The organism is Streptococcus sp. ELY_125 (genome assembly GCF_058314535.1).
This window is the reverse complement of sequence record NZ_JBZFUM010000002.1, coordinates 1-57,671: the sequence shown is the minus strand read 5'-3', so window position 1 is coordinate 57,671 and position 57,671 is coordinate 1. Positions and strand designations below refer to the sequence as shown.

Genomic DNA, 57,671 nt, shown 5'->3' with positions numbered 1-57,671 from the left:
TTTTCTAGGTTTGGCTGGTTTAGGCAGTTATGCTTGGTGGCGCAATGATTCCGGTAATATCCAAGGAACCTGGCAGCTGACTAAGTGGGATTATTATAATAAGGAAGAAGGCAGCTGGATGAATGTTCTCAAGCAGTATGAGGATAGTGACTATACCTATGTTGATTTTATCACTGTTGATGCCGATAAAAGCTTTCAGGAAGATTCTTACTATTATGACAATGGCTATCCATCGCGCCCCTATCTTTCGCTAGGCAGTTACCTAGATAACGCTTACCGAGTGAATCAGTGGGATAAGAAGGTCGAAATCCCATCCTCAGCCAAGGCCTATCGTCAAAAAGTTTCCAATATACTGAAGACTGAATTGAAAGGCTACTATGATTATTTAGATACTGCTGATGTCAATGATGATATTGATAGTATAACAGATACTTATGATTACACTCGTCACTATAAGAAAAAAGACAATACTCTCACCATTACGACTCAGGATAAGAACGGTCGGACTATCTCTAAGGCAGTCTATAGGCGGTTAAGCAGCAGTAAGGCTAAAAAATTAACCAAGACCTTTCAAAATATTCGCCAAAAATTTGAGAAAAACTACCATATAAAATAAGGAACAGCTAATAATTTTAAGAAAGATAGATGAATCAGCGAGAGTAGATCAATCTTTTTACGGTAGTCAAGAACCCTAAGTCCACTCAGGAGCAATTAGCCAAGCTAAAAAATTGGAGCTATTATAATTGAATTAAAAGCTCAGTCTGGTAATTAGATACAGCTAGAAAGCCTTTAGCTGAATAAAGTTATGCTGCTGTCGCTTGTAAATGCTGCGTATACAGTGATTGTAAATACTCTTTAAGTAGTGTGCAGAAAAGAAAGGCGCCAAGCTGATAATTTCCCGGAAATTCTCTAGCTTAGCGCTTCTTTTTTCAAGCTTACTTTTGTGGTATAATAAGCTGTTGCGAAGTCAAATGATTTCGGGATTCTGATTAAATAGGCCTTGCCGAGGCCAGCTGAGTAATGGTTTCTATGCCCCCTCAGCGATTGAAAGGAAGTCACATGTCTGATAAAACATTTTATATAACCACCCCTATTTACTATCCATCAGGGAAATTGCATATCGGCTCAGCCTATACGACTATTGCCTGTGATGTTTTGGCTCGTTACAAACGCATGATGAACTACGATGTCTTCTATTTGACTGGTCTTGATGAGCACGGCCAAAAGATTCAGCAAAAGGCCAAAGAAGCTGGCATCACGCCTCAGGCATATGTAGATGGTATGGCAGTAGGGGTCAAGGAACTTTGGAAACTCCTTGATATCTCTTATGACAAGTTTATCCGCACGACTGATGATTATCATGAAAAGGTTGTGGCTGATGTTTTTGAAAAATTGCTGGCGCAAGATGATATTTACTTAGGTGAGTATTCTGGCTGGTACTCTGTCTCTGACGAGGAATTTTTCACGGAAAGCCAACTAGAAGAAGTCTTCCGTGATAAAGATGGTGAGGTCATTGGAGGAATTGCACCATCAGGCCACGAAGTAGAGTGGGTGTCAGAAGAATCTTATTTTCTTCGCTTGGGCAAGTATGCTGATAAATTACTTGATTTTTTCCGCGCGCATCCTGATTTTATCCAGCCGGACGGCCGCATGAATGAAATCATCAAAAACTTCATCGAACCTGGGCTAGAAGATCTGGCGGTATCGCGGACGTCATTCACATGGGGGGTTAAAGTACCATCGAATCCTAAACACGTCGTTTATGTCTGGATTGATGCTTTGCTTAACTATGCGACAGCTCTGGGTTACGGTCAAGAAAACCATGCTAACTTTGATAAATTTTGGAACGGTACCGTTTTTCACATGGTTGGGAAAGACATCTTGCGCTTCCATTCTATCTACTGGCCAATCATGCTCATGATGCTGGATATGAAATTGCCTGAGCGTCTCATTGCCCACGGCTGGTTTGTCATGAAAGATGGTAAGATGTCTAAATCTAAGGGCAATGTCGTCTATCCAGAAATGCTGGTAGAGCGTTATGGACTTGATCCGCTTCGCTATTATCTCATGCGTTCATTGCCAGTCGGATCAGATGGTACTTTCACACCAGAAGATTATGTTGGCCGTATCAACTATGAATTGGCTAATGATCTTGGAAATCTGCTTAACCGTACGGTGGCCATGATTAACAAGTATTTCGGTGGTGAAATTCCTGCTTACGTGGAAAATGTGACAGCCTTTGATGCTGATTTGGCAGCAGTTGTCGCTGAAAACTTGGCAGAGTACCACAAGCAAATGAATGCTGTGGATTATCCGCGTGCGCTTGAAGCGGTTTGGAATATTATTTCTCGCACCAATAAGTATATCGACGAAACGACTCCTTGGGTATTGGCTAAAGATGATGCCAAACGTGATGAATTAGCGGCAGTTATGGCCCACTTGGCAGCCAGCCTGCGCGTGGTAGCTCATCTCATTCAGCCGTTTATGATGACCACCTCAGACGCCATTATGGAGCAGCTCGGTTTGGCTGGCCAATTTGACCTTGAGCATCTTGAACTTGCAGGACTGCCAGCAGGTGTCAAGGTGGTAACCAAAGGCACACCCATCTTCCCACGTCTGGATATGGACGAGGAAATCGCCTATATCAAAGAGCAAATGGGCGACAGCTCTGCTATGGCTCAAGAGGAAGAAAAGAAATGGGATCCAAGCGAAGTTGAGCTCAAAAACGAGAAAAAAGCCATCAAGTTTGATGACTTTGACAAGGTGGAAATCCGTGTAGCTGAGGTCAAGGAAGTATCAAAAGTAGAAGGCTCCGACAAACTGCTTAAGTTCCGCTTGGATGCAGGTGATGGTGGAGACCGCCAGATCCTCTCAGGGATTGCGAAATACTATCCAAATGAACAAGGACTGCTTGGAAAGAAAGTTCAAATCGTTGCCAACCTCAAGCCGCGTAAGATGATGGGCTTGGTTAGCCAAGGCATGATTCTCTCTGCCGAACACGATGATAAGTTGACTCTTTTGACAGTTGATGAATCAGTACCCAACGGCTCAATAATTGGATGATAAAAAGCTTCGGTTACCTAGAGTAAGTAGCCGAAGTTTTTATGCAATTTTAGCTACATTAAAAATCATTTATTTACCTAACTGATAGTGAAAGTTTTCTCCTTAAAATAAAATTATCAAGAACTCTAAAGAAGAGAGACAGGCAAGGATGACGAAGCTAACATAGGAGTTTATTCTAACCTCTCTTAAAAAATGAGCGGAGCTCCTAAAGAAAACGTATCCTTCTCTTAAAGCTATACCGTTTGTGTTATAATAAGTGTACTTCGAATATTAATAATCTTTTAGGAGAAAACAATGAAAAAGAAAATGGTATTAGCTATACTTTTAGGTGCTGTTTTATTACTAATGGCTGTCTGTGGTATTAAAAAGGCGGATTTCAAAGGTAAATGGCATACCCAAAATGAAGCCGGAGAAAAAAGTGTCATGGTCGTTAAGAATAGGACAATAAGTATAACCGGCACTACTGTTGATTATAAATACACTGGCCGCGGAAACAGTAATGGCAGCCGCTATATTACCTTTGAATCTGAAGGGAGGTCTTTTACAGTCTTTTTTCCTGAAAAAGACAACAAGACCGCAATTTTACTGCATACCGATGGCAAAGAAGAATTAAAGGGTGATGTCTACCTTGTGATGAGTAAATCTGAAAGACCAGATTACGATCAGTATATTAAAAAGTATATGACACTGGCAGAGGATAAATAAGCCCCGTTTGCCCTGCCCGATGGTTGATAATCGGCAAACGGTGACGGACCGGACAACCATGAGGTGATACCACAACCCAGAGAGATGAGAAGCGCTAAAAACTTTTGTCAGGGTATACTTTTAGTGGGAGCCTTATGACTAAAAAAATTTTATCCCAGTCCTTCTTTACTATAAATAGGAAACAAAGTTTTAGGTCAATATCATTGAGACTTGAGAAGCCCTATCATATACTTGTATTTTGAGAGTAACTTCAGCCTAAACGCAAGAGAGGTAAAAAGATGGCAGAAAGACCAGATTTTAGTCCAGAATTATCAAGAGAGCAATTTCAATCATACTACTGGTATAAGGCAGAATTAGAGACGATTTGCCGCCGCTACCACCTGCCGGCCTATGGGACTAAGTCGGAGTTGACCGGCTATCTTGGCCGTTTTCTTGATGGTCAATCTCCTGAAGATATTAAAGCAGTGCGGCAACCACCAACATCAAAGACAAGTTTAAGGGCTGATCAAATCACATTGGGCACCAAGCTTTTAGGCAGCGGTTTTAGATTGAATAATCAAGCTCGCCAGTTTTTTGCCACTTACTTTGGCCTTGAAAAATTTTCCTTTAAAAAGGCTATGGCCGTCAAAATGAGAGACGTTCAGGCGAGTCACGATAGGGAAGCCACCGTAGCGGATTTAATCGCTGTTTTGGAAAATCCCACTTCTCTTTCATCTGAACAGCCAGAGGAAAAAACCTATCAGTGGAATCAGTTTGTCAGGGATTTTAGAAGGGATCCGCAATCTAAGAAATACCAATCTCCCCTGACTGTAGCTGCTATTTTGTGGCGTCTCGTGCGCGATTCCCAGTGCGAGAAAGTATATACACCCCAGTTGTTGTTAGAAAATGAGTTTAGGCTTGTCCCTTATTTGAAATCGAAAAAAAGCAACTAAACTAGGTTTTCTATGTTGGCACTGTCTTTCTTAGCCAAGTAAATCGTTAGCCCTACTATTTTCCAACATTACAATTAGTCATGTTCATGATAATCATTCTATATTGGAGGAAGCAGATGAAATTAGCCTTATTAGGAACTGGTATGATTGTTAAGGAAGTTTTGCCAGTCTTGCAAACACTTAAAGGAATTGACCTAGTATCAATTCTGTCAACACCGCGCTCCATCGCAAAAGCAGAAGCACTAGCCCAAGCCTATGGTTTGTCGCAAGCAACCAGTAATTATCAAGAAATTCTGAATAACCCTGATGTAGATACCATCTATATCGGTACGCCCAACCACACTCATTATGATTATGCCAAAGAAGCACTCTTAGCTGGGAAGCATGTTATTTGTGAGAAACCCTTTACAATGAAAGCTTCAGAATTGGTCGATTTATCGGCCATCGCTCAGAAGTACCATCTCTTTTTGCTAGAAGCTATCACCAACCAATATTTGGATAATTTTAGCATTATCAAAAGTAGCCTGGAGCAGCTGGGTGAGATTAAAATAGTTGAATGCAATTATTCTCAATACTCATCACGTTATGATGCCTTCAAGCGCGGGGAGATTGCGCCTGCCTTTAATCCCGAAATGGGCGGCGGAGCGCTGCGCGATTTGAATATCTATAATATCCACCTCTTAGTTGGCCTCTTTGGTAAACCTAAGACAGTTCACTACCTGCCAAATATTGAGCGAGGGGTAGATACTTCTGGTATGCTGGCCCTTGATTTTGATCAATTTAAGGCAGTCAGTATCGGAGCCAAGGATTGTACAGCAGATATTCGCACGACTATTCAAGGAACCAAGGGGAATATAAGCCTGATCGGTCCTACCAACAGCATGCCCAAAGTGCTCCTAACCCTCAACGGTCAAGAATCGCAAGACATCACACAGACTGATCCCCACCACCGGATGTATCAAGAATTCCTAGCTTTTGAAAAGATGATCCGCAATCGTGATTTTACCGCAGCTCACCGTGCTCTTAAACATAGTCAAGCAGTGATGGATGTTTTGGATCAGGCTGCAGCAGTTATGTAAACCGGAGCTCTCTTAAAAGAAAGCAGCTGCTTCAGAAATAAGATGGCTATTTAGGAAGAGGTTGAGACAAAAGGCCTCAGCCTTATTTATTTGCAATTCTATGAACTTTGTTCATCTTATTTCCAACTTCCAAAGGTCCCCCGGACCTTTGGAGCTATACGGAGGTGGGTTAAAAAGGTCTACTAGACCTTTTTAGTTGAGAAATAAAGCTTGTAAAGCAAGTGTCAAAATGCTCTAGTGGAGTTTGGCAGTCTGGGGATAGACTGCCAAAGCCTGCCACCTAAAAACAGGAAAATGGCAGAAGCCTGAGCCTTAAAATAAGAGAGCGGGACAGAAATCAATAATTCGTGAAAATCACGATTTTGATTGTCCTCGCTCTCTTATTTTTGCTAGCCTCTCTAGCTGGGGCAAACTAGGAAATTAGCCGAAAATATGATAGACTAGTAGCGATTAAATGAAACTGTATGAATAAGAGCACAAAAAGCCCAAAAGCTCTGTCTTATTGAAAGGAAGAAAATCATGACAAACTATGCAATAATTCTGGCAGCAGGTAAAGGAACTCGTATGAAATCGGACCTGCCTAAGGTACTTCACAAGGTTGCCGGAATTACCATGTTGGAGCATGTCTTTAGAAGTGTCTCTGCAATTTCACCAGCTAAGAATGTAACGGTCATCGGTCACAAAGCAGATATGGTGGAGGAAGTCCTCAAAGACAAGTCTCGATTTGCTCTCCAGACCGAGCAGCTTGGAACAGGACACGCAGTCATGATGGCTCAGGCTGAATTATCGAATTTGGAAGGTCAAACCTTAGTAATTGCAGGGGATACCCCTTTGATTACTGGAGAAAGTCTCCAAGAGTTGATTGATTTTCACGTTAATCATAAGAATGTGGCTACGATCCTAACTGCAACGGCAGACAACCCCTTTGGCTACGGCCGTATTATCCGTAATCAAAATGGGGAAGTCACCAAAATTGTCGAGCAAAAGGATGCAACTGAATTTGAGCAGCAGGTCAAGGAGATTAATACAGGTACCTATGTATTTGACAATAAGCGTCTTTTTGAAGCGCTCAAAAGTATTAATACTGATAATGCTCAAGGAGAGTACTACCTTACGGATGTTATTTCCGTTTTTCGCCAGAGCGGTGAAAAGGTAGGTGCCTTTACTCTGCGCGATTTTGATGAAAGTTTAGGCGTTAATGACCGTGTTGCTCTGGCTACAGCTGAGAACATTATGCGGCGTCGAATCAACCATCAGCATATGGTCAATGGAGTGACCTTTCAAGATCCAGAGACTACCTATGTTGAAGTTGATGTCGAAATTGCCCCAGAGGTGACTGTTGAAGCTAACGTCACCCTCAAAGGTCAGACGAAAATTGGTAGTCGAGCTGTCCTTACAAATGGTAGCTACATCGTGGATTCACAGATTGGTCCTGATGCCATTATCACCAACTCTATGATTGAGCAGTCCACTGTTGAGTCTGGTGTTACCGTCGGTCCTTATGCCCATCTGCGCCCCGACTCTTACCTTAAAGAGGGGGCTCATGTTGGTAATTTTGTTGAAGTTAAGGCATCGACCTTGGGTAAAGAAGTTAAGGCGGGGCACCTGACCTATATTGGTAACGCAGAGGTGGGCAGCGAAGTTAATTTTGGAGCTGGTACTATCATTGCCAACTACGATGGTCAAAGTAAGTATCAAACGACTATCGGTAATAATGTTTTTATCGGCAGCAATTCAACCTTGATTGCCCCTGTCGAATTAGGCGATAATGCTCTGAGCGCAGCAGGTTCTGTCATTTATGAAGATGTACCAGCTGACAGTGTTGCCATTGCCCGTAGTCATCAAGTCAATAAAGAAGGTTACGCAGTCAAAAAACCGCATCACCCATCGCAGAAACAAGGATAGACTGGCAGAAAGAAGGCAGTGTATGGAATTTGAAGAGAAAACTCTTAGCCGCGAAACAATTTTTGAAGGACAGATTATTACAGTAGCCAAAGATCAGGTGCTGCTGGCAGATGGGCAAACAGCCGGTCGTGAATTGGTCTTTCATAATGGAGCGGTTGCAGTCTTGGCTGTGACGCCGGAGGACAAAATTATCATTGTTAAGCAGTACCGCAAGGCTATTGAACAGGTATCTTATGAAATCCCTGCAGGCAAGTTAGAAGTTGGCGAAGCTGGTCAGGAAGCAGCGGTAGCCCTCCGGGAATTAGAAGAAGAAACGGGTTATACTGGTCGGTTAGAACTCCTCTACCAATTTTATTCAGCCATTGGTTTTTGCAATGAACATATTAAACTCTACTTGGCTAAAGACCTGCAGATTGTTGAAAATCCGCGGGCACAGGATGACGATGAATTTCTTGAACTCTTGGAGCTGAGCTATGAGGAGTGTATGGATCTAGTAAAGTCTGGCCATATTCAGGATGCTAAAACAATCATCGCTCTTCAGTACTTTGCCCTGCATAAAGAAAGTAATAACTAGAAAGGAATCTGCTTATGGGACGGCCCTTGTTAACAGATGAAATGATTAAGCGTGCCAATCGTGGTGAAAGCCTTGATGATGAGTATGTTGATGGTCAAGATACTCAAGTTTTCACAGATTTGGGAGATGGTTATATTGAAGAATGGGATGGTGATTCTCGCTATACTACCTATAAAAGCCGCCGTATTGAAAATGCTAAGCGCGGCGCCTTCCAGTCGAAGTTAAACAAGATTTTGCTTATTGTTCTTATTCTTTTAGCTATCCTTGTTTACGCCATTTTTAAACTCTGAGGAATATCATGAAAATTGGAATTATTGCTGCTATGGAGCAGGAGCTAGAGCTTCTGGTGGAGAAACTTAAACATAAAGAGCAAGAAAAGGTCTTATCGAGTACCTACTATACTGGTAGTCTCGGTCAGCATGATGTTGTTTTAGTCCAGTCAGGTGTGGGTAAGGTGATGTCAGCTATGGCTGTTGCTATTTTAGCAGATCACTTCGCCGTTGATGCGGTTATTAATACTGGTTCGGCTGGTGCGGTAGCAACAGGACTTAATATCGGTGATGTTGTTGTTGCTGATCGTTTGGCCTATCACGATGTAGACCTGACCGCCTTCGGTTACGACTACGGTCAGATGTCTCAGCAGCCTCTTTACTTTGAGAGCGATGCAGAGTTTGTTGCAACCTTCGAGCGGGTCTTAAGGTATCACCACCGGAGTAGTCAGGTGGGGCTAATTACAACCAGTGATAGCTTTATTGCTGGACAAGATAAGATTGAGGCAATTAAATCTCAATTTCCTGATACCTTGGCGGTAGAGATGGAAGGGGCAGCGGTGGCTCAAGCAGCTCACGCTGCGGGCAAGCCCTTCATTGTTATCCGCGCGATGAGTGATACAGCAGCCCACGATGCCAATATCACCTTTGATGAGTTTATTGTTCAAGCAGGTCAAGACTCAGCAGCCGTATTGCTCGATTTCTTAAAGGTGCTCGATTAATTCTTCAGAAAATGCTTTTTAGAATATACCGGCAGATATAACTGCAGAAAAGAAGCTTTCTTTTTCGGGTCCCTGTACTAGCTGTAATGGCTGACGAAAAACTAACAGTTTGAGAGGATCTTTTGATCTTCTTTTATTTTTTTATTCTTTGAAAATCAAAATGGTAGACTGTTGATTTCATTTTACCGTATTTCAGGACACAAGCAGAACTTAAATTGTTTCCACTCTCAATACCCCTCAGATAATTTAAGCTATCTACCGCTTTTTACCTAGCTTGATTTTGATTTTTTTGGGTATTATAACTATCCATGACAAGAAATTAAGATTATATAACAAAAAATTGAAAATCAGCACATTTTCGGATTTTTTATGATATAATACCTTCTGAATAACTCTGCCTAAATGAGGTTAGGGTCATTAGATAAGTAAATAAGAACGGAAAGTTAGAGAGGTCGAGTGAATGGCTAGAAATGGCTTTTTTACAGGTTTGGATATAGGAACAAGCTCGATTAAAGTATTGGTTGCCGAATGGGTTGACGGCCAGATGAATGTCATCGGTGTCAGTAACGTACCAAGTTCGGGTGTGAAAGACGGGATTATTGTTGATATTGAAGCCGCTGCTAATGCTATCAAAGAAGGTATTGAGCAGGCAGAGGAAAAAGCAGGAATCAGCATTGACAAGGTTAATGTCGGCTTACCGGCAAACCTACTACAAATTGAGCCTACCCAAGGTATGATTCCAGTTATTACTGAATCAAAAGAGATTAAAGATGAAGATATAGAGCGTGTAGTGCAGTCAGCCCTGACTAAGAGCATTACACCGGAACGTGAGGTTATTTCGCTGGTTCCGGAAGAATTTATCGTCGATGGCTTCCAAGGAATTCGTGATCCGCGTGGCATGATGGGAATCCGCTTAGAGATGCGCGGCTTGATTTACACAGGTCCAAGCACCATTTTGCACAATCTTCGCACAACAGTTGAACGTGCTGGTGTTTCTGTGGAAACGATTATTATTACCCCGCTGTCTTTAGCCAAGTCTGTCCTAAATGAAGGGGAACGTGAGTTCGGTGCTACAGTGATTGACATGGGGGGTGGCCAAACGACGGTTGCCTCTATGAGAGCACAAGAGCTACAGTACACCAATATCTATCCAGAGGGCGGAGATTTTGTCACTAAGGATATTTCTAAGGTACTGCAAACCTCTATTCAAACAGCTGAAGCTCTCAAGTTTAATTTTGGGACTGCTAACCTAGCCGAAGCTAGTAATAAAGAAACAGCTCAAGTTGAGTGTGTTGGCAGTGATGAGCCGGTTGAAGTGACTGAGCGCTATCTAGCTGAGATTATCACAGCACGTGTTCGCCATATTTTTGACCGTGTAAAACAAGATTTAGAACGTGGGCGACTGCTTGACCTACCAGGCGGTATCGTTTTGGTTGGTGGTGCAGCGATGTTACCAGGTGTCGTTGAGCTGGCTCAAGAAATGTTTGGTACCCAAGTTAAGTTGCATATTCCAAATCAAGTTGGAATTCGCAACCCTATGTTTGCCAATGTTATCAGTTTGGTAGAATATGTCGGTATTATGAGCGAAGTTGACATTATTGCTCAAGGTGCAGTGCTTGGTGAAGAAATGCTGAGACGTAAACCAGTTGTTCCTGTGACGCCCAATGTAGCGCCTCAAACGGTTCAGCCCCAGCCAGCACCCGCTGCCCAGCCGCAACAGCCACAGGCCCCTGCAGGTAATTTCGCAGTTCCTGATCCAGTTCAAGAACAGTCTGCACCGCAGCAGGAGAGTAAGCCAAAGCCTAAAATGGCTGACCGTGTTCGCGGTATCTTTGGCAGCATGTTTGATTAATTTTAAGTGAGGAAGTAAAATGGCATTTTCATTCGATGCTGCATCTGTTCAAGGTGCAGTCATTAAAGTTATAGGTGTCGGTGGTGGCGGTGGAAACGCCATTAACCGTATGATTGAAGAGGGTGTTGCAGGTGTTGAATTTATCGCCGCCAACACTGATATTCAGGCTTTGAGTTCATCAAAAGCAGAAACTGTTATTCAGCTTGGTCCTAAATTAACTCGTGGTCTCGGTGCTGGAGGACAGCCAGAAGTTGGTCGCAAGGCTGCTGAAGAAAGTGAAGAAGTCCTTAACGATGCCTTGCAAGGGGCTGATATGGTCTTCATTACTGCTGGAATGGGCGGTGGTTCTGGTACAGGTGCTGCACCGGTCATTGCCCGTATTGCTAAGGGAATCGGTGCGCTAACCGTAGCCGTTGTTACCCGCCCCTTTGGATTTGAAGGAAATAAACGTGGTAATTTTGCTATCGAGGGTATCAATGAACTGCGTGAGCAAGTTGACACTCTCTTAATTATCTCCAATAATAATCTGCTTGAAATCGTTGATAAAAAGACGCCCCTGCTGGAAGCGCTCAGTGAAGCGGATAATGTGCTTCGTCAAGGGGTTCAAGGGATCACAGATTTGATCACTAGTCCTGGTTTGATTAATCTTGACTTTGCTGATGTTAAGACTGTTATGGCAAACAAAGGTAACGCTTTGATGGGGATCGGTATTGGTTCCGGTGAAGAGCGGATTATTGAAGCCTCTCGCAAGGCCATCTACTCACCATTACTGGAAACAACTATCGATGGAGCAGAAGATGTCATTGTCAACGTTACCGGTGGTTTGGACATGACCTTGACCGAAGCAGAAGAGGCTTCTGAAATTGTTAGCCAAGCAGCCGGTCAGGGTGTTAATATCTGGCTTGGTACGGCTATTGATGAAAGCATGAAGGATGAAATTCGTGTGACAGTCGTTGCTACTGGTGTCCGTCCGGATAAGGTTGAAAAAGTGTCAGGCGTATCGCAGCAGCGAGTTTTCCGCCAAGGCAGCGCTAATCCGGCAGAACCAAGTAGCCCGAGCGGTGGTTTTGAACGCCGCCCATCGAATTTTGAGTTCGATATGGCTGAGCGTCGTGAAATGCCTCAGGCGGCACCGCGTCAGCCCCAGCCTAACCACCAAAGCTCAGCCTTTGGTGACTGGGATCTGCGTCGTGACAACATCAGTCGCCCGACAGAAAATGAACTGGATAGTCAGCTTGATGTTTCTTCATTCTCAGCATCTGATGTTGATACTGGTGATGATGAACTTGAGACACCACCATTCTTCAAAAATCGTTAAGCAATGATGGATTTGCAAGCAAACAAGAATGCGGTTTACGAGCAAGTAGCACAAGCTTGTCATGATGCACAGCGTTCTGCCAGTGATGTGTCAATCCTTGCTGTGACTAAGTATGTTGACAGTGAGACCGCTGGACGCTTAGTGGAACTTGGAGTTAACCACATTGCTGAGAATCGGGTTGACAAATTTCTTGATAAATATCAGAGTCTAAAGGGCAAAGATGTCACTTGGCATCTGATTGGTACCTTGCAAAGGCGCAAGGTTAGAGACATCATTAATTTGGTCGACTATTTTCATGCCTTAGACTCAGTGAAACTTGCCGCAGAGATTCAAAAGCGTGCGGAGCATCCCATCAAGTGTTTCTTACAAGTGAATGTATCGGGTGAGCCCAGTAAACATGGCTTTAATCCGGAAGAAGTACAAGAAACTGTCGAACAGCTAGCTGAGTTTGACAGGATTGAGCTTGTTGGTTTGATGACCATGGCACCCATTGATGCTAGTCCAGAAGAATTAGATAGTATATTTAGACAGACAAATGAGTTGAGACAAGTTCTCAAGGAGAGAAAGATAAAGAATATGCCTTTCGATGATTTGAGCATGGGGATGAGCAGGGACTTCCCAATCGCTATCCGCAACGGTTCAACATTTGTCCGAATCGGAACATCATTCTTTAAAGAATAGGAGAGAATATGGCTATAAAAGACAGATTAGATAAACTCGTTTCCTACTTTGATACGGATGATGCTAGCGAAGTAGAAGAAACTCAAGAGGAGGCGCCGCAGGGGCCTCGCCCTGTGCGTTCACCTCAGCAGCAGCAATCACCGCGTCCGCAACAGTCAGCGGCTCAGCCTCAGCAAACTCGACCGCAGCGTGAACGCCCAGTTCAGTCGCAACCGCGTTCGCAGACTCAAGCGCAAACTCGACCAGCACAGGAGGATAATGTTAGAACGATGTCACGCCCTGCTGATGTATCCATTCCGGCTGCAGGTGGAACTACAATTGCTTTGAAATTCCCTAGAAAATATGAGGATGCTCAAGAAATTGTGGATTTACTTATCAAGCACGAATGTGTCTTAATTGATTTTCAATATATGTTAGAAGCACAAGCCCGCCGCTGTTTGGACTTTATTGACGGTGCAAGCCGTGTCCTCTACGGTAGTTTGCAAAAAGTTGGTTCGTCCATGTATCTACTGACTCCTAAAGATGTTGTTGTAGATACCGAAGAGATGAATCTTGCTAATGCTAGTCAAGAGGTCTCTTTTGACTATGATATGAAACGCCGTTAACAATGATTTTTATTATTATAGTTTGTCATCGCTTGATTGAGTTCCTAAGTCTCGTCTTGGTTATTTACGCCCTACTATCGTGGTTTCCAGGGGCGCGAGAGTCACAACTAGGGCGGATTTTAGATAGTTTTGTTGAACCGATTCTGAGACCTTTTCGGCGCTTACCACTACAGTTCGCCGGTCTTGATTTTACAATTGTAGTTGTACTCTTTCTCTTGCAGCTACTGGATCGGCTTATAGCACAACTGATACTCTTCGTGTAATGGCAGAAAGTGATATTTACCAGCATTTCCGCAAGGAAGAAAGAACTTTTATTGATAAGATATTCGACTTGGCCAAAAGGGTTGAGGATACTTACGTTTTTCAAGTGACGGATTTTCTTGACCCTAGGCAAGTTCAGATCGCTCGCAGTGTTCTGGGGCAGATAGGTATAGCTTACTTTGTATCTAGTGATATATATCCGACTGAGTATGCTAAGATTATCTTAGCACCCGATTATTATCAGTTGGATTTAAAAGACTTCAATCTAGCGCTCTTAGAGATAAGTTATAATACCAAATTTAACTATCTGACCCATTCTCAAATTATGGGAAGTTTTATCCATAAACTAGGTATCCAGAGGACCGTTTTTGGTGATATTATCTTAGCTGATGGTTGCGCTCAAATTATTGTTAACCGTTCTATGCTTGGTTACTTTATGATGGTCAAAAAAATTGGCAAAGCGGCAGTAACCATTAAGGAAGTGGATTTTTCACAATTATTGAACAGGGAGCATAAGGTCAAAGAACTTGATATCTTAGTATCTAGTATGAGGCTTGATAAGGTGCTTGCGTCAGTCTTTAAATTATCTCGTGCTCAAGCTACTAAGCTCATTGAGCAAGAGAAGGTTAAGTTAAATTATGGTGTTATAACAAGACCAGCAGAATTGTTGGAATTGGGAGATTTGGTCAGTGTACGAGGCTTTGGCCGCTTTGAGCTTGACCATGATAATGGCTTGTCCAAGAATCAAAAGTATAAGCTGTCTATCAAAAAATACGCCAATAAATAAGGGGATTAGCTTGCTTCGACTTCCTGGCAAGGGAGACGAAAAGGGTTAGAAAACAGGAAAAGGATAGAAGGCGGTACTTGCAAGTTTGCCCAGAGCTCGCTTGTTTGGGAGATAAGCCTGCTTGGCTTAGTTTGGCCGTCGAGTTTTATAGGATAACAGCTTATATTTTTATGTAGGCAAAAATTAAAAATAAATAAGGAGGGTGACATGGCAATTACAGCACTCGATATTAAAGACAAAACTTTCCACACTAAATTTCGCGGTTACAATGAACGTGAGGTTGATGCCTTTCTCGACGATATCGTTGATGGCTTTGAGGAATTAACTCATAAAAATCGTGAATTAGACACAAAACTGAAAAACCTTGAAGAAAAATTAGTTTACTTTGAAGAAATGAAGGAATCCCTGAGTCAATCTGTTATCTTGGCTCAGGAAACTGCTGAAAAAGTTAAATTCTCAGCAAATACACAGGCGACAAACCTACTCAGTAAAGCGAACTATGATGCCAATCAACTGATTGATGAGGCTAAAACACGTGCTAATAAGATTTTGCGCGATGCAACTGATGAAGCCAAGGCTGTTGCTATTGAGACAGAAGCTTTGAAACGTCAAAGTCGAGTTTTCCACCAACGCTTGCTTAGCACCATCGAAGGTCAGTTGAATATGATCAATTCGCAAGAATGGAATGACCTCTTGCAACCGACAGCAGTTTACCTACAAAATTCAGATGAAGCCTTCAAGGAAGTTGTAGAAAAAGTTTTAGATGACAATCAAGTCTTAACGAGTGCTGGCACAACGGTGCAGACAGCTGCAGATTCTGACTCTGCTGATGATGCAACTCGTCAATTTACAGAATCAGAAATGGCTGAATTGCAACGCCGTGTTGAAGAGAGTAACCGTATCCTTGAAGAAACACAAAAATTAGATTTGGGAGAAATTTCAGCCGCTATTGATGCAGCTGATGATAATAACTCGAAAACGGATCTGAATAGTCCAATTCAGGATACATCCGAAATGTCAGCTAGTGAGTTAGCTGGTGGTGAGGCTCAAACCTTTAAATTAAATATTCAAGACTAATGAAAATACAATAAGGCGCTTATATTTCCAGCGAGCAGGTGTCGGTGCAAGTCCTGTATTCCCTAACCGTTCTTGTTATCATTTCACAGTTTTTCTGCCCCAATAAAATTAGTAAGGCAGAAGGTTGATAACCTTATCATCGCAAGAGGGACTGGATGCTTTTATCCAGTCCAAAGTAAGGTGGTACCACGAGCTCTCGTCCTTTGCGATGAGGGCTTTTTATTTTATAATATCTTACTTAAAATGTTTTAAGGGATTTCTTGATAGATAAGGCAAGCCTATGCTCAAAGGATCCTGGCTGCTATCTACTTTTGTTAGTGTATCATTTTAGAAGGAGTAATCATGAAACTAAAAGAAACTTTGAATCTTGGGAAAACCGCTTTTCCTATGCGAGCAGGTCTTCCTAATAAGGAACCTCAGTGGCAGGCAGCTTGGTTGGAAGCTGATGTTTACGGGAAACGTCAAGCCTTAAATGCCAATAAACCGGCCTTTTTCCTCCACGACGGCCCGCCCTATGCTAATGGTAATATCCATGTTGGACATGCTATGAACCATATTTCTAAAGACATTATCATCCGCGCTAAGTCTATGATGGGTTTTCGTGCTCCCTATAATCCAGGTTGGGATACGCATGGACTGCCTATCGAGCAAGTTTTAGCCAAAAAGGGTGTTAAACGTAAGGAGCTAGACCGTGCTGAATATCTAAAGATGTGTCGTGATTATGCCCTTTCCCAAGTGGATAAACAGCGTGAGGATTTTAAACGCCTCGGAATGTCGGCCGATTGGGACAATCCCTATGTAACCTTGACGCCTGACTATGAAGCAGCTCAGATTCGTGTCTTCGGGGCTATGGCAGATAAGGGCTATATCTATCGTGGAGCCAAGCCAGTTTACTGGTCCTGGTCATCAGAATCAGCTCTGGCTGAAGCTGAGATTGAGTATCATGATCTCGTTTCTACCTCACTCTTTTATGCCAATAAAGTCACCGACGGTAAGGGAATTTTGGATACTGACACCTATATCGTTGTTTGGACAACAACACCATTTACAATCACAGCTTCTCGCGGTTTGACAGTCGGGGCTGACTTTGTATATGCGACTGTCAAAGTTGTTGGTGATGATCGTAAATTTATCGTAGCTGAAGAATTACTCCCAAGTTTGGCGGACAAATTTGGCTGGGAAGCTTATGAAGTCATTGAGCGTCACGATGGTTCAGAATTGGAATATATCAAAACCGCCCATCCGTGGGATAGCCATGTTGAAGAACTTGTCATGGTTGGAGACCACGTTACACTGGATTCCGGTACAGGAATTGTCCACACGGCTCCTGGCTTTGGTGAAGATGACTATAATGTCGGTATTAAATATGGACTCGAAGTTTCTGTAACAGTTGATAGTCGCGGTATCATGACGCAAGAAGCAGGGGATGACTTCCAAGGTCAATTCTATGACAAGGTCCTGCCAACTGTCCTTGAAAAGTTAGGTGATCTTCTTCTTGCACAAGAAGAGATCACTCACTCCTATCCATTTGACTGGCGGACTAAGAAGCCGATCATCTGGCGGGCTGTTCCCCAATGGTTTGCTTCTGTTTCTAAATTCCGTCAAGAAATTCTTGATGAGATTGAAAAAACGGAATTTAATCCATCATGGGGGAAAACGCGCCTCTACAATATGATCCGCGACCGTGGTGATTGGGTTATTTCGCGTCAGCGCGCTTGGGGTGTTCCCCTCCCAATCTTCTATGCAGAAGATGGTACAGCTATCATGACTAAGGATGTGACAGATCATGTGGCTGACCTCTTTGCTGAATATGGTTCAGTCATCTGGTGGGAGTGGTCTGCTAAAGCTCTTTTGCCAGAAAGCTATACCCACCCAGGTTCACCAAATGGTGAATTTACCAAAGAAACGGATATCATGGATGTCTGGTTCGACTCTGGATCCTCTTGGAATGGCGTCATGAACCAGCGTGAAGGTCTCGGTTATCCAGCTGATCTTTATTTGGAAGGATCTGACCAGTATCGTGGTTGGTTCAATTCATCCTTGATTACCTCAGTTGCGGTTAACGGCCATGCGCCTTACAAAGCTATCTTATCACAAGGGTTCGTACTTGATGGTAAAGGTGAAAAGATGTCTAAATCACTTGGTAACACTATCCTTCCGAGTGATGTTGAAAAGCAATTCGGCGCTGAAATCCTACGCCTCTGGGTAACAACTGTAGATACCAGCAATGATGTTCGTATTTCTATGGATATTTTGAAGCAGGCCTCCGAAAGCTATCGTAAGATTCGCAATACACTTCGCTTCTTGGTGGCGAATACATCTGACTTTAAAAAAGAGGATACGCTTGCTTATGAGGAACTTCGCCCGGTTGATCAATATATGACTATCAAGTTCAACAATTTGGTTGCAACTATACGAGAGGCTTACAATCAATACGATTTTATGGCTGTTTATAAGGCAGTTAATAATTTCTTGACAGTTGATTTATCCGCCTTCTATCTTGATTTTGCTAAAGATGTGGTTTACATTGAGGCGGCCGATAGCAAGGTTCGCCGCCAGATGCAAACTGTCTTCTATGATATTTTAGTAAAAATCACCAAGCTATTGACGCCTATTCTTCCTCATACGTCTGAAGAAATTTGGTCCTATCTGGACCAAGAAGTAGAGGAGTTTGTTCAATTGACTGATATGCCGGAAGCGCAAACCTTTGCTGATCAGGAACGCATTCTTGATACGTGGGAAGCCTTCATGATCTTCCGTACCCAGGCGCAAAAGGCCTTGGAAGAAGCTCGTAATGAGAAAATCATTGGTAAGTCTCTGGAAGCTCACTTGACAATCTATGCTGACGGAGAAACAAAGAGTCTTCTTGAGGACCTTCAAAGCGATATCGCTCAGCTTCTAATTGTTTCACAATTAACAGTGACTGACCAAGCAGCACCAGCTGATGCTGTCAGCTTTGATGGTGTGGCCTTCAGTGTTGAACACGCTGCAGGTGATGTGTGTGATCGTTGTCGCCGTACAGATAAAACCACTAAGGAGCGCTCTTATGGCGTAACCATTTGTGACCACTGTGCAGAAATTGTCGAAAACAATTTCCCAGAAGCTGTCGCCCAAGGTTTTGAAGTGAAAGCAAAATAACTATTTTGGTTTATAAACATTAAAATCTTGAGATCTATCATCTCAAGATTTTTTATTTAGTAGAAAAACCCTCAGTTCTCATAAGAGCTGAGGGCATATGCTTATATAGTAGTGGGAATTGAGATTTCAATCAACTTTTCTGTATGACTCGATTTGATTTGATCGGGAATAACGATATCCGGATTAATTTTGCGCTTGAAGAAGAACTCACGGATCTTCTCAATTTCTTCATCTTTAATAGCACGATGACGATTTGAAATCAAGAGCTCATAATGACCAGGTGCTTTAGAAAAAATAACATCACTGTTGCCGGCCGAATACACCTCAACTAACTTAGCGTCAGTATTGCGCAGCTGGTTGCGAACAAGATCAGGATGGCTACTTGTAGTATTGATAAGTCTCATGACTATCCTCCTTAAGGGATTTGCATATTACCATTATAGCACGATTTTATTAAAATGGCGGTGCTTGATTATTTTTTATAAACCCTTTTCCACTGCTCAACCCCCCATTTATGGCTTCCTCGCTTAAGCTTACTGACTGCTTCATCAATTGAAAACCAAGCTAGATTATTAAAATCTTCTAAGGGTTTGCCTGTATCTACAAAGTCTGTAACTTCATAGATGTAGGCCGGATTATAAAAATAAGTGTCTCGATGACTGGAATAGAAGTATTCATCAGCCTGGCCGTAATAAGTTCCGAACCGAGCTGTAAAGCCTAGCTCTTCAATCAATTCACGGCTGAGAGCCTGAAGATGGTCTTCACCCTCTTCAATTTCACCCCCCGGTAAAAACCAAGCGCCGTTAGGAGCTTGCACCAAGATAATTTTTGTCTGGTTTGGATTAGGTATGACAGCATAGACACCGTAACGGCTAACGTAGTCTTTACCAGTAATTTTTTCTCCATAAGTAGGGTTAGTCATTCTATTGCCTCGTCTCTAATTAGTTTATACTGATTATACCAAGAAAACGGCCTGAAAACATTTCAGACCGTTTAAGTTTTACAATGATTTATTCTGCAAGGGAAGCTTCTTCCTTAAGGGGGGAATCTTCATCCTTCTTAGCCCCCTTGATAGTGATTTTACCATTAGAAGTCATGACAGCCTTGAAATGCTTTTCATTTGGATTATCGAGATAAAAATCGGTAATCGCATCTTCAATATGCTCCTGAATGGTACGACGCAAAGGTCTCGCCCCCATCTTAGGATCATAGCCAAGATCAACTAATTTTTCTTTAACCTTAGCTGTGACATCAAGATGGAGTCCATTGGTAGCTAGACGATTATTAACATCTTCCAGCATCAAATCAACAATCGTCAGTAAGTTTTCCTTACTGAGGGCTTGGAATTCAACGATACCATCGAAACGGTTCATAAATTCTGGACTAAAGAAGTTACCCAACTCTCCCAGAACGGAATTAGTACGACCCTCACGAGCCGCTCCAAACCCGACTGAAGCTTCCACTTTACCAGTACCAGCATTTGAAGTCATGATGATAATAGTATCTTTGAAGCTGACTGTACGGCCTTGACCGTCTGTCAGACGACCATCATCCAGCACCTGCAAGAACATATGCATGACATCTGGGTGAGCTTTTTCGACTTCGTCTAAAAGGATAAGCGAATAAGGATTGCGGCGAACTTGTTCAGTTAATTGACCAGCTTCTTCGTAGCCAACGTATCCTGGAGGAGCTCCAACTAGCTTAGCTACGGCATGTTTTTCCATATATTCAGACATGTCGAAACGGATCATACTGTCGGCAGAACCAAAGAGTTCAATCGCCAACTGTTTGGACAGCTCAGTCTTACCAACGCCGGTTGGGCCGACAAAAAGGAAACTACCAATAGGACGATTCGGAGCTCCCAGACCGACACGGTTACGGCGAATGGCTTTGGTAATCTTATCAACAGCAGCATCTTGACCGATAACATGAGATTTCAAATCATCTGCTAGGTTGACCAACTGAGATTGCTCTTTTTCTTTCAAATCACCGACAGGAATATTGGTCTTTTCTTCCACAATTGCTTCGATATGCTTTTCAGTGATAACCGGAATATCTTGATCCGATAATTGCTGAGCCTGCATTTCTTTATATTTAGCAATTTGATCGCGGAAATAGGCTGCTTTTTCAAAGTCTTCTTCACGTGTAGCCTGTGCCTTGAGATTTTCCGCCTCAACTAAACGCTTGTCGATATCCTTAGGATCGACAAAGTTGAGTGTTAAATTCATCTTGGAGCCGGCCTCATCCAAAAGGTCAATAGCCTTATCAGGCAAGAAGCGATCTTGGATGTAGCGGTTAGAAAGAACGGCAGCCGCTTCAATAGCGTCATCTGTGTACTTAACATGATGATAATCCTGATATTTAGGCTGAATACCGCGTAAAATCGTAATGGTCTCTTCAACAGACGGTTCGTCAACCTTAACTGGCTGCATCCGTCGTTCAAGTGCAGCATCTTTCTCAATGATTCGATATTCATTGAGCGTGGTAGCTCCGACTAGTTGCAGATCACCGCGGGCAAGAGCCGGTTTCAGGATATTGCCTGCATCCATACTGCCATCGGTTGTTCCTCCAGCCCCAACAATTTCATGGATTTCATCAATAAAGAGAATCACATCTTGGCGCTGACGGATTTCTTCCATCAACTTTTGCATGCGTTCTTCAAATTGCCCTCGGATACCTGTTCCTTGTACTAGACTGACAACATCCAAACGGATAACCTGTTTGTTTTGTAGTTTCTGAGGAACATTGCCATCGACAATTTTTTGAGCTAAGCCCTCGACGACAGCAGTCTTACCTACACCGGGTTCCCCGATCAAAACCGGATTGTTTTTTGTCCGACGGTTGAGGATTTCAATTACTCGCACGATCTCTTGGTCGCGCCCAATAACAGGATCAATATCACCGCGACGGGCAATGTCTGTGACGTTGATACCAAATTCCTCCAAGATTCCTTGAGGTTGCTGAGGTGCTTGGGGCTGCGGACGGCGTCTGCGGTTGTTGCCGCCTCCACTGTTGTTGCCATTTCCATTGCCGCCTGATCTACCAGCTTCTGTTTGAGGAGCGTTAGGCAGTTCTTGGTTAAAGGCGCGAAAATTGTTTAAATCACCAAAGAAATCATCAAAGAAAGAATCCATGGATTGGTTAGTGGGGTTACTATTGAGAATATTTTCTGGATCGGCTTTCATAATCTGGTAGCAGTTCTGGCAGAGATCAATCTGCTTTTGCTGCCCGTTGACATTTGTGTATAGATGTATGCTAGCATCGTTAAGTTGACAATTTTGACATAACATAGGATTACCTCCAATCTGACTGATTTGGCCTTATAGTCAATAAAGGTCAAATTCTATGATGTTATTATAACACTCATGACTTAGAAATCAAGTAAAAAGATTATAATTTTAGCAGAGGAAGAGTGAGAGTGCTAATTTTATAAAAATGAATAAAATACAGTTTATTCTTGACAAAAACGCAAAATATTATAGAATTATTGTATAAAAATACAAAAGGGGTAACCATGGCAAAATCATTTTTAAAAGAAATAGACTTCACAAAACAGGAACTGCTAGATTTAATTACCCAGTCTGCTAAGTTTAAGCAGCTCAAAAAGGATAAGGTTCCTCATAACTATCTAGAAGGACAAAATATTGCTCTCATTTTTGAAAAGACTTCTACTAGAACACGTTCAGCCTTTACAGTGGCAGGACAAGATTTGGGAATGAACATTACCTATCTAGGTGCTGGTGAAATCCAGCTGGGTAAAAAAGAATCAATTATTGATACAGCCAGAGTTCTCGGTTCTATGTTCGATGGCATCGAATATCGCGGATTCAGGCAGGAAGATATTGAGACCTTAGCCGTCTATGCCAACGTTCCAGTTTGGAACGGTTTGACAGACACCTGGCATCCTACCCAGATGATAGCGGACTTTTTGACTCTGACGGAGCACTTTGGCAGCCTTGATGGTTTGAGTATCGCCTACCTAGGAGATGGCCGCAATAATATGGCTAATTCCCTTCTGGTAACATCAGCCATTCTCGGTGTCAACTGTACCATTATTGCCCCCAAAGACTTACAGCCTAGTAAGGCTATCATTGATTTAGCACACCTGCACAATACAGGTGCTGTATTAAAAGTGACGGATGATGTGACAGACGTAAAAGGGGTCGATATGATTTATACGGATGTCTGGGTGTCTATGGGAGAAGAAGTCGATTTTAAGGACAGAATTGACTTGCTCCTGCCTTATCAGGTCAACAAAGAGCTGCTTGATTTGGCTGATAATCCTGATCTGATTGTTATGCACTGCTTGCCAGCTTTCCACGATACCAATACCGATATTGGTTATAGCATTTACGAGCAGTACGGCTATAGTGAATTAGAGATTACCGATGAAGTCTTCCAAAAGTACAGCTCGGTTATCTTCCAAGAGGCGGAAAATCGTATGCATGCTATCAAAGCAATTCTTTACCAATCCTACCAAGAGAATTAATAATGTAAAAATCACAGTGATTTCCGGCTTTTCATCTATCTCAATCTTTTACTTTATGGTAAAATAGGGATAGTTAAAAACATTATGATGCAAGAGTTCCTGAAATTCATACGATATTTTGCGGATTTGTATCTTAGTTAAGGAGAATCTACATGGAATCACATTTGGTGAGAATTATTGATCGTCTGAATTTGATGACGACAGATGGAGGCAACTTAAAGAGGAATTTTGAACGTGACGGCCTCGTTGTTGCAGAAGTTTCTTTTGCTAACGACCCCGAAAATGGCCCTGTTTTCACATTGCGTGATATTAAGGCGCGTGAAACCTACACCTTTGACAGCATTGACTTGATTGCTATGGAAATCTATGATCTGCTCTACTAATTAAAAACAAAATAGAAATTAAAAAGATAATTGAATTGATCTTCAGGAGTTGGATTTAAAATCTAACACCTCGGAGGTCTTTTTCTTATCTCTTAAATTGTCAAATTAAGTTGGACAGTTTCACCTGACTCAGAAAAACATGATAAGGGGTTTGATAATTTAAAGATTTTCTAGGAATTCTATTTCTCTTATCAGCTATAGCTGATAAGGTGTTTTGTGAAACACCTTTAAAATCCATCTGCTTAGGTAGTCCGTGTCTTCTTAACAGACCGTTAGAATGCTCATTAAGGCCTCGTTGCCCAGGACAACCAGGATTCGCAAAGAAGATATCAATATCATGTTGATTTGAAATGGATTTCCAGTTAGAAAATTCTTTTCCACAGTCAAATGTGATGGACTTGAACAGATGTTTGGGAAATCGGGAGAGCCAGCGATTGATTGAGCATTCAATATCACTAGCCTTTCTTCCTGCGGTTTGAAGCGTGATAATAGCTTTGGATTGTTTCTCAACTAATGTAATCACCGCACTCTTGTGATTCTTACCAACGATGGTATCACCCTCAAGATGACCAAACTCAGTGTCAAAGTCTGGATAAACTGTCGACCTTTCACGGATGTCTCTACGAAAAGCTTGCTTCCCTCGTGTTTCTTTTTTCCCATTGGGTTTGCGTTTTCCCTTCCAAGGGAGCTCTTGTTTGTCAAAGATCCCTCGGTCAGCTAAACGATAGAGAGTCCGCATCGAACAAGCAATAACATCAGCGTAAACGCCCTTGATGACATCTAAGCTCCAATCCCGTTTCAGATGATCATCAATGAGCTTTTTCTCAGGCTTTGATAATTGTGTTTGTCGACGGCCACAGCGCTTTTTATTCGTTTTGTACTGGTCATAGTATTCATAGGCTGAGTAACCTTCTTTTAGAAAGTGGATGACCTTGTAAATGGTTTGCTTAGATCTCCCTAGAGATTTTGCAATATCACCAACTTTCTTGTTTTCTTGGTAGTAAGCCTCTATCATTACGAGTTCGTTTGTGGTAAGATGGGTGTAGGTCATTTATGGTAGTTCCTCTCAGACAAATGTGGTGTTTATCTGAGCCTAACATAAATGGCTTTTTTCTGTCTAGCTTAATTTTACAAATTGGGTCTTTAAACTAGCCTTGCCTGCTGTTCAAATCCAAAAGCAGGGGCCTGTGTGTCCAGGATAAAATTTTTCGGCACCTATAATCTCTTATAATAGCTCTGTGCAGTGATCAGTTGGAAGCTCCGCGTTTCGGTTTTTAGTTCCCTATTTTATTAAGTCTGCTGGACTATTAAGGGAGTAAAATGGAGTCAACTTTACTGATCCCTAATCCTAGTTTTGCTGTGAATCTCTCACTCTACTAGCCAATATAGGCTTTCGATAGTCCGAATAATCTTTAATTCCTTTTTAATAGGGAGAACTAATTTTATAAACAGATATTGTATTATTATTCATTTTATGATAGAATTGGTTATAAAATTATTGATAAGCAGCTAAAATTTAAAACATATCTAGCTGGCCTTTAAGAATGGCTCAAAGCCGTATAATAGGAGTAAATCTGTGAATTTTGATTTTTCGTTTTTACCCAAATATTGGGGTTACTTTAACTATGGCGTGATTGTCACCATCATGATTTCTATCTGTGTCGTTTTATTTGGAACCATCTTGGGTGTTCTGGTGGCCCTTGCCAAACGCTCGCACATCAAGTTACTGAACTGGCTGGTTAGCTTTTATGTCTGGGTCTTTCGTGGAACACCTATGGTTGTTCAAATCATGATTGCCTTTCTTTGGATGGACTTTAAAAATGCACCGTCAATTGGTTTTGGTACGGTTGAGTTAGACTTTTCCCGCTTGATTCCAGGTATTATTATTCTGTCTTTAAATAGCGGTGCCTATATTTCAGAAATCGTTCGTGCTGGGATTGAAGCAGTTCCTAAAGGTCAGACCGAAGCGGCTTATTCGCTGGGAATTAAGCCAGCCAAGGCAATGCGTTACGTGGTGTTGCCTCAGGCTTTTAAAAATATCCTGCCTGCCTTGGGAAATGAATTTATCACCATTATTAAAGACAGTTCACTCTTGCAGACTATTGGTATCATGGAATTGTGGAACGGCGCCCAAACGGTCTTAGCGACAACCTATATTCCACTGGAACCCCTCTTGTTCGCTGCTTTCTACTATTTGGTGCTGACAACTATTTTGACAGCTGGACAAAAGTCACTTGAAAACCGTCTTGGGAAAGGACAAAAATAATGACAGATACATTGATTAGTATTAAAAATCTGCATAAATATTTTGGCAATAACGAAGTTCTCAAAGGAATAGATTTAGAAATTAAAAAAGGAGAAGTTGTTGCCATCATCGGTCCGTCGGGATCAGGGAAATCTACTTTCCTGCGTGCCATGAACCTGCTGGAAGTGCCGACTAAAGGAACGATCAGCTTTGAAGGTGTTGATATTACAGATAAAAGGAACGACGTTTTCAAGATGCGTGAGAAAATGGGAATGGTGTTCCAACAATTTAACCTCTTTCCTAATATGAATGTACTGGAAAATATTACTTTAGCACCAACGAAAATCAAAGGACAGTCTCGACCTCAGGCAGAAGAAAAAGCCTATGAATTACTGGACAAGGTTGGACTGAAAGATAAGGCCAAAGCCAATCCAACATCGTTATCAGGAGGTCAGCAGCAGCGGATTGCAATTGCACGCGGTTTAGCCATGGATCCAGATGTTCTCCTCTTTGATGAACCCACATCAGCTCTCGATCCCGAAATGGTTGGGGAAGTGCTCGCTGTTATCCAAGACTTGGCTAAGTCCGGTATGACCATGGTTATCGTCACCCACGAAATGGGATTTGCCAAAGAAGTCGCAGATCGTGTTATCTTTATGGATGGCGGTGTCATCGTAGAAGAAGGGAGTCCGCAGCAGGTTTTTGATCAAACAAAGGAAGAGCGGACCAAGGACTTCTTAGGTAAAGTCTTATGAGAGTTTAGTAAGTAGGAGAATAGAGAAGGAATCAATTTCCCTCGTCTTTCTATTTTACCGCTGGGATAAACAGAAAAAAGGCAAGTTCTTATAACGCGTTTGTATAAAGAGGCTGAGAATTTTTATCTTGGCTTTTTTTAATTGTATTAGTTACACAGCTGGTCGATGCTAGGCAAGTTTTCTTATCATATTTTGATTGTGACTTCTTTTTCTGAGGATTCATTATCAATGGAAAAAACGTATTATGCTCAATTTATAGTTGAAAAGTATTTTACAGTTTAAATCTGGAATAAGAACTGTTAAGAGCACCCTATTATAACCATTCTAATCTATTGAAAACAGGCGAATTTACAGCTTTTCTGTGCTATAATAAGGACAAATAAAACTAGTATTTATATTGGTTATTAAAGCACTCCAAAGACTCTGTGAAGCCGTTGTCTAAAAATTAGAAAGCTGCGATAATGGGAAAGGAAGAAATGATTACTGAGCAATTAGAGATTCTGGTTACCTTGCTTTCCTTTGGGTCTTTCATTGATGCCTTGCTTTGCGAGCTTAATTTCCAACTTCTGATCAGCTACTGGATAAGTAGAGCGGTTTTGCGACACGATATTTGGTTAGTTGATTTAACTAACCAAATGGTGTTAGCAAGAGGGGAGCCTATTAACCCTAGTACTTGGTCTTTGTTATCTGCGGAGCGCTTAGATAATAAGCTTCTGCCATAGCTTAATAAAAGGAGAACAAAACTGTGATTTTGCAAGAAGCTAAACTTAATATTCCTTACCAAATCATCAGTATTGACTTGCCTAAGGATAGTTTACGTCACCTATCTAATTTGGGACTCAAGGTTGGTACTCAGTTGGAACTGATCTCTAGGACTAAAAGCAGCGCTATTGTACTTTTAAAAGCTAACCGTCTAGCCTTTGATGCTTCAATTCTGAGTTGCATTGACGTAGCTGAAGTCCATGAGGACACCAGCATCTTGCCCTTATCAGAATTACAGGTTGGTGAGTCCGCTTATATTGCTAATATTTTTGCGCTTAATGAGGCCAAACGGCGCTTGATGGACATGGGGTTAACCAAGCATACAAAAGTTCATCTTCGAAAGGTAGCTCCTCTGGGGGATCCTATCGAACTTACTGTACGGGGTTACGAACTTACTCTTAGAAAATCAGAAGCTCAAATGATCAGTGTCGTTAGAATTAAAAATTAGAATGGCGGTGAGATGATGATAGAAGTAGCTTTAATTGGCAATCCTAATAGCGGTAAAACCAGCCTTTTCAACCTACTGACAGGAACTAGCCAGCGCGTTGGTAATTGGCCAGGGGTAACAGTTGAGCGAAAGAGCGGCCAAGTAAAACAGTTGCGGCAGGTTGCTGTTCAGGATTTGCCTGGAATTTATTCCATGTCTCCTTACAGTCCAGAAGAGAAAGTGGCGCGTGATTACCTCTTGAGCAACCAGCCCGATGCTATTCTAGATGTTGTTGATGCGACTAATTTGGAGCGCAACCTTTATTTAACGACTCAATTGATTGAAACTGGTATTCCTGTCACTATTGCCCTTAATATGAGTGATATTCTTAAGGGACAGAAGAAAACTATAGATCTGGAAAAACTGTCCTACCAGTTGGGAGTCCCTGTCATTGCGACCAGTGCCTTGAAGAATACGGGCGTGGATAAGGCTATTAAAAAAGCTTGTCAAACGACCAAAAGCACAGTTGAAACTGTGCAATACCCTACTTACGATGACAAGTTTGAAGCGGCTCTCGCTCAAATTGTGGACGTTTTAGGTCAGACGGTACCGGAGATGTCCAACCGATTTTATGCCATAAAGCTTTTTGAACGTGATCAGTTGGTTCAAGATGAACTTGATCTGTCTCCTTTTCAAAGGAAAGAAATCGATGAAATTATCAGGATCACAGAGGAAATCTTTACCGAAGATTCTGAGTCTCTGGTCGTCAATCAGCGCTATGCCTTTATTGAAAAAGTTAGCCAGATGGCCCAGAGTCAAAAGGATGATTTCAAGCTCTCTTTATCAGATAAAGTTGATAAGGTTATTACCAACCGAATTTTGGCCTTGCCGATTTTTGCTGCAGTGATGTTTTCGGTTTATTACCTATCTATCCAAACGGTAGGAACCATGGGGACTGACTGGGTCAATGATGTCCTTTTTGGTCAGTATGTCCCTGATGCTGTGGCAGCTATCTTACAAGATTTAAAAGTGGCTGATTGGCTTCAGTCGCTGATTATTGATGGCATTGTTGCCGGTATCGGAACGGTCTTAGGATTTTTACCGCAAATTTTTGTCCTCTTTGTTTGTTTAGGAATTTTAGAGGACATTGGTTATATGAGTCGAATCGCCTTTGTCATGGATCGCATTTTTAGACGATTTGGACTATCCGGTAAATCTTTTATTCCTATGCTAATTTCGACTGGCTGTGGCGTGCCGGGGATTATGGCGAGCCGAACCATTGAAAATGAACGGGATCGTCGTATTACCATCATGACAGCAACCTTTATGCCCTGTTCTGCTAAATTATCCATTATAGCTTTGATTGCTGGAGCCTTTTTCCCGCACAATCCTTGGATTGCACCGAGTGCCTACTTTATGGGGATGGTGGCCATTATTCTATCGGGAATAGCTCTCAAAAAAACCAGTATTCTGGGAGGCTATACCAGCCCCTTTATTATGGAGTTGCCAAGTTATCACCTGCCCAAGGTCAATGCTGTTCTGCGTTATGCTTTAGGAAAAGCAAAGAGCTTTGTCAAACGAGCTGGGACCATTATTTTTAGCCTGACAGTCTTAATTTGGTTTATGTCTTCCTATAATTTTGCCCTTCAGGCAGTCGAAACTGAGAATAGTATCTTGGCCGGCCTCGGTCGCTTATTGGCTTGGATTTTTACACCGTTGGGCTTTGGCAACTGGCGGGCGACTGTTGCAGCGATCACAGGACTGGCGGCCAAAGAAACGGTTGTCGCAACCTTTGGAATTCTCTATCACAATCCTAATGCTACAGAGACCAGTCACGCTCTGTGGACTAGTTTACGGGGAGACTACACAGCATTGGCAGCCTACTCTTTCTTAACTTTTAATCTCCTGTGTGCTCCTTGCTTTGCCGCTATTGGTGCTATCAAGCGGGAGATGGGCAATCTCAAATGGACCCTACTGGCTATAGGCTTTCAAACAGGATTAGCCTACTTGGTCAGCCTAATTATGTATCAGTTTGGCTTGGTTCTGCTATATGGAAAAGCGGTGACTTCCTGGACAGTCATAGCAGCTGTGTTTCTCGCTTTTATGAGTTACTTCATTCTAAGAAAACCGCGTCAAGTCAAGGAGACTGTTATCACCTTGGAATCTTTGCCGTTGGCACAAGAACAATAATCGAGGAGGTATTAAGATGTCAACAATTATCATTGCCAGTTTAATTGTCCTAGCAATGCTAGGCGGTATTAGGCACTATATCAAACAAAAAGGTTCCTGTGGTGATTGTGATTGTGCCTGTCCGATCAAGGATGAGATGCATAAAGTTGCTAAGACTAATCACCATTTATCTTAATTGAATAAGATAGGAGTACTGAAATAAGGCGTAGTTTACCTAGGCCTTTTTTGGTATAATAAAGAAAAGTACTTATTGATAGTAGGGAGAGAACAATGTCAGGAAAATTAATTGATGGTAGAGCCCTAGCTCAGAAAAAGCAAGCTGAGTTAGCCGATAAAGTTGTTCAGTTTAAGTCGGAACATGGCTTTGTGCCAGGCCTAGTTGTGATTCTTGTAGGGGATGATCCAGCTAGTCAAGTTTATGTACGTAATAAAGAACGGGCAGCTCTGGCAGCGGGATTTAGAAGTGAAACCCTTCGTTTGTCTGATGCCACTAGTGAGGAAGAGTTGCTCGAGTTAATCGCTAAATATAATCAAGATCCAGCTTATCACGGGATTCTGGTTCAGCTGCCCTTGCCCCATCATATCAATGATAAACGTGTGATTTTAGCTATTGACCCTCACAAGGATGTCGACGGGTTTCACCCTATGAATACAGGCCATTTATGGTCAGGTCGACCGTTGATGGTGCCTTGTACACCTGCTGGTATCATGGAAATGCTGCGCGAGTATGAAGTAGACCTAGAGGGTAAGACGGCAGTCATCGTCGGGCGTTCTAATATTGTTGGTAAACCTATGGCTCAGCTCCTCTTGGGTAAAAATGCTACAGTAACCCTTACTCATTCGCGAACCCGTCATTTGGCGGATGTTTGCAAACAGGCAGATATTTTGATTGTAGCTATAGGTCAGGGCCATTTTGTAACCAAGGATTTTGTCAAGGAAGGAGCAGTAGTTATTGATGTCGGGATGAATCGTGATGACGATGGTAAGCTCATCGGTGATGTGAAATTTGACGAAGTTGTAGAGCTAGCTAGCCTCATTACTCCCGTTCCAGGGGGTGTTGGTCCCATGACCATTACTATGCTTCTCGAACAAACTTATCAAGCAGCGCTAAGAAGTGTGACACTATGATTATTGATGACATATTAGCAAGGAAAATAATACAGCCCCGTCCCCTTAAGAGTCATAAGGGGACTTTTGGCCGTGTCCTCCTTATCGGCGGCCTCTACCCTTATGGCGGGGCTATCATAATGGCAGCCCTAGCAACTGTCAAGAGCGGAGCAGGTTTAGTCACAGTTGCAACTGATCAGACCAATATTTCTGCTTTACATGCCCATTTACCAGAAACTATGGCTTTTAATGTGACAGACAGAAAACGATTGACTCAACAAATTCAAGCTGCAGACCTTGTTTTAATAGGTCCAGGACTGGGTGATAGTGAGGCAGGCAAAGCAGCCTTAAGTGCTGTTCAAGCTGTTGCCCGCGCAAATCAGGTATTAGTAGTAGATGGTTCAGCGATCGATTTATTGGCCGAACAAAGTCCGATTAGTTGGCCTATCGGTAAGCTAATCCTAACGCCTCATCAAAAGGAATGGGAACGCTTGTCTGGTATCAGTATTTCGGAGCAAACAGTGGAGAATACACAGGCGGCCCTTACTCAATTTCCGCCAGCGACTATTCTCGTTGCAAAATCACACCAAACCAAGATTTTTGATCAAAAGGGGCATCTAGGCGAATTGCGCGTGGGCGGTCCCTATCAGGCAACTGGGGGTATGGGAGATACCTTAGCCGGCATGATTGCAGGTCTTGCTGCTCAGTTTAGAGACAATCTATTTGAGACTGTTGCAACTGCGGTTTATCTTCACTCAGCGATCGCAGATGATCTCTCTAAGGATAATTATGTCGTTCTCCCTACCGCCATCAGCAGGGAGCTGCCCAAGTGGATGAAAGAGATGAGTGGCAAGAAGCCCATTTAAAACTCCTTTTGATGCTAATAAGGTGACCATATTGCCATCAAGACCATTTCCACCATATAAGCCAGGCTAAGAAAGGGGACAAATGCTAGAGGTCCCTTTTTCTTTTGGAGAAGAAGTGCAAAAATAGCTAAAAGACTGCCCATCTGGATGATCCAAAGCAAGTTTCGTAAGTCTAAACTAATAGCTAAAAGAGCAAGATAGTAACAGTCACCGGTACCTATTCCCAAGGGAATTAACTGGCAGATAATTCCCATTAATATAAAAAAGCCAAAAAGCAAATTTCCGTGATAAAAAAATAGTAAGATTAAACCAGCTAACAGCACAATAATTAGGGGATAACTTTGATTGCGAATGTCGTAGAGACTTAGGGTTAGACTGGTGAAGACCAAAAAGATTTGCGACCAATCCAATTCGCCCTGCCAGCCCAGCCAAAAAATCAGAGCACAGTTAACTTCCAGCAAGCTGTATGTTAAAGGGAGGCTTTGACCGCAGAACCGGCAGCGAAAGCGATTGATAAGTTGTGAGAAAATAGGAATCAGATCCCTAATAGGCAAGGTTTGGCCGCAATAATTACAATGACTGCGCGGTTTTATAATAGATTCTTCTGGGAACCGATCGACAATTAAACCGATAAAAGAACCTAGACTGGCACCCAAGGCCATAATCAATATACTCTCCATACCTATCTATCCGAAAAAAGTTCAAATAGTTGCACTTAGCTGTGAAAAAACCTATAATAAAGGTGTTACCAGATAAGAATCATTCTAAATAAGGTTTCTAAAATAGGTAACTATTCGTTATTTAAGCAGTTTTACAACTGCCTAGCCTTTATTCTGAGGAGGAGTTATATATGGCAAATTCTGTTGAAACTATTTATGAAAGCCTAACTGAAAATATAGACCCACAAGCAGCTGACCCGCGCGCTAAAACAAAAGCTGTTCTCAATCAAGCGGTAGCTGACTTATCTAAAGCAGTTTCTATTGTTCACCAGGTTCATTGGTATATGCGCGGAGCAGGATTTTTATATCTGCATCCCAAGATGGATGAACTTATGGATACCCTCAATGCAAGTTTGGATGAAATCAGTGAGCGCTTGATTACACTTGGCGGATCTCCCTATTCAACGCTGAGAGAATTTGATCAGCAATCAAAACTCATTGAAGAAAAGGGTACTTGGTCCAAATCTATGTCGGAACACCTAGTGCGCTTAGTAGAGGTTTATACCTATTTAGATAAGCTCTATCAAGTTGGTCTGGATGTTACCGATGAAGAAGGTGACAATCCATCGAATGATATTTTTACAGCAGCCCAAGCAGATGCTGAGAAGACCATCTGGATGCTGCAGGCTGAACTAGGTCACGCACCAGAGCTGTGATCTAGAAACTAGATTAATATGTCCAAGGTTGGGTCGTCCCAACCTTATTTTTGTCTATTGAGCAAGTCCCAAGGGCTGGAGGGGTCTTTGTCAAATGGATAGTGAAATGATTAAAAACAGACTAAGGTTTGTACTGAATTTTGAGCGACATAAGTGATCTTTCATTAGGCTGAAAAATTCCCAAAGCTTGTCATAGCGGTCTTGAAAGCGGTCGCTTTTTTTGTTACAATCATTGTTATGAAAACTTTATACGATGTTCAGCAGCTGCTCAAACGCTTTGGTATAATCGTTTATTTGGGTAAGCGTCTGTATGATATTGAGATGATGAAAATTGAACTGGAAGGCCTCTATCAGGGCGGTCTTCTAGAAAAAGAGGATTATCTAAAAGCTGAGTTGATCTTGCGGCGGGAACATCGCTTGGAAAAAGAAAGACTAGAAAAGGCAGGACATACGAATGGCTAAAAAATTGCTGGGAATTGACCTAGGTGGGACAACAATTAAGTTTGGTATTCTGACAACTGAAGGTGACATTCAGGAAAAGTGGGCAATTGAGACTAATATTTTGGAAGATGGGAAGCACATTGTCCCTGACATTGTAGAATCACTCAAGCATCGATTGAATCTCTATGGTCTGACGAGCGAGGATTTCATTGGCATTGGCATGGGATCGCCAGGGGCTGTTGACCGTGATAAGAAAACTGTCACGGGAGCTTTTAATCTTAATTGGGCTGACAAACAAGAAGTTGGTTCAGTCATCGAAAAAGAAACCGGCATTCCTTTTGCCATTGACAACGATGCTAATGTAGCTGCCTTAGGAGAGGCTTGGACTGGTGCTGGCGGCAATCAGCCGGACGTTATCCTTGTGACTTTGGGAACCGGTGTTGGCGGCGGTATTATCGCTGATGGTAATCTGATTCACGGTGTTGCTGGTGCTGGTGGTGAAATTGGTCACATTAATGTTGAACCTCAAACGGGCTTTGAGTGCACTTGCGGCAACCGAGGCTGTCTTGAAACTGTAGCATCAGCTACGGGCGTAGTACGCCTAGCTCGCCAGCTGGCTGAAGCTTATGAAAGTGACTCCAATATAAAAGCAGCTATTGATAATGGTGATGATGTTACCAGCAAGGATATCTTCACTGCAGCTGCGGCTGGGGATAAGTTTTCGGATGCAGTTGTTGAGAAAGTTGCTTTCTACCTTGGATTAACAGCAGCTAACTTAGGAAACACTCTTAACCCAGATTCTGTTGTACTTGGTGGCGGTGTGTCTGCTTCTGGAGAATTTCTGCGCAGCCGTGTAGAAAAATATTTCTTGCAGTTTGCCTTTCCAGCCGTTAAAATGTCTACTAAAATTAAAATCGCTGAACTGGGCAACGATGCCGGCATTATCGGAGCGGCAAGTTTAGCTCGTCAATTTGCCTAATTTAAATAGAAATTAATCTTAAATAGCTCGCAGGGTAGAGCTATTTTATCATCTAGCTAGCCACTACTTTTCTTGCAGTTTTGCCTAAGCACGGAGATTTTTGACCAAATCATCTCAATTAAAAATTTTCGCTAAGGCGAATCAGCCCTTTGTATCTTATAAAAAAGGAGTATTTGTTTTATGTCGCAAACGACTATCAACTGGATTTTCACTGCTATTATTTTACTGGCCTTCATAGGTTGGTCCGCTTGGCGCTACCTGCGAATTCGTCGTGCTGCTAAGTTCATCGGCAACAGCGAATTTCAAGGACTTATGCATGGCGGCCAAATTATTGATCTACGCAGTTCATCAGCTTTTCAAACGAAACATATTCTAGGAGCTCGCAATTTCCAGATTGAGCAATTTAAAGAATCACTATCAGCCCTGCGTAAGGATAAGCCTGTCTTACTTTACGATAATATGCGCAGTCAGGCTATTGCCCGTGCTGTGCCCATACTCAAAAAGGCTGGCTACAAGGAAATCTACGTCTTAGAAAGTGGCTTTGAAAATTGGGATGGTAAGACTAAGTAAGAATCTGAAACACCTAGTAAGTTTTTCAGATTTATACCTTGTCAGAAATTAACGACTATGATATTATAATTAGGTGGCCGCTGTAGTTAAATGGTATAATAGAGCAATGGTAATGCTCCGTTCCGAGTTCGATTCTCGGTGGTGGCAGATATACTTAAAAGAGGCTGGGCAAAACTTGTCCAGTCTTCCTGTTTTTGAATAAACTCTTGGCGCAATAGTGAGAAGCAAGACTAAGTTGGCATAGCCAACAAGTCTTACTCCCAACCACTGCGTCGATCTGGTAAATCTAGGAAACGGGTCTGGACTTTTGTCCTAGACTCCACTTTTTTAGGATTATAAGCGCTGCAAAATTATTGGCTATCGCAGTTTTATTTTTCAGCCTTAATGTTTCAAAATCCTCATTGGACCTTTTAAACCAGTTCACTATCTTATGTTAAAGGAGTCTATTATGGAAATTCAAGAACTATGGTTAAAAAGAGATGAACTCAGTATTTATGGAAAACTCTATCTGCCTGATAGCAGACAGGAAAAATTGCCTGTCATTATAATGTCGCATGGTTTTAGGGCTACTTATCTCAAGAATGTGGATTACGCTGAGATGGCTTGTAACGCTGGGTATGCTGCCTACATTTTTGACTTTTGCGGTGGCAGCAGTCAAAGCCAGAGTGACGGTCTCTTTACAGATATGTCTGTCTTAACCGAAGCTGATGATTTGCTGGCGGTTATTCGACACATGCAGCAGGATCCTCGTATTGATAAGCAGCGTATCTATCTGTTGGGAGAAAGCCAAGGCGGTTTTGTCTCGGCTTACCTTGCTGGACAGATTCCCGAGCAAGTGGCTGGTCTTATACTGTTTTATCCAGCTTTTGTTTTGCAGGATGATGCGGCTGAGCGTCAGGCCAAGTACGGTACAGACCCCCAATCCAAACAGATTATGGGCGTTAGTGTCGGATCTGTCTACAATAGGGATGCTTTGTCTTTTGACATTTATGAGGAAATAGCTGCCTACCAACGCCCTGTTCTTATTGTGCATGGTGATAGCGACTCTATCGTTCCTTTGGTTTACTCAGAGCGAGCACAAAAAGTCTATAAACAGGCCCGTTTAAAAGTTTTACCAGGAGCTGGTCATGGTTTTAAAGCTGACCATGCACTTGCAGCTGGACAGGCTATGCTGGATTACTTAGCAGATTTGGAGCAAGGCTAGAGGAGGAAAAAGTGTCTGTTTTTCTTGGGAGTATTTCAGGAATTATCACTATTTTAGTCATGGTTTTACTCGGCTACCTCCTAGCTGAACGAGGCTGGTTTGACGATAAATCCTCTGCTATCTTAGCTCGTTTGGTCACACAGATTGGTCTGCCCTGCTACATGATTGAAACGATTATAGGGAGATTTTCTGCCTCTGATTTAAAAGAGATGTTGCCTCAGCTTCGCTATCCCGCTTTATCGATGACCATTTTATTGGGAATCGCCCTAGCGATAGCACAAATCTTTCGGGTTGATAAATCCCATCGAGGTCTTTTTGCCTCCATGTTTTTCAACTCAAATACGGTTTTTGTTGGACTCCCCATTAATCAAGCTCTCTTTGGCGATCGCAGTATCCCCTATGTTCTGGTTTACTATATGTGTAATACGACCTTCTTTTGGACGATTGGCCTCTATCTAATTCAGCGCGATGGGCAAAGCAAGCACTTGCTTAATTGGACAGATAGCTTAAAGAAAATCCTGTCACCTCCCCTGTTAGGATTTATACTGGGGGTTGTCTTGGTCTTATTCAATGTTAAACTGCCTCACTTCGTCATAGCAGACCTGACTTATTTGGGTAATATTACAATTCCCTTATCCATGATTTTTATTGGCTTATCCATTTCTAAAGTTGGCTTGAAGAACCTTGCTCTTGGTAAAGATAATCTCCTAATTCTCCTAGGGCGCTTTGTTATAGCACCGCTCTTGATGGCTATAATGGTTATGCCAACAAGACTGCCCCATCTCATGAAAGAGGTCTTTATTATCCAGTCAGCTATGCCTGTTATGACCAACGCTCCAGTTGTTTCCAGACTCTACGGGGCAGATGCAGATTATGCTGCTGCTATGGTTACTGAGACAACGGTGATAACCGTCATTGTCATTCCAATTTTGATGGTTTTACTCGGCTGACGAAGATGCTATAATAGGGTAATTAGAGATGAAGGAGCCTACAGTAATGACTTATGAACAGGAATTTTTAAAAGACCTTGAAGATTGGCTCAATAGCCAAATCATGGTCAATGAAACAGCGATTAAGGCTAGTCAGCAAGTCTGGGAAGAAGACGGCGATGAACGTGCTAAGGAAGCCCTTACTCGCTATGAAAGCCGTCTGGATGCCTACCAGTTTTTACAAGGAAAAATGGCTAATTACCACCAAGGCAAAAAGTTTCATGATCTGCCTGATGGTTTATTTGGTAAAAGGAAGTACTAGAGAACAAAAAGAGTAGATTCTTGGAATAAATCACATTTATTGCCTCTTTTGGTCTCTTAAACTGTTTCTGAGGGATAAAAGGTTAATCGAATACGTCATTTAGTTTACAAAATGATGACGAATCGCCTAGAATTGCGATTTCTAGGCGATTTAGTATTTATTTTCTGGAAATAACCTGCTATAATAATAAAAAAAGTTTTTGGAGTTACACATGTCTAAAAAGAAAAATCGCAAAAAAGCATTAAAATTGCAAATGAAACGTCAAGGCTTATTAAAGTCTCAGCCAGCCGTCCCAATGACAGAAGCGCCCGCTCAGAATTCAGCCTCTAAGCAGGGAGCAGCGCCTAAGTCGACCAGTTCAAAAGTGGTAACAACTTCTCTTGAAGATTTTGCAGCCTCAAAAGAAGTAGCTGATGTGCGTGCTAACTTGGTTGAAACACTTTATGAAGCTGGAATTCATTCAGCAGCTGATTTTGCGAACTGGACTGAAAAAGACTTGCTTGCTCTCAAAGGAATCGGACCAGCAACTGTTAAGAAGTTGCAGGAAAATGGCGTTAGCTTCAAAGCCTAAAATTTAAAGGAAGCCCCATATCAGAGGAGTAAAAGCCTAAGATCTGTCACAGAGAGCGGTAATGTTGAGAAGTCCGCACAGATAGCTTTTACGGGTTGCTGGTAGATCACAACAGCATAATTAAGTTGCAGAAAAACAAGCTTTCTCGGCTTGTTTTCTGAATGTGGGTGGTACCGCGGATTTAGATATAAATTCGTCCCTGTCTTTAGACAGGGGCGTTTTTCATGTAATCTGCAAGTTTAGCTAGAAGGTGAAAATAATGATGAAGATGCTTGGAGCTATTGAAAATAATATCCTGCCTGATATCGAAACTGAGCGTCTGTTACTGTGCCAGCGGACAGCTGCGGACGCTTCTGATGTCTTTGACTATGCCAGTTTGCCAGAAGTTACTTATTCTGCAGGTTTCCCGCCTGTCGAGACGGTTGCGGATGAAGCTTATTATTTGGCGCATGTCCTGCCTAAAACTCAGGCGGAGCAGCAACTGCCCTCTGGCTATGGCCTAAAGCTAAAAGGAGAGGATAAGGTCATTGGTTCTGTGGACTTTAACCACCGTCATGCAGATGATGTGTTGGAAATCGGTTATACCCTGCACCCGGATTATTGGGGACAGGGTATCGTGCCAGAGGCGGCAGCTGCCCTGATTGAGCTTGGTTTTACCCTCCTCAACCTTCAAAAGATTGAATTGAACTGCTATGATACCAATCAGCAAAGTCAGCGTGTGGCAGAGAAATTGGGCTTTACCTTAGAAGCACGGATTCGAGATCGTAAGGATGTCCAAGGAAATCGCTGTGATGACCTGAGGTACGGACTGCTTAAGAGTGAATGGGAGGCAGCTCATGGATAAGAAAAAGATTCTTACCAGCACGCGCCAGTTTGTGAAGGAAACTCTGGCTGGCGAAGCCAGCGGTCACGATTGGTGGCATATTGCGCGGGTCACTAAGACTGCTATAACTATTGCAGAGGCGGAAGGCGCTGACCTTTTTATCGTAGAGATGGGAGCTCTCCTGCACGATATGGCCGATAGCAAGCTCTTTGATGAAGGCAAGGCTCTGGCTGAGGTTAAGGATTTTCTAACTGAGCAAGGTTTATCACAAGCCCAAATCACTGAAATCACCAGTATCATGACAGGTATTTCCTATAAGGGCGGCCACAACGGCGCTGAACTCAGCTTAGAGGGCAAGGTTGTCCAAGATGCGGATCGTCTCGATGCCATCGGAGCTATCGGTATTGCTAGAGCTTTTGCCTACTCAGGCAATCACGGTCGACTCATCCATGAGCCAAGCAAAAAGCCGCGCGAAAACTTAACACTTGAGGACTACCGCAAGGGCAAGGACACTGCCATCATGCACTTCTACGAAAAGCTCCTCAAACTCAAAGACCTCATGAATACAACAGAAGGCACGCGCCTAGCCCAAGGGCGCCATGAGTTTATGGAAAGCTACCTCCAGCAGTTCTATGCCGAGTGGGAAGGGGAGAGGTGAATGGATCGCCTGCTCTCTTATGGAATTAGGTAAATGAAGCATGATTTTTAGTAAATGACCATTTCATTTCAGATTCCTTCGGAGAGTTTAACAGCCTAGTATCTTATAAAAAGGAGGCCCTTATGGCTAAAAAGAAAAATCGCAAAAAAGAGCTCAGACAGCAGCAGAGACAAGAAAACAACATTATTGATTTTTCTTCGTTTGCGGAAAAGGCTAACTATCCGCTATTTTCGCAAGAATCTGCTTTAGATGAAGTAGCGATCAATAGACTCTTCGAGGAATTTGAACGGACTAACAATCCTGAAATTCTCGAGCAGTTAGCTGATGTCCTAGATCTTGAAGATTTGGAAATGGATGAAGCAGACGAGCTCTTTTACCAAGCAATGGAAGAGGAAGATGAAGAGACGCAACTCCGTTTGATTAGCAAGCTGTTAGCAAGATATCCGAACCATTTTGAGGCAAAATTTCAATCCTTGCTGTTAAGAAGCACGGAATTTTCAGCTGACTATTTAAAAGAACTGCAGGATTTTTATCAAGTGGCTTTGGCAGAGTGGAAGAAAGCAGATTATGAATCTTGGTATAGTTTGGAAGCCCGCAGTCCCTTGACGGTCATCACATTTGTGACAGAGACTTATCTGCAAGAAGGACTGGTCGGTCTGGCCGGTCAAGTAGTGGATTTTGTACGCTCTAAAATTGCTGCTGACGACAGATTTCCGCCTGAATTTGTATACCTGATGCTGAGTGTTTATAACACCCTTTATAAAACAGAGGAAATTACTGATTTTTATGAAGAACAGCTTGGGCTAGAGTGGCAGGATGATGGCGTTATAGCGCATATGCTTATTGCCATGATACTGATAGGTGACATGGATGCGGCTAAAGAATTGTTTAAATATTTAGCCAGCGTCAATAAGGAAGCCGTACAAGTTTTTGACAACCCTTACTGGGTTCAGCTGCTTGATATGGCAAATGAAGTTTCTACCTACCGTCCTAACTCAGTGTTATCGCTTCAGATTGCTTTGCATCCCCTACAGTCCTTTTTGGTAACCAAACCCTTTGTTATCCATCAAATGATTGCTTTAGCAGAAGATTACCAGGACAGTCTGCCTGACTCCCCGCGCAAACGCTTAGAATTTTTCAATTCCCCCTGCATGAAAGGAATTCAGATAGATAAAGGCCGATATCTATGCGATGCCGGCATTATGAGCAAGGAAGATCTGGAAAAGCGTACCGAAAAAGAAATCCTAGCCATTTCAGGCATCGGTCCTGCTACGGTTAAAAAGTTAAAAGAAAACGGTGTAAGGTTTAAGAAGGGGTAGGAACTTGTGCAAATTTTGCACAAGTTGAACTGTTCGGAAAAATCGAACAGTTCAGTGAAGAAGATAAATGAGTAAATAATATAATGAAATCCCATATATATTATATAAACCTAATTTATGACACAATGAGAAAAGGTAAAAATGAAAATATTTAAATTTTGTAAGAATAATAGAAAGATTATTTTTCCACTGTTGCTTGTGTTATCTGGCTGCTTTCTTTCCTATCTTTACTTAACCAAAGGCTCGTTATCACAAAGTATTGTTTTTCTAGTCATATTAGGTATTTCTGCAGGATTTAATATTTATTTGTTTTACCCTAAAAGATTTAAGGGAGAATTCTCGTTAAAGAAACAGTTAAAACTGATTTGGAAATGTTTATTTTATATTGGCAATATTATTATTTTGTTTATGGACATTGCTCTAGTACCAGCTAATTTAAATTTGGGATCGCAATTCCGTACCCCAATATTATTGGGGATGGCAGTTATTCTTCTTTATTCGATGTTAGAAATATTCAGAGTTTTATTGAATATTAGCTTGCTATCGATGATACTAATAATTTCTATAGCAATTTTGGCTTCATTATTTTTAGGAGCATTTTCTATCGAACGATGGGCATTAATATCAGGTTTTATAATTATCTGGAATTTTATTAATTCAAAGAATTTTTTAACACTCTTAAATAGGGGACGTGAAGTTACTTACATTCCATCAAGGATAAACTTTATTTGGCAAAGAAATAAAATTATCTGCTATATTGCTACATTTTTAATGTATGTAGTGTTAGTAATTTCAAGTGTATTTGAGAACGATAAAATGGGTATCTGGGATAGAGCAAATGTGAGGTTGTACTCGCTTTTGGGAGTTATGGTAATAGTAATAGTTGTTCTATTATTGAGAATCTGGTATAGGAACAGTAGGAAATTACAAGAAATTATAGACAAGAGAAAGCAAAGTAGGTTTTTAACTATGTGTACGAATGTTTCAGATTTTTATACTAAATATCATAGAGATATAATAAAATTGAATAGTAAAATAGTAAAGATGAATAAAAGGAGATAAAATCACACATGTCAAAACAACTTTCACCAAAATACAATCCATCTCAAGTAGAGGCTGGGCGTTATCAAACTTGGCTAGACCAAGATGTTTTCAAGCCGTCAGGCGACAAGAAGGCCAAGCCTTATTCCATCGTGATTCCACCGCCAAACGTAACTGGGAAGTTGCACCTTGGTCACGCTTGGGACACGACGCTGCAGGATATTATTATCCGCCAAAAACGGATGCAGGGTTTTGATACCCTATGGCTGCCTGGCATGGACCATGCGGGTATCGCCACGCAGGCCAAAGTAGAAGCCCGCTTGGCTGAAGACGGCATTTCCCGTTACGACCTCGGTCGTGAGTCTTTCTTGACTAAGGTCTGGGAATGGAAGGACGAATATGCTGCAACCATCAAGGAGCAGTGGGGCAAGATGGGGATTTCTGTCGATTATTCACGTGAGCGCTTCACTCTTGATGAAGGCCTGTCAAAGGCTGTTCGTAAGGTCTTCGTTGAGCTTTATAAAAAAGGCTGGATCTACCGCGGTGAGTTCATCATCAACTGGGATCCAAAAGCTCGTACGGCTCTGTCTGATATCGAGGTTATCCACAAGGATGTCGAAGGCGCCTTCTACCACATGAACTACATGCTGGAAGATGGCTCTCGCGCTCTCGAAGTCGCAACCACACGTCCAGAGACCATGTTTGGAGATACGGCTGTCGCTGTCAATCCAAATGATGAGCGTTACAAGGACTTAATTGGCAAAAATGTTATTCTGCCAATCGTTAACAAACCAATCCCAATCGTGGCTGATGAACACGCTGATCCTGAGTTTGGAACCGGTGTCGTTAAAATTACGCCTGCCCATGACCCGAATGACTTTCTGGTTGGTCAGCGCCATAATCTGCCGCAAGTCAATGTCATGAATGACGACGGTACTATGAATGAACTGGCTGGTGAATTTGTCGGCATGGATCGCTTCCAAGCCCGCAAGGCTACGGTTGCTAAATTAGAAGAAATCGGTGCCCTTGTCAAAGTCGAAAAAATGACCCACTCAGTCGGTCACTCAGAGCGTACTGGTGTTATGGTTGAACCTCGCTTGTCTACTCAATGGTTTGTCAAAATGGATCAGCTGGCTAAAAATGCCATTGCCAACCAAGATACAGATGATAGTGTGAACTTCTATCCGCCACGTTTCAATGATACCTTCCTCCAATGGATGGAAAACGTCCACGACTGGGTTATTTCCCGCCAGCTCTGGTGGGGCCACCAAATCCCTGCTTGGTACAATGCCGATGGTGAGATGTATGTCGGAGAGGAAGCGCCTCAAGGTGACGGCTGGACACAAGATGAAGATGTCCTTGATACGTGGTTCAGCTCTGCCCTCTGGCCATTTTCAACCATGGGCTGGCCTGATACAGATGCCGAAGACTTCAAGCGTTACTTCCCAACCTCAACCTTGGTGACAGGTTACGACATCATTTTCTTCTGGGTGTCTCGTATGATTTTCCAATCCTTGGAGTTCACTGGTCGCCAGCCTTTCAAGAATGTCCTGATTCACGGTCTTATTCGTGATGAGCAGGGTCGCAAGATGTCCAAGTCTCTCGGTAACGGAATCGACCCTATGGATGTTGTCGATAAGTACGGTGCCGATGCCCTGCGCTGGTTCCTCTCAAACGGCTCTGCGCCAGGTCAGGATGTGCGTTTCTCTTACGAAAAGATGGATGCCGCTTGGAATTTCATCAACAAAATCTGGAACATTTCCCGCTATATTCTCATGAACAATGAGGGCTTGACCCTTGATCAAGCGACAGCCAATGTCGATAAGGTCGCTGTGGGAACGGCAAGCAACGTGACAGACCGCTGGATTCTTCACAACCTCAATGAGACCATTGGCAAGGTTACTGAAAACTTTGACAAGTTTGAGTTTGGTGTAGCTGGTCACATCCTCTACAATTTCATTTGGGATGAATTCGCCGACTGGTACGTGGAATTAACCAAGGAAGTCCTTTACAGCGACAACGAAGATGAGAAGGTGATTACCCGCTCAGTTCTCCTCTACACGCTGGATAAGATTCTGCGCCTCCTCCACCCAATCATGCCGTTTGTGACGGAAGAAATCTACGGTCAGTATGCGCAAGGCTCAATCGTCACAGCAACCTATCCGACGGTTAATCCTACTTTTGAAAATGAAGCTGCGCACAAAGGCGTAGAAAGTCTCAAAGACTTGATTCGTAGTGTTCGAAATGCACGTGCGGAAGTCAACGTTGCCCCAAGCAAACCAATCACCATCCTTGTGAAAACAAGCGACAGCGACTTGGAAAGCTTCTTTAATAGCAATGTCAACTACATCAAGCGCTTCACCAATCCTGAAAAACTTGAAATCTCAAGTGACATTGACACGCCAGACCTTGCCATGTCAGCGGTCATCACAGGTGCTGAAATCTTCCTGCCGCTGGCAGATCTTCTCAACGTTGAGGAAGAACTGACCCGCCTCAATAAAGAGTTAGCCAAATGGCAGAAAGAACTGGACATGGTTGCTAAAAAACTCAGCAACGAACGCTTCGTTCAAAACGCCAAACCAGAAATCGTCCAAAAAGAGCGCGACAAACAAACCGACTACCAAGCTAAGTATGACGCGACAGTAGAGCGGATTAAAGAGATGGAGAAGCTTGAAAGATAAGATTTGCTTATCACCCATCAACCCCATGTTCAAAATGAGCATGGGGTTTTTGATCCATGAATAATCATTTTAATTTGGAAAAAGTTATATAAAGTTATATAATAAAGTGAAAGTTATATAAAGTTATATACGAAATAAAATGTTATATAATTAAATATCAGTAGCGAATTGTGCAAAAAGGGAAGATTTTTCTATTTCGCTTGATCCGTAGGCGTCCTAAATTTCTTTGGGTCGCTTAATATCTTAATATAAGGAGAATTTAGATGGCAGCTAATCCTTTTACATTGGGCTTTGGAAAACGCCCTCATACCTTCATTTCTCGAACATCTGAGATTCAATCGGTTATAAATGACTTTAATGAAGAGAATTCCGCCTCCCAATCCTATCTTATAACCGGTGTACGCGGATCGGGTAAGACAGTAACCATGACGGCTATTGCTAATAGTTTAAAGGAGTCCGGTGACTGGATTGTTATCAATCTTAATCCTAATCGCGACTTACTTAAAAGTTTAGTTGCCAAACTTTATGACATTCCCGAACTCCATCAGTTATTTATCAAAGCTAAGTTTAATCTTACTTTATTTGGTATTGGTGCTGCTATTGAGAATGTGCCTCCGATCAATGATATTGAAGTGGCGTTGGAGAAGATGCTGGCTCAAGTAAAACTATTAGATAAGAAAGTTCTTGTCACTATAGATGAAGTAACGAAGACTGAAAATATTAAAATTTTCACCAGTAGCTTTCAGCTCTTGATACGTGAGGATTATCCTATTTTTCTACTTATGACGGGGCTTTATGAGAATATCTATGAGTTGCAGAATGATGCCACACTTACCTTTCTTTACCGTTCGCCTAGACTGGATCTAGCTCCACTGGATAAGATTTCTATCAAGAAGCGTTATCGTAAAATCTTTAATCTTACCGACGAAAAAGCAATCAATATGGCCAATCTGACTGCTGGCTATTCCTTTGCTTTCCAAACTTTAGGTTATCTCTGCTGGAAAAATAGAAACTATTTAGATAATCGTAAAGCCTTGCTTGAAGCTTACGATGAAGCCTTACAGAGTTATGTTTATCAAAAGATCTGGTCAGAACTCTCAGGTCAAGATAAAAAAGTCTTGAAAGCCTTGTCTAGGCAGTCAAAGACTCGTGTTAAGGATCTCAGAGAAAGTCTCAATTTTACCCCAAGTCTTCTATCTGTATATCGTGAACGCCTCAAACGCAAAGGTCTAATTGATACGTCAGAATATGGCTATATTTCCCTGACGCTACCCCGCCTAAGCGACTTTATCCTAGAGTATGAAGGGTTGGAGTAGAGCAATAACACTATGATATGAATTAGGCCGTTGGTAATAGAATAATTTGTATAAAAGAAATAGCGAGGTTAAATGATATGGCTGAGTCAAAGACGAAACGATTACTTTATTTTATGTCTGAGTTAGAAAAGGGAAATCAGATCAATAAGGATGCGTATCTGTCTAAGTTCAAGATTAGTGATCGAACAATGAAGGAAGATATCAGTGAACTGAAAGCCAATTTAAAAGAATTGCGTCCTAACATGCATATCAAATTTTCACGAAAATATGCATGCTATTATGCAGACTATGAACAAGGGTATGGAAATTTAAAGTATAATCAAGCAGTCATTCTCTCAAAAATCTTATTGGAGAGCCGAGCCTTACGAAAAGATGAAGTCTCTGAAATCATTAATATTTTTGTGGAACGCGCAGTTGATGATAAAGAACGTACAAGAATTAAAAAATTAACTCAGTTTGAGCTCAATAGCTATCAGGAATTAAAGTTTTATCGAGAATCTAATAAGTCTATTTTGCCGATTATTTCCGCTATTTTTGATGCAATTGTCGATCAGCGTCCACTAGCTTTTAGCTATACAAAGCCCTCTAGCAAGATTGAAGAGTACATTGTTTTGCCCATTTCTGTTATTTTTGATAGTCATTATTTTTACTGCATTTCTTACAAATTAGATGAGAATTTTAAGAGTCAATATAAACTGCAGGAATTAAGGTATTTTCGGGTGGATAGATTTAAAACTATTCATAAGTCTACTGTAAATTCTGCTTTTTCACTAACTGAAGAAGAGCAAAAACGACTTATTAAGGATGAACAGGTTCGATACCAGACTTTCTCAATGCTTTCTGATCAGAAATGGGTGAAAATTCAGTTTAAGTATACGGGTAAATTTAGGGATGTATTAGAAGCGGATATTCCAAAATTGAAAATCATTAATGAGTTGGAAAATGGTATTGTCTATGAGATAGAAACCCTGAGTTTATTTGGCTTTCAGAAATATATTCAACGTTTTGATGGAGATTTTATATTTCTGGATATAAAAAGCATAAAAAAATAACTATGATTAATACAGAAAATATTTTTTGAGATTCAAGTAGAAGTACATATTTTATGTGCTTCTATTTGTATTTTTAAGGGAAAAGTTATATAGAATACGTAATTTAAACTAAGACGCCGAAAAACATGTTTATTTAATGTATTTTTCTGATATACTTTAGATGTTGAAAGGATATAGGCCTATACGAATCATTTCGATATTGTTTATTTAAAGTGTCGATTTGTTTATATAAGTAGTTTGTGAGGTGGATGAATGATTTTAGCACATTATGAACATGAAACAGATAAGAAACAGTCATTAGAGGAACATTCTTTTAATGTAGCTAACAAAGCAAGAGAAGATGCTGACTCTATTGGGCAGGGAGATTTGCTTTTTTTGCTAGGCCTTTATCATGATCTAGGAAAAGCCGATCAAAAATTCCAAGATAAATTAACCAAGAATCCCGCTATGCATGTTGACCATTCCTATGCTGGCGCTAAGTATTTGTTTCGTATGGTACAACAAGCGGTAAAGGCTTTAGAGGTAGATAGATGGTTAGTATCTACTTTTAATGATATAGTAGCCTATGTTATTTCTGCTCATCATGGTATGTATGATATTCCCATGTCCAATGATACTGAAAATAGTAGTTTATTTGATAATAATAAATTACACTATCGTATTAGAAGAAAGATGGAAGATTACCATTTTACAAGTGATGTTGTGGGATTTGCTCAGGTACTAGAAAAACAATTGCCAAAATATGGTTATCTGAATTTAAACGATTTAATAGATAAGGCTTTCGAAAATTTTCAGAAAGCTTGGAGCAGCCTCTCTGTACAAGACAACAGCGAGCGTGATTTTTATTGTTCTTGCTTTGTTAGATTGTATCTATCTTTTCTAAAAAATGCAGATATTCTAGATACTATCAATGCCTATGATTTATTATTAGAGCCTTTTAATCCTGAGGAATACAAGACTTTGCAAGAGTCTTATTACAAATCAGTTGAGGATTTATATGCTAGTTTTGGAAATCCTAAAACAGAATTAAACCGTGTCCGCACAGTGATTGGTGAACGTGTTAAGCGGCGTGGAATTGAAGACTCAAGTGGAATCTATCGGCTAAATCTACCAACAGGTGCTGGAAAGACTAATTTGAGTCTGCGTTATGCTGTCCATCAAATGCGACATCAGCATAAAAAACGTTTTTTCTATATGACGCCCTTTTTATCTGTTTTGGAACAAAATGCTTCAGCTATTAAGAAGATTATTGGCAAGGATGGCGTTCTTGAGCATCATTCAAATATAGTTCAGGAACAGGATGGGAGCTATGATGAATTTGGCGATGAAACATGTCAAAATTTGCAAGCGCAGTATCTAACGGATAGCTGGAATAGTCCAGTTGTGCTAACGACCATGGTTCAATTTTTTCAGACATTATTTAAAACAAAGTCTGCCAATATTAGGCGATTTTCAAATTTGACGAATAGTGTTTTGATTTTAGATGAAGTACAATCGTTACCCATAGAAGTTACCACACTTTTTAATTTGACGATGAATTTTCTTTGTCAAGTGATGAATGCAATGATTGTGCTTTGTACGGCAACCCAACCTATCTATGATTCTAGGAAGATTTCCCATCGATTAGTCTATGGCGGGGAAAATACAGAACTGCCTGATATTGTGATGCTTACGGAATCAGAGCAAAAAGTATTTACTCGTACAGAATTACGAAAGTTTGATGACAATGATAATAAAGTGACTCTAAATGAATTGGCAGCTGCCATTATAGAGAATAATCAGTCCACACTTATTATATTGAATACTAAGCCAGCTGTTGCAAAATTATATCAACTTTTGGAGGAACAAACTGACAGGCCACTCTATCAGCTTTCTACAAACATGTGTGCTCAACATCGCTTTGATATTATTGAAAAAATAAAGTCAGAATTAATTCAAAATATTCCTCTCATCTGTGTGAGTACACAATTGATTGAAGCAGGTGTGGATGTGGATTTTGAACGTGTGATTCGCTCTTTTGCTGGTATTGATTCTATTGTACAGGCGGCAGGTCGGTGCAATCGTGAGGGTAAACGGACTATGGGGCAAGTAACCTTGGTTAATCTATTTGATGAAGAAGAAAATCTAATTTATCTGAAAGAAATTCGTCAGAAAAAAGATTCAACAGAAGCCATTTTATTCCAGAAAACATCACCCATCAATGTCACTGATTTGAATGTTGACTTTTTTGAAAAATATTATGCTGACAATAAAATTCAGATGGATTATCCGATATCTGATAATGAGTCAATCTATGATTACCTTAGTCAGAACACCTATTCTACACAATTGACATCAGGTAAATTACGGCAGTCGTTCAAAAGAGCTGGACAAAAGATGGACTTAATCAAAGATGAGAGTATTGGTGTCTTAGTTTCTTATGGAGATGCCGCTGATCAACTAACTATTTTAGAAGAAAAATTATCAGAGAATCCCTATCCAGTTGGTCAGGAGTTGTTAGAAATTAAGCAGGAACTAAAACAATTGCAGCCTTATACTGTCAATCTTAGGGAACATGATGAGCTTCTAAAAGCGACGAGAGCATACTTAAATGGACAAATTTTTATATTGCAAGAAGAATATTATGATGATGTAGCTGGGATTAAAAAAGATACCAGTAATGTTAATTTGATTTTTTAGAAGATTGACTTTTATGCAAACCAGGACTAAAATAAAAGCGTTTTACTGGATGTTGTGAAAATAAGGAAGATTGGAGGAAAGAACATTGTACAGATCGAGAAATTTTTATCTGCGAGTCAAGGGGGACTTAGCTCTTTTTACAAATCCGGCTACTAAGGGAGGTGGAGAGAGGTCAAGCTACGCTATACCAACTCGTCAGGCCTTGCAAGGAATTGTTGATTCTGTTTACTATAAGCCGACTATACGAAATGTCGTAACTGAAGTTAAAGTAGTCAATCAAATTCAAACAGAGTTACATGGTGTTAGGGCATTACTTGCTAACTATGAGGCGGATTTAAGCTATGTTTCTTATCTCAGCGATGTGGAATATTTGGTTAAATTTTATTTTACCTGGAATGAAAATCGCCCTGATTTGATTAATGATCGTTTACCCAATAAGCATGAGGCTATTATGGCACGCTCAATTAAAAAGGGGGGTAGGCGTAATGTTTTTTTGGGTACGAGTGAGTGCTTAGGGTTAGTCGATGAAGTTAGCCAAGAAGAATACGAACATGCAGAAACATACTATGCTAATCAAACGATTGATTTTGGTATCATGTTCCACTCATTTGCTTATCCGACGGACAAAACGCAGCCATTACGTTCTTACTTTGCCAAGATAGTTATGGAAGACGGTATAATACGTTTCAAAGAACAAGAAGACTGCGAGATTGTGAACACACTGTCTAGTTACGCATTTAAGGCAGCAGGACAAGTCAAACCAGTTGATGAAGAATTCACTCTTTATCAAGCGGATAAAGCTAGGGAAGAAGGAGGGCGCTGATGAACTTTTTAACCTCACTGTGGCAGACCTATGAATCGGCAGAAACGGATGGGTGGGTTGATAATACTCAAAAGTCTAGAACAATTCTTTTACCGATTTATCACGATAGCAAGCGCTCAAATGGGAAAAATATTATTTCTGTTCAATTAAATAAAACAGGACAACTGATGAAGGCAACCATATTGGCTGATGGAGATGTGATTATCTTTCCGGTTACCTTTAAATCTGTAGCTAGATCTAGTAATACAGATCCACATCCATTAGTTGATGAAATGAAATATCTAACTCCCACTATAAATCAATTGTATAATGATAAGTATAATTCTCAACTAGCCAATTGGATTGAATTTACAGATAATCCGGAAATAAAACGATTTCTAAAAACTATTCAATCTTATTTGAGTAAAGAAAATTTCGAGGATGAGATTTTTAAGTCTATTTATGGAAAAAACTATGAACGAGAGGGTTTGAAGGTTAAAATTGGTAAGAAATCAATAGACTTCAAAAATTGTTATATTGAATTTCGAATAGCTGATTCTATTAGTTCAAAGACAGTTTCTGTAACGAATTATTTGGAATTGCATCAAGATTATATCCGATATGTCAATGCCTACCATGAGAAAAATATAATATGTAACATCAGTGGAGAGAAGAGCGCTCCTTTAAGCACTTCTGACCATCGTTATTTTATTAGTAATTTAAAGCTTATTTCAGGGAGTGATAGTACAGCGAAAGAGAACTATTTGGGACGTTTCACAAATCCAAATGATGTTATAAGAATAGGATATGATACTTCAGAGAAAATTCATCTTATGGCTAAATTCCTCTTGGAAAACGATGATACTCATACGAGTCTAGGAACAGGTCAGCATCTCATCAACTGGTTTAGCGATGATTTAACTAATCAAAGCCAGCTAAAACTGACCGAACCTCAGGAGGTGGCTGGTGTTTTTGATGAAGATTGGGATATTTCTTTTGATGAAGATAATCTAGAAAATCGTCTAAAGTTTATAGTCGGTCAAACAAACAGAAGTATTAACCAGTCATTTATTCATGGGCCAAAACAGTTTAGTGACGCGTCAACTTATTATGTTGCCATTATAAAACAAAAGTCAAAAGGGCGTGTTGCTCTTGAATACTTTCGTCATTTACAGGGTTCAGACCTTTTGAAAAATCTTGATAAATGGCAGAGCCAGTATTCTTGGGAAGTCAGAAAAAAAGATGGTATTGATTTCCAAAAAATACCAAGTTTTAATGAGGTTATTTTGGCCGCCTATGGTGTTGAGCGTGAAGAGCGCAAGGGCCAGAAACGTGAGATAGTCTTGAAATTAGATAATGATAGCTTCAAAAGTGATTTATACCAACAGTTGGTGACAGCATTGATTGATGGAAAACAAATCCCTAGTAGTATTGTCAAGAAGTTAGAAAACAACATCAAACAGCGTCGAAGGTATCCGAACCAATGGTATCAAGTACAAAACGTTAGCTTAGCGATTTTACATAAACAATATGGAAAGGAATTTACACCAATGTTAGACCATCAAGAAACAGATCGTTCTTATCTATTTGGACGTCTACTTGCCATTTATGAGTTGATTGAAGAACTATATAACAAATCTAAAGATCCCGATAAAGAGAATCGGAATCAGAGAATTACTAATGCTGAACGTTATTGGTCCGCATATACTACCCAACCTGCAACGCTAATGACAGTTTTAGATAGTAAAGTTCGCTATTGTATTAACTATTTACAGGTTAATGAAATAGGTTATTGGAGAAAATTGGAGAATGAACTAAAGGAAATTATTCAACTCTTATCGTCTATTATGGAGGATAAAAGTATCAATCAACCGTTGGATTATAAATTTATCTTTGGCTACTATGCTGAAAAACAATTTTATTACACTAAACAAACTAAAGAAAACGAGGAATAAGATATGCTAGAACACAAAATTGATTTTATGGTGACCGTTGAAGTGAGAGACGCCAATGTAAATGGAGATCCCTTGTCAGGGAATATGCCAAGAACAGATGCTAAAGGTCATGGCTTGATGAGTGATGTTTCAATTAAACGTAAAATCAGAAATCGTATGCAAGACATGGGACATGAAATCTTTGTCCAATCTAGGGATAGGGTTGATGATAACATGTATTCACTGAAAGCTCGCTTAGAAAATAAGGAATACTTTGAAAAAGTCAAGAAAGATATTTCAGTAGAAAATTTTTTAGACAAAATTAATAAAGAGTGGTTAGATGTGCGTAGCTTTGGTCAAGTATTTGCATTCAAAGGCTATTCTGCTGCAAATGTTCGAGGACCTGTATCTATTTCTTGGGCGAAAAGTTTAGAAACGGTTGTATCTCAAAGTGTGCAAATAACCAAGAGTACAAATAGTGAATTGGATAGCAAAACTGAGTTAGAATCTAGCACTATGGGAACGAAACATTTTGTGGATTATGGAGTCTATGTGATTAAAGGATCAATTAATGCTTATTTTGCTGAAAAAACCGGATTTTCTGATGAAGATGCTGAGGTGATTAAAGAAGCGCTCGTTAGTCTTTTTGAAAACGATGCATCATCGGCTCGTCCTGAAGGGTCAATGCGTGTGCGTGATGTTTTTTGGTTTACGCATAGCAGTAAGCTGGGGAATGTATCTAGTGCGCGTGTCTTTGACTTGTTAGAATTCGATAAAGAAAAACAGGACAAAGATAGTTATGAAGACTATGGTATCCATCTCAACCAAGAAAAACTGGCAGACTATGAAGCTAAAGGATTGAAAGTTGATATCTTAGAAGGACTTTAATATGGTCTATTCAGAAAATGATTATCTGATGTTATCGGGGATTCAGCACTTCCAATTTTGTAAAAGGCAATGGGGATTGATCCATATTGAGCAGCAATGGGCTGATAATGAAGCAACAGCCCATGGGCAGATTTTGCACCAAAAGGCAGATAATCCCTATATTAAGGAAAAACGAAATGATGTTATCACTTCACGAGCTATGCATGTCTCATCAAAAATGCTTGGTCTTTATGGCATTCTTGATGTTGTGGAATTTCATAAAAATGATGATGGTGTTGTTCTGAATGGTAAACGAGGAAAGTGGCTACCCTGTGTTGTTGAATATAAACGAGGGAAACCTAAAAGAGATACTCGCGATATTGTCCAGCTGGTAGCGCAGACTATTTGCCTTGAGGAAACTTTTGGGTGTCAGATTGAGACTGGCTGTCTTTATTACCATAGCGTGAATCAAAAGAAGATAATTGAAATCACTGAAGAATTGCGCCAAAAAGTTTTTGATTTAGCTGAACAAATGCATTATTATTATGATAATAAAATCATAGATAAGGCAGAGTATTTTAAAAATTGCCCTTTGTGTTCTTTAGTGGATATTTGTAAACCACGTCTAAGTAAGAAGTCTCGCAATGTGGATAATTACATTAAACAGTCTTTAGCAAGTGAGGATAGTTTATGAAAAAATTGCTAAATACTTTATATCTCACACAGGATAACTTTTATTTAACGCGTGAGCGGGATAATATTGTTGTCAAACAGGAGGGAAAGGTTGTTAGTCGTTTTCCTTATCGGATTATTGACGGTATTGTTTGTTTTTCATACCTAGGCGCCTCACCATCTTTGATTGAACTTTGTGCAAAAAATCAAATTAACCTTTCTTTTCATACTCCTCAAGGTCATTTTTGCGGTCGTTTTGTAGGTCCGACCAATGGCAATGTTTTGCTCAGGCGTGAGCATTATCGCTTAGCGGATCATGATCTTTCGACGGAATATGCTAAGCGCTTCATCTTGGCAAAGGTATCTAATTCCAGAAAATATTTACTTCGTTTTAAGCGTGATCATCGTGATAAGATTGACACTCAATTATTTGAAGATATCAATACAGAATTGACTTGGGCTTTGGAGCAAATTCAATCTGCACCCGACAAGGAAACTTTGTTGGGAATTGAAGGCCAGGCAGCCAATCAGTACTTCAGGGCATTCAATGAATTAATTCTAACGGATAAAGAAACTTTTAAATTTAACGGTCGGACACGAAGGCCACCACAGGATTGCGTCAATGCTCTGATGTCATTTGGATATAGTTTGCTGACTTACGAATGCCAATCGGCTTTAGAAGCGGTTGGATTGGATAGTTATGTTGGATTTTACCATACAGATAGGCCGGGTCGTGCCAGTCTAGCTCTGGACTTGGTGGAAGAATTTCGTTCTTATATTGTTGATAGATTTGTTTTTTCGCTGATAAACAAAGGGCAATTAAATAAAAAGCATTTGGACATCAAAGAAAATGGCAGTGTTATTCTAACAGAAAAAGGACGTGCTATTTTTATTGAAGCATGGCAGAAGCGTAAGCATACAGAAGTTGAACATCCTTTCACTAAGGAAAAAGTCAAGTTAATGCTCTTGCCTTATGTTCAAGCTCAGCTATTGACTAAAGCAATTCGTGGGGAATTGGAATCCTATCCGCCATTCTTAATTTAGGAGTCAGTTTATGATGGTTTTAGTGACTTATGATGTGAATACAGAGACTGCTGCAGGCAGGAAACGTCTCCGTCACGTTGCGAAGCTCTGTGTCGATTATGGTCAGCGCGTGCAGCATTCAGTCTTTGAATGTTCTGTGACACCGGCTGAATTTGTCGAAATAAAAAATAAACTGTTGACAATCATTGACCAAGAATCAGATAGTATACGATTTTATCTTCTTGGCAAAAATTGGCAAAATCGTGTAGAAACTCTTGGTAGAAACGACAGTTATGACCCTGATGCGGGGATATTACTTTTATAAAAACTTGAGTGCGAACCTAGGTTGCACATCAAAACCTAGGACACTCGCGCACAAAAATACAGAACTGAGTGGCAAAAAGTGTTTTTTACTGATAAAATACCATCAGTGACTAATAACATTTAGCCACAAACGGTGCAACTACGCGCCGTCGCACCCCACACGGGTGCGTGGATTGAAATAAGTTTTGTTCCAGCTTTTTGAGAAACAATATCGTCGCACCCCACACGGGTGCGTGGATTGAAATTGTCAACTCCAGTGGTTTTAAATACATCTTTTTCGTCGCACCCCACACGGGTGCGTGGATTGAAATAGCTTCCCCTGGTTATCATCTGACAATCCGCAAGTCGCACCCCACACGGGTGCGTGGATTGAAATAAAGATGTTTAGCTCGTCCTCCTTTGGCTGATACGGTCGCACCCCACACGGGTGCGTGGATTGAAATAGTCTTTGAGATGCCTCTCCGTAGGCTTGCAAAGGTCGCACCCCACACGGGTGCGTGGATTGAAATGTCTTGTTTTAGGTCGCTCCAGTCGTCTAAAAAGGTCGCACCCCACACGGGTGCGTGGATTGAAATTTGACAGCCAGAGGATACTTTGCTAAGCAAAACGGTCGCACCCCACACGGGTGCGTGGATTGAAATATACTGACTCGCCTTGGATGGGCTTGACACTTGGTCGCACCCCACACGGGTGCGTGGATTGAAATAAAATAGTACATATACAACCAAGCTTGCCAATCGTCGCACCCCACACGGGTGCGTGGATTGAAATTAAAATATATTTGCAGTAGTAGTCCCATGGGTTTTTGTCGCACCCCACACGGGTGCGTGGATTGAAATAATTGATGGATACCCTGTTAAAGAAATTGCTGATGTCGCACCCCACACGGGTGCGTGGATTGAAATTATTTTATAACTTGTAAATCTATAACCTGCCAAAGTCGCACCCCACACGGGTGCGTGGATTGAAATTTTGAAAACCGGTTTAAGTTGCTTACTTACTGCTTGTCGCACCCCACACGGGTGCGTGGATTGAAATATTTAGACTTAAAAAGCTGACCCCGTTAGCTTCTGTCGCACCCCACACGGGTGCGTGGATTGAAATTTGGTCTGCAATTGCTTTAAACGTAGCCGGAACAAGTCGCACCCCACACGGGTGCGTGGATTGAAATAAGATTTAAACACCTTGTTTTTAAAAGGCAGGGAACGTCGCACCCCACACGGGTGCGTGGATTGAAATTATTTTGCCCCCTTCTAAATTGTCAAAAAATAGGTCGCACCCCACACGGGTGCGTGGATTGAAATTTTGTGTTCGGCACAACATATATTCGGGAGTGTTGTCGCACCCCACACGGGTGCGTGGATTGAAATATCAAGTGAAAACGACCAAGCTGTGGTAACACCATCGTCGCACCCCACACGGGTGCGTGGATTGAAATAAGCTATTAACCGCTTGATTACAGAAGCTCAGGAAGTCGCACCCCACACGGGTGCGTGGATTGAAATCAAATAGGATCTATGGGTATAGCTCTTTTGTTAGTCGCACCCCACACGGGTGCGTGGATTGAAATAGTGATTATTAATACTCCATGCTTATAGCTCTCAGCGTCGCACCCCACACGGGTGCGTGGATTTGAATACTGAACGATTATCTTTTTTAAGAGTTTAACAACGTCGCACCCCACACGGGTGCGTGGATTTGAATAGGTTACACTAAACTAGACAGAAATTATAAAGTGCTCTACACTAAAAGAAATCCTAAAGGAGACTATCATGTCTAGAAAAATTCGCCGTTACTTCACAGATGAGTTTAAACAACAAATCGTTGACCTTCACAATGCAGGTATGAAACGAAGCGAGATTATCAAAGAATATGAGTTGACCCCGTCTAGCTTTGA

Annotated in this window: 55 protein-coding genes, 1 tRNA gene and 1 CRISPR repeat array (1 of these 57 running past the window's edge); of the genes, 51 read left to right on the top strand and 5 right to left on the bottom strand. The window is 41.3% G+C overall.

Annotated elements, in window-relative coordinates:
• From AC4HAL_RS01210 to ileS, 17 genes are all read left to right on the top strand, one after another.
• A protein-coding gene (locus AC4HAL_RS01210) for a lipocalin-like domain-containing protein (protein ID WP_491092577.1) crosses the window boundary here: on the top strand, positions 1-616 show its end. It extends 653 nt beyond the left edge of the window; the window shows 616 of its 1,269 coding nt (coding positions 654-1,269); its start codon lies beyond the left edge, outside the window; it ends in the stop codon at positions 614-616.
• Positions 617-1,059: 443 nt separating this feature from the next.
• Positions 1,060-3,063: a methionine--tRNA ligase gene (gene metG, locus AC4HAL_RS01205; protein ID WP_491092575.1), complete on the top strand. Its 2,004-nt coding sequence runs from the start codon at positions 1,060-1,062 to the stop codon at positions 3,061-3,063.
• A 294-nt stretch (positions 3,064-3,357) separates the two neighbouring features.
• Positions 3,358-3,768 (top strand): hypothetical protein, encoded by a 411-nt coding sequence (locus tag AC4HAL_RS01200; RefSeq protein ID WP_491092574.1) that lies wholly within the window; start codon positions 3,358-3,360, stop codon positions 3,766-3,768.
• A gap of 278 nt (positions 3,769-4,046) precedes the next feature.
• Positions 4,047-4,700: an SAP domain-containing protein gene (locus AC4HAL_RS01195; protein ID WP_491092573.1), complete on the top strand. Its 654-nt coding sequence runs from the start codon at positions 4,047-4,049 to the stop codon at positions 4,698-4,700.
• Positions 4,701-4,816: 116 nt separating this feature from the next.
• Entirely contained in the window at positions 4,817-5,779 is a 963-nt protein-coding gene (locus tag AC4HAL_RS01190; protein WP_491092572.1) for a Gfo/Idh/MocA family protein, read from the top strand.
• Between the two features lie 519 nt (positions 5,780-6,298).
• Positions 6,299-7,684 carry a bifunctional UDP-N-acetylglucosamine diphosphorylase/glucosamine-1-phosphate N-acetyltransferase GlmU gene (glmU, locus tag AC4HAL_RS01185; protein WP_491092571.1) on the top strand — a complete coding sequence of 462 codons (1,386 nt, stop codon included), beginning with the start codon at positions 6,299-6,301 and terminating at the stop codon, positions 7,682-7,684.
• Positions 7,685-7,706: 22 nt separating this feature from the next.
• Positions 7,707-8,258, top strand: a complete 552-nt coding sequence (locus AC4HAL_RS01180; RefSeq protein ID WP_491092570.1) for an NUDIX domain-containing protein — start codon at positions 7,707-7,709, stop codon at positions 8,256-8,258.
• A gap of 14 nt (positions 8,259-8,272) precedes the next feature.
• On the top strand, positions 8,273-8,548 hold the full coding sequence (macP, locus tag AC4HAL_RS01175) for a cell wall synthase accessory phosphoprotein MacP (protein ID WP_491092569.1): 276 nt from the start codon (positions 8,273-8,275) through the stop codon (positions 8,546-8,548).
• Between the two features lie 8 nt (positions 8,549-8,556).
• Entirely contained in the window at positions 8,557-9,249 is a 693-nt protein-coding gene (locus tag AC4HAL_RS01170; RefSeq protein ID WP_491092568.1) for a 5'-methylthioadenosine/adenosylhomocysteine nucleosidase, read from the top strand.
• A 460-nt stretch (positions 9,250-9,709) separates the two neighbouring features.
• Positions 9,710-11,101, top strand: a complete 1,392-nt coding sequence (gene ftsA, locus AC4HAL_RS01165; RefSeq protein ID WP_491092567.1) for a cell division protein FtsA — start codon at positions 9,710-9,712, stop codon at positions 11,099-11,101.
• A gap of 19 nt (positions 11,102-11,120) precedes the next feature.
• Positions 11,121-12,419 carry a cell division protein FtsZ gene (ftsZ, locus tag AC4HAL_RS01160; RefSeq protein ID WP_447451575.1) on the top strand — a complete coding sequence of 433 codons (1,299 nt, stop codon included), beginning with the start codon at positions 11,121-11,123 and terminating at the stop codon, positions 12,417-12,419.
• A 6-nt stretch (positions 12,420-12,425) separates the two neighbouring features.
• On the top strand, positions 12,426-13,100 hold the full coding sequence (locus AC4HAL_RS01155; RefSeq protein ID WP_491092693.1) for a YggS family pyridoxal phosphate-dependent enzyme: 675 nt from the start codon (positions 12,426-12,428) through the stop codon (positions 13,098-13,100).
• An 8-nt stretch (positions 13,101-13,108) separates the two neighbouring features.
• On the top strand, positions 13,109-13,705 hold the full coding sequence (locus AC4HAL_RS01150; protein WP_491092566.1) for a cell division protein SepF: 597 nt from the start codon (positions 13,109-13,111) through the stop codon (positions 13,703-13,705).
• Positions 13,706-13,707: 2 nt separating this feature from the next.
• The gene (locus AC4HAL_RS01145) at positions 13,708-13,968 is read left to right on the top strand and encodes a YggT family protein (RefSeq protein WP_447451573.1); all 261 of its coding nucleotides are present in this window, start codon (positions 13,708-13,710) and stop codon (positions 13,966-13,968) included.
• A complete protein-coding gene (locus AC4HAL_RS01140; protein ID WP_491092565.1) occupies positions 13,968-14,753 on the top strand; it encodes a YlmH family RNA-binding protein in 786 nt (261 codons plus the stop codon). Before AC4HAL_RS01145 ends, AC4HAL_RS01140 begins: the two co-directional genes overlap by 1 nt.
• Positions 14,754-14,960: 207 nt before the next feature.
• Positions 14,961-15,830: a DivIVA domain-containing protein gene (locus AC4HAL_RS01135; RefSeq protein ID WP_447451571.1), complete on the top strand. Its 870-nt coding sequence runs from the start codon at positions 14,961-14,963 to the stop codon at positions 15,828-15,830.
• 342 nt (positions 15,831-16,172) lie between these two features.
• Positions 16,173-18,968: an isoleucine--tRNA ligase gene (ileS, locus tag AC4HAL_RS01130; protein WP_491092564.1), complete on the top strand. Its 2,796-nt coding sequence runs from the start codon at positions 16,173-16,175 to the stop codon at positions 18,966-18,968.
• 101 nt (positions 18,969-19,069) lie between these two features.
• Here ileS and AC4HAL_RS01125 read toward each other — a convergent pair whose 3' ends face one another.
• The 3 genes from AC4HAL_RS01125 to AC4HAL_RS01115 all read right to left on the bottom strand — a co-directional run bounded on the left by AC4HAL_RS01125 (position 19,070) and on the right by AC4HAL_RS01115 (position 22,258).
• Entirely contained in the window at positions 19,070-19,372 is a 303-nt protein-coding gene (locus AC4HAL_RS01125) for a DUF1827 family protein (protein WP_447451569.1), read from the bottom strand.
• 68 nt (positions 19,373-19,440) lie between these two features.
• On the bottom strand, positions 19,441-19,890 hold the full coding sequence (locus AC4HAL_RS01120; RefSeq protein ID WP_447451568.1) for an NUDIX hydrolase: 450 nt from the start codon (positions 19,888-19,890) through the stop codon (positions 19,441-19,443).
• 88 nt (positions 19,891-19,978) lie between these two features.
• The gene (locus AC4HAL_RS01115; protein WP_491092562.1) at positions 19,979-22,258 is read right to left on the bottom strand and encodes an ATP-dependent Clp protease ATP-binding subunit; all 2,280 of its coding nucleotides are present in this window, start codon (positions 22,256-22,258) and stop codon (positions 19,979-19,981) included.
• Between the two features lie 224 nt (positions 22,259-22,482).
• Between AC4HAL_RS01115 and argF the strand changes: the two genes are divergently transcribed.
• Positions 22,483-23,457: an ornithine carbamoyltransferase gene (gene argF, locus AC4HAL_RS01110; protein ID WP_491092561.1), complete on the top strand. Its 975-nt coding sequence runs from the start codon at positions 22,483-22,485 to the stop codon at positions 23,455-23,457.
• Positions 23,458-23,609: 152 nt separating this feature from the next.
• Positions 23,610-23,840, top strand: a complete 231-nt coding sequence (locus AC4HAL_RS01105; RefSeq protein WP_447451565.1) for a DUF1797 family protein — start codon at positions 23,610-23,612, stop codon at positions 23,838-23,840.
• A 100-nt stretch (positions 23,841-23,940) separates the two neighbouring features.
• On the opposite strand, the gene AC4HAL_RS01100 is transcribed toward AC4HAL_RS01105, so the two are convergent.
• Positions 23,941-24,891, bottom strand: coding sequence for an IS30 family transposase (locus AC4HAL_RS01100; protein ID WP_491092560.1), 951 nt, complete (start codon positions 24,889-24,891; stop codon positions 23,941-23,943).
• 525 nt (positions 24,892-25,416) lie between these two features.
• On the opposite strand from AC4HAL_RS01100, the gene AC4HAL_RS01095 reads away from it, so the two are divergent.
• The 8 genes from AC4HAL_RS01095 to AC4HAL_RS01060 all read left to right on the top strand — a co-directional run bounded on the left by AC4HAL_RS01095 (position 25,417) and on the right by AC4HAL_RS01060 (position 32,192).
• Complete coding sequence (locus AC4HAL_RS01095; protein WP_447451564.1) at positions 25,417-26,106, top strand: amino acid ABC transporter permease; 690 nt, start codon at positions 25,417-25,419, stop codon at positions 26,104-26,106.
• Positions 26,106-26,840: an amino acid ABC transporter ATP-binding protein gene (locus tag AC4HAL_RS01090; RefSeq protein ID WP_447451563.1), complete on the top strand. Its 735-nt coding sequence runs from the start codon at positions 26,106-26,108 to the stop codon at positions 26,838-26,840. The genes AC4HAL_RS01095 and AC4HAL_RS01090 overlap by 1 nt, the downstream gene beginning before the upstream one ends.
• A gap of 461 nt (positions 26,841-27,301) precedes the next feature.
• Positions 27,302-27,562 (top strand): hypothetical protein, encoded by a 261-nt coding sequence (locus tag AC4HAL_RS01085; RefSeq protein ID WP_491092559.1) that lies wholly within the window; start codon positions 27,302-27,304, stop codon positions 27,560-27,562.
• A gap of 23 nt (positions 27,563-27,585) precedes the next feature.
• Positions 27,586-28,050: a ferrous iron transport protein A gene (locus AC4HAL_RS01080; RefSeq protein ID WP_491092557.1), complete on the top strand. Its 465-nt coding sequence runs from the start codon at positions 27,586-27,588 to the stop codon at positions 28,048-28,050.
• Between the two features lie 15 nt (positions 28,051-28,065).
• On the top strand, positions 28,066-30,219 hold the full coding sequence (feoB, locus tag AC4HAL_RS01075) for a ferrous iron transport protein B (protein WP_491092692.1): 2,154 nt from the start codon (positions 28,066-28,068) through the stop codon (positions 30,217-30,219).
• A 16-nt stretch (positions 30,220-30,235) separates the two neighbouring features.
• On the top strand, positions 30,236-30,394 hold the full coding sequence (locus AC4HAL_RS01070; RefSeq protein ID WP_491092556.1) for a FeoB-associated Cys-rich membrane protein: 159 nt from the start codon (positions 30,236-30,238) through the stop codon (positions 30,392-30,394).
• A gap of 95 nt (positions 30,395-30,489) precedes the next feature.
• Positions 30,490-31,347, top strand: coding sequence for a bifunctional methylenetetrahydrofolate dehydrogenase/methenyltetrahydrofolate cyclohydrolase (locus AC4HAL_RS01065; protein ID WP_491092555.1), 858 nt, complete (start codon positions 30,490-30,492; stop codon positions 31,345-31,347).
• Complete coding sequence (locus AC4HAL_RS01060) at positions 31,344-32,192, top strand: NAD(P)H-hydrate dehydratase (protein ID WP_491092554.1); 849 nt, start codon at positions 31,344-31,346, stop codon at positions 32,190-32,192. The genes AC4HAL_RS01065 and AC4HAL_RS01060 overlap by 4 nt, the downstream gene beginning before the upstream one ends.
• Positions 32,193-32,206: 14 nt before the next feature.
• Here the strand turns inward: AC4HAL_RS01060 and AC4HAL_RS01055 are convergent, their stop codons facing one another.
• Complete coding sequence (locus AC4HAL_RS01055; protein ID WP_491092552.1) at positions 32,207-32,872, bottom strand: prepilin peptidase; 666 nt, start codon at positions 32,870-32,872, stop codon at positions 32,207-32,209.
• 170 nt (positions 32,873-33,042) lie between these two features.
• On the opposite strand from AC4HAL_RS01055, the gene AC4HAL_RS01050 reads away from it, so the two are divergent.
• The 24 genes from AC4HAL_RS01050 to AC4HAL_RS00935 form a co-directional block, all read left to right on the top strand.
• Positions 33,043-33,567 (top strand): Dps family protein, encoded by a 525-nt coding sequence (locus tag AC4HAL_RS01050; protein WP_491092551.1) that lies wholly within the window; start codon positions 33,043-33,045, stop codon positions 33,565-33,567.
• 237 nt (positions 33,568-33,804) lie between these two features.
• Positions 33,805-34,029 carry a YqgQ family protein gene (locus AC4HAL_RS01045; RefSeq protein WP_447451556.1) on the top strand — a complete coding sequence of 75 codons (225 nt, stop codon included), beginning with the start codon at positions 33,805-33,807 and terminating at the stop codon, positions 34,027-34,029.
• Positions 34,022-34,987: an ROK family glucokinase gene (locus AC4HAL_RS01040; RefSeq protein ID WP_491092550.1), complete on the top strand. Its 966-nt coding sequence runs from the start codon at positions 34,022-34,024 to the stop codon at positions 34,985-34,987. The genes AC4HAL_RS01045 and AC4HAL_RS01040 overlap by 8 nt, the downstream gene beginning before the upstream one ends.
• Before the next feature lie 180 nt (positions 34,988-35,167).
• Positions 35,168-35,557 carry a rhodanese-like domain-containing protein gene (locus tag AC4HAL_RS01035; protein ID WP_447451554.1) on the top strand — a complete coding sequence of 130 codons (390 nt, stop codon included), beginning with the start codon at positions 35,168-35,170 and terminating at the stop codon, positions 35,555-35,557.
• Between the two features lie 76 nt (positions 35,558-35,633).
• Positions 35,634-35,704, top strand: a tRNA-Thr gene (locus tag AC4HAL_RS01030).
• 301 nt (positions 35,705-36,005) lie between these two features.
• Positions 36,006-36,761 (top strand): alpha/beta hydrolase, encoded by a 756-nt coding sequence (locus AC4HAL_RS01025; protein ID WP_491092549.1) that lies wholly within the window; start codon positions 36,006-36,008, stop codon positions 36,759-36,761.
• An 11-nt stretch (positions 36,762-36,772) separates the two neighbouring features.
• Positions 36,773-37,711 (top strand): AEC family transporter, encoded by a 939-nt coding sequence (locus tag AC4HAL_RS01020; RefSeq protein WP_491092547.1) that lies wholly within the window; start codon positions 36,773-36,775, stop codon positions 37,709-37,711.
• 46 nt (positions 37,712-37,757) lie between these two features.
• On the top strand, positions 37,758-38,012 hold the full coding sequence (locus tag AC4HAL_RS01015; protein ID WP_447451551.1) for a DUF1912 family protein: 255 nt from the start codon (positions 37,758-37,760) through the stop codon (positions 38,010-38,012).
• Between the two features lie 211 nt (positions 38,013-38,223).
• Complete coding sequence (locus tag AC4HAL_RS01010) at positions 38,224-38,583, top strand: helix-hairpin-helix domain-containing protein (RefSeq protein ID WP_491092546.1); 360 nt, start codon at positions 38,224-38,226, stop codon at positions 38,581-38,583.
• A gap of 259 nt (positions 38,584-38,842) precedes the next feature.
• The gene (locus tag AC4HAL_RS01005; RefSeq protein WP_491092545.1) at positions 38,843-39,427 is read left to right on the top strand and encodes a GNAT family N-acetyltransferase; all 585 of its coding nucleotides are present in this window, start codon (positions 38,843-38,845) and stop codon (positions 39,425-39,427) included.
• Positions 39,420-40,064 carry an HD domain-containing protein gene (locus AC4HAL_RS01000; protein WP_491092543.1) on the top strand — a complete coding sequence of 215 codons (645 nt, stop codon included), beginning with the start codon at positions 39,420-39,422 and terminating at the stop codon, positions 40,062-40,064. Before AC4HAL_RS01005 ends, AC4HAL_RS01000 begins: the two co-directional genes overlap by 8 nt.
• A 122-nt stretch (positions 40,065-40,186) precedes the next feature.
• Positions 40,187-41,383, top strand: coding sequence for a helix-hairpin-helix domain-containing protein (locus AC4HAL_RS00995; RefSeq protein ID WP_491092542.1), 1,197 nt, complete (start codon positions 40,187-40,189; stop codon positions 41,381-41,383).
• Between the two features lie 141 nt (positions 41,384-41,524).
• Positions 41,525-42,445 carry a hypothetical protein gene (locus AC4HAL_RS00990; protein WP_491092541.1) on the top strand — a complete coding sequence of 307 codons (921 nt, stop codon included), beginning with the start codon at positions 41,525-41,527 and terminating at the stop codon, positions 42,443-42,445.
• 8 nt (positions 42,446-42,453) lie between these two features.
• Complete coding sequence (locus tag AC4HAL_RS00985) at positions 42,454-45,105, top strand: valine--tRNA ligase (RefSeq protein ID WP_491092539.1); 2,652 nt, start codon at positions 42,454-42,456, stop codon at positions 45,103-45,105.
• A gap of 263 nt (positions 45,106-45,368) precedes the next feature.
• Entirely contained in the window at positions 45,369-46,421 is a 1,053-nt protein-coding gene (locus AC4HAL_RS00980) for a DUF8462 domain-containing protein (RefSeq protein ID WP_165209872.1), read from the top strand.
• A 77-nt stretch (positions 46,422-46,498) separates the two neighbouring features.
• The gene (locus tag AC4HAL_RS00975) at positions 46,499-47,473 is read left to right on the top strand and encodes a WYL domain-containing protein (RefSeq protein WP_491092538.1); all 975 of its coding nucleotides are present in this window, start codon (positions 46,499-46,501) and stop codon (positions 47,471-47,473) included.
• Between the two features lie 252 nt (positions 47,474-47,725).
• A complete protein-coding gene (gene cas3 / locus AC4HAL_RS00970) occupies positions 47,726-50,152 on the top strand; it encodes a CRISPR-associated helicase Cas3' (protein WP_491092537.1) in 2,427 nt (808 codons plus the stop codon).
• 85 nt (positions 50,153-50,237) lie between these two features.
• Positions 50,238-50,975, top strand: coding sequence for a type I-C CRISPR-associated protein Cas5c (cas5c, locus tag AC4HAL_RS00965; RefSeq protein ID WP_491092536.1), 738 nt, complete (start codon positions 50,238-50,240; stop codon positions 50,973-50,975).
• Positions 50,975-52,909 carry a type I-C CRISPR-associated protein Cas8c/Csd1 gene (gene cas8c / locus AC4HAL_RS00960; protein ID WP_491092535.1) on the top strand — a complete coding sequence of 645 codons (1,935 nt, stop codon included), beginning with the start codon at positions 50,975-50,977 and terminating at the stop codon, positions 52,907-52,909. The genes cas5c and cas8c overlap by 1 nt, the downstream gene beginning before the upstream one ends.
• Positions 52,910-52,912: 3 nt before the next feature.
• Positions 52,913-53,776, top strand: a complete 864-nt coding sequence (cas7c, locus tag AC4HAL_RS00955) for a type I-C CRISPR-associated protein Cas7/Csd2 (protein WP_491092534.1) — start codon at positions 52,913-52,915, stop codon at positions 53,774-53,776.
• Between the two features lies 1 nt (position 53,777).
• Positions 53,778-54,449: a CRISPR-associated protein Cas4 gene (cas4, locus tag AC4HAL_RS00950; protein ID WP_491092533.1), complete on the top strand. Its 672-nt coding sequence runs from the start codon at positions 53,778-53,780 to the stop codon at positions 54,447-54,449.
• Positions 54,446-55,471, top strand: a complete 1,026-nt coding sequence (cas1c, locus tag AC4HAL_RS00945; protein WP_491092532.1) for a type I-C CRISPR-associated endonuclease Cas1c — start codon at positions 54,446-54,448, stop codon at positions 55,469-55,471. Before cas4 ends, cas1c begins: the two co-directional genes overlap by 4 nt.
• Positions 55,472-55,481: 10 nt before the next feature.
• Positions 55,482-55,775, top strand: coding sequence for a CRISPR-associated endonuclease Cas2 (gene cas2 / locus AC4HAL_RS00940; protein WP_165209893.1), 294 nt, complete (start codon positions 55,482-55,484; stop codon positions 55,773-55,775).
• A 147-nt stretch (positions 55,776-55,922) separates the two neighbouring features.
• Positions 55,923-57,478: direct repeats of the CRISPR family, unit length 32 nt; unit sequence GTCGCACCCCACACGGGTGCGTGGATTGAAAT.
• Between the two features lie 68 nt (positions 57,479-57,546).
• Positions 57,547-57,671 (top strand): transposase (locus AC4HAL_RS00935; RefSeq protein ID WP_491092691.1); only part of this gene is annotated, 125 nt, incomplete at its 3' end.

Excerpts from the sequence above, each read along its gene's own strand:
- AC4HAL_RS01190 (WP_491092572.1), top strand. The coding sequence starts at position 4,817 with ATGAAATTAGCCTTATTAGGAACTGGTATGATTGTTAAGGAAGTTTTG.
- AC4HAL_RS01140 (WP_491092565.1), top strand. The coding sequence starts at position 13,968 with ATGGCAGAAAGTGATATTTACCAGCATTTCCGCAAGGAAGAAAGAACT.
- AC4HAL_RS01120 (WP_447451568.1), bottom strand. The coding sequence starts at position 19,890 with ATGACTAACCCTACTTATGGAGAAAAAATTACTGGTAAAGACTACGTT.
- AC4HAL_RS01055 (WP_491092552.1), bottom strand. The coding sequence starts at position 32,872 with ATGGAGAGTATATTGATTATGGCCTTGGGTGCCAGTCTAGGTTCTTTT.
- AC4HAL_RS01085 (WP_491092559.1), top strand. The coding sequence starts at position 27,302 with ATGGGAAAGGAAGAAATGATTACTGAGCAATTAGAGATTCTGGTTACC.
- AC4HAL_RS01105 (WP_447451565.1), top strand. The coding sequence starts at position 23,610 with ATGGAATCACATTTGGTGAGAATTATTGATCGTCTGAATTTGATGACG.
- AC4HAL_RS01000 (WP_491092543.1), top strand. The coding sequence starts at position 39,420 with ATGGATAAGAAAAAGATTCTTACCAGCACGCGCCAGTTTGTGAAGGAA.
- AC4HAL_RS01070 (WP_491092556.1), top strand. The coding sequence starts at position 30,236 with ATGTCAACAATTATCATTGCCAGTTTAATTGTCCTAGCAATGCTAGGC.
- AC4HAL_RS01035 (WP_447451554.1), top strand. The coding sequence starts at position 35,168 with ATGTCGCAAACGACTATCAACTGGATTTTCACTGCTATTATTTTACTG.
- AC4HAL_RS00975 (WP_491092538.1), top strand. The coding sequence starts at position 46,499 with ATGGCTGAGTCAAAGACGAAACGATTACTTTATTTTATGTCTGAGTTA.
- macP (WP_491092569.1), top strand. The coding sequence starts at position 8,273 with ATGGGACGGCCCTTGTTAACAGATGAAATGATTAAGCGTGCCAATCGT.
- AC4HAL_RS01005 (WP_491092545.1), top strand. The coding sequence starts at position 38,843 with ATGATGAAGATGCTTGGAGCTATTGAAAATAATATCCTGCCTGATATC.
- ftsA (WP_491092567.1), top strand. The coding sequence starts at position 9,710 with ATGGCTAGAAATGGCTTTTTTACAGGTTTGGATATAGGAACAAGCTCG.
- metG (WP_491092575.1), top strand. The coding sequence starts at position 1,060 with ATGTCTGATAAAACATTTTATATAACCACCCCTATTTACTATCCATCA.
- cas1c (WP_491092532.1), top strand. The coding sequence starts at position 54,446 with ATGAAAAAATTGCTAAATACTTTATATCTCACACAGGATAACTTTTAT.
- AC4HAL_RS01045 (WP_447451556.1), top strand. The coding sequence starts at position 33,805 with ATGAAAACTTTATACGATGTTCAGCAGCTGCTCAAACGCTTTGGTATA.
- AC4HAL_RS01100 (WP_491092560.1), bottom strand. The coding sequence starts at position 24,891 with ATGACCTACACCCATCTTACCACAAACGAACTCGTAATGATAGAGGCT.
- AC4HAL_RS01060 (WP_491092554.1), top strand. The coding sequence starts at position 31,344 with ATGATTATTGATGACATATTAGCAAGGAAAATAATACAGCCCCGTCCC.
- ileS (WP_491092564.1), top strand. The coding sequence starts at position 16,173 with ATGAAACTAAAAGAAACTTTGAATCTTGGGAAAACCGCTTTTCCTATG.
- AC4HAL_RS01135 (WP_447451571.1), top strand. The coding sequence starts at position 14,961 with ATGGCAATTACAGCACTCGATATTAAAGACAAAACTTTCCACACTAAA.
- AC4HAL_RS01170 (WP_491092568.1), top strand. The coding sequence starts at position 8,557 with ATGAAAATTGGAATTATTGCTGCTATGGAGCAGGAGCTAGAGCTTCTG.
- AC4HAL_RS01180 (WP_491092570.1), top strand. The coding sequence starts at position 7,707 with ATGGAATTTGAAGAGAAAACTCTTAGCCGCGAAACAATTTTTGAAGGA.
- AC4HAL_RS01065 (WP_491092555.1), top strand. The coding sequence starts at position 30,490 with ATGTCAGGAAAATTAATTGATGGTAGAGCCCTAGCTCAGAAAAAGCAA.
- feoB (WP_491092692.1), top strand. The coding sequence starts at position 28,066 with ATGATAGAAGTAGCTTTAATTGGCAATCCTAATAGCGGTAAAACCAGC.
- AC4HAL_RS01090 (WP_447451563.1), top strand. The coding sequence starts at position 26,106 with ATGACAGATACATTGATTAGTATTAAAAATCTGCATAAATATTTTGGC.
- AC4HAL_RS01150 (WP_491092566.1), top strand. The coding sequence starts at position 13,109 with ATGGCTATAAAAGACAGATTAGATAAACTCGTTTCCTACTTTGATACG.
- AC4HAL_RS01040 (WP_491092550.1), top strand. The coding sequence starts at position 34,022 with ATGGCTAAAAAATTGCTGGGAATTGACCTAGGTGGGACAACAATTAAG.
- AC4HAL_RS00995 (WP_491092542.1), top strand. The coding sequence starts at position 40,187 with ATGGCTAAAAAGAAAAATCGCAAAAAAGAGCTCAGACAGCAGCAGAGA.
- AC4HAL_RS01155 (WP_491092693.1), top strand. The coding sequence starts at position 12,426 with ATGGATTTGCAAGCAAACAAGAATGCGGTTTACGAGCAAGTAGCACAA.
- AC4HAL_RS01200 (WP_491092574.1), top strand. The coding sequence starts at position 3,358 with ATGAAAAAGAAAATGGTATTAGCTATACTTTTAGGTGCTGTTTTATTA.
- AC4HAL_RS01015 (WP_447451551.1), top strand. The coding sequence starts at position 37,758 with ATGACTTATGAACAGGAATTTTTAAAAGACCTTGAAGATTGGCTCAAT.
- AC4HAL_RS01050 (WP_491092551.1), top strand. The coding sequence starts at position 33,043 with ATGGCAAATTCTGTTGAAACTATTTATGAAAGCCTAACTGAAAATATA.
- glmU (WP_491092571.1), top strand. The coding sequence starts at position 6,299 with ATGACAAACTATGCAATAATTCTGGCAGCAGGTAAAGGAACTCGTATG.
- AC4HAL_RS00990 (WP_491092541.1), top strand. The coding sequence starts at position 41,525 with ATGAAAATATTTAAATTTTGTAAGAATAATAGAAAGATTATTTTTCCA.
- AC4HAL_RS00985 (WP_491092539.1), top strand. The coding sequence starts at position 42,454 with ATGTCAAAACAACTTTCACCAAAATACAATCCATCTCAAGTAGAGGCT.
- argF (WP_491092561.1), top strand. The coding sequence starts at position 22,483 with ATGGCAAAATCATTTTTAAAAGAAATAGACTTCACAAAACAGGAACTG.
- AC4HAL_RS01125 (WP_447451569.1), bottom strand. The coding sequence starts at position 19,372 with ATGAGACTTATCAATACTACAAGTAGCCATCCTGATCTTGTTCGCAAC.
- AC4HAL_RS01195 (WP_491092573.1), top strand. The coding sequence starts at position 4,047 with ATGGCAGAAAGACCAGATTTTAGTCCAGAATTATCAAGAGAGCAATTT.
- cas4 (WP_491092533.1), top strand. The coding sequence starts at position 53,778 with ATGGTCTATTCAGAAAATGATTATCTGATGTTATCGGGGATTCAGCAC.
- cas2 (WP_165209893.1), top strand. The coding sequence starts at position 55,482 with ATGATGGTTTTAGTGACTTATGATGTGAATACAGAGACTGCTGCAGGC.
- cas8c (WP_491092535.1), top strand. The coding sequence starts at position 50,975 with ATGAACTTTTTAACCTCACTGTGGCAGACCTATGAATCGGCAGAAACG.
- ftsZ (WP_447451575.1), top strand. The coding sequence starts at position 11,121 with ATGGCATTTTCATTCGATGCTGCATCTGTTCAAGGTGCAGTCATTAAA.
- AC4HAL_RS01115 (WP_491092562.1), bottom strand. The coding sequence starts at position 22,258 with ATGTTATGTCAAAATTGTCAACTTAACGATGCTAGCATACATCTATAC.
- AC4HAL_RS01010 (WP_491092546.1), top strand. The coding sequence starts at position 38,224 with ATGTCTAAAAAGAAAAATCGCAAAAAAGCATTAAAATTGCAAATGAAA.
- cas3 (WP_491092537.1), top strand. The coding sequence starts at position 47,726 with ATGATTTTAGCACATTATGAACATGAAACAGATAAGAAACAGTCATTA.
- AC4HAL_RS01145 (WP_447451573.1), top strand. The coding sequence starts at position 13,708 with ATGATTTTTATTATTATAGTTTGTCATCGCTTGATTGAGTTCCTAAGT.
- AC4HAL_RS00980 (WP_165209872.1), top strand. The coding sequence starts at position 45,369 with ATGGCAGCTAATCCTTTTACATTGGGCTTTGGAAAACGCCCTCATACC.
- cas7c (WP_491092534.1), top strand. The coding sequence starts at position 52,913 with ATGCTAGAACACAAAATTGATTTTATGGTGACCGTTGAAGTGAGAGAC.
- AC4HAL_RS01025 (WP_491092549.1), top strand. The coding sequence starts at position 36,006 with ATGGAAATTCAAGAACTATGGTTAAAAAGAGATGAACTCAGTATTTAT.